This is a genomic window from Bosea sp. NBC_00550 (assembly GCF_026020075.1).
Classification (GTDB): domain Bacteria; phylum Pseudomonadota; class Alphaproteobacteria; order Rhizobiales; family Beijerinckiaceae; genus Allobosea.
Genome location: NZ_CP102773.1, coordinates 455,531 through 510,978, shown reverse-complemented (window position 1 = coordinate 510,978; position 55,448 = coordinate 455,531). Strand labels below are relative to the sequence as shown.

The window sequence follows — 55,448 nt, the reverse complement described above, 5'->3', positions numbered from 1 at the left end:
GGCGATAAGCGACGGCCGTTCAGAGCGCTCCTCGGGCATGCCAGTGCATCGGCGGCGGTGACCCAGGCGCTCACTACTCCGATGAGCCTACGCGATCTTGCCCGGGACCTCGCAATTGTTCCTGACGAGGAGCGCCTTATCGAGCTTGAGGCGGACTTATCGGCGGAAACCGCTTCGACACGGTTACGGCCGGAAATTGAGGCCATCTGGCGCAGGTTGGGCGAGCTCGGGTTGAAAATAGGCGTCTGCTCGAATCTCGCCGCGCCATATGGAGCCGCTTTGCTCGGCTGCCTGCCTAGCGCCCCGGATGCGGCCGTTCTCTCGTTTGAGGTCGGCATGATGAAACCTCAGGTCGAGATTTATCAGCTGGTTTGCCAGCGGCTTAATTTGGAGCCGCATCAGGTACTTTTCGTCGGTGACAGCATCGATGCAGACGTGATCGGCCCGCGAAATACTGGACTGTTCGCGATGCACATCGACGAGTTCGAGTCTGGATTTACTGAGGGCGCAGCGCCGGAAGCGCCGAAACCTGTCATCGAGCTCCTAGAACGTGCTGCGGCTACACCGCGCCGTGCTTGAACGTGCGTGCACGTGCGCGCTCTATGATGCAATCTAACGCGTTATAAAGAGTTCGGATGCTTTATGACGCTGTAAGAAAGATTTCAGACTGTCTCGTTAAATCGTTTTCACGCTTTAGACAGCGTCAATGTAGCTTTAGAACGCGTGCGGACGCTACATGGAACATTTCAGACTGCATAAATAAAGCGTTCGAGCGCGTGTGGACGCTGCAAAACGTAGCTTGCTGCGTCCAAGTGCATCGCGTGGCGCTCTTAGGCTTGGGTGGCTGAAGCAAACTAATGAGGAAGGGCAGGATGCGGCTTTTGGTGATTTCCGATCTTCATTTGGAATTCGGCCCGTTTGCATTGGCCGAACCGATGCCTGAGTTTGATGTCGCAGTCTTCGCCGGCGATGTGCACAAGCCAATCAGTGCTGCGCTCGAGTGGATGGTGGAACAGCGGGAAGCCGGTCCGTTCCATGGCCGGGAAATCGTCTACGTCGCCGGCAATCACGAGTTCTACAAGAGCGAGATGAAGGGCAACCTGGCGGCCGGGGGCGAACTCGCAGGCAAGGTCGGCATCCACCTTTTGCATCGCCGGACCGTTGTAATCGGGCAGGTGCGCTTCATCGGCTGCACCCTCTGGACCGACTACCGCCTTCTTGGGACGCCTAAGCCGTCGATGATTTTCGCCGGGCAAGAGCTGAACGATCACCATCTCATTCGCTATCGAGAGGAAAGTGGTCATTACAGCCGCTTCATGCCCTGGCACGCTGCGGCTGAACATCGCCTCGACCTTGCGTTCATCCGCGGCGAACTCGCTAAGCCGCATGATGGACAAACCGTAGTAGTCACTCACCATGCGCCGCATCCGCAATCAGTCCAGCCGAGGCACCAGGGGAGCGCTTTGTCGCCCGCCTTTGTTTCTGACCTCAGTGCCCTTATCGAGGAGCATCAGCCGGAGCTCTGGGTCCACGGCCATGATCATGGGTCACATGACTACAAGGTCGGTCGCACGCGCGTCCTGGCTAATCAGGCCGGCTATCCCAATCGCAATGGCGATCGCGAGAATCCATGGTTCAATCTGACATGTGTCGTCGAGGTGTGAAACCATCCGAAATGATTTGCGGCCTTGAGGCGTGACGTCACATGCCGGCGCTGTCGTGATCAGCGGGCGAGGTTCGCCAGCGGTGAACTCCTGTATCTAAAATTTCGAAGGGGGAGGTTGCAAGGACTGCAAATCCTGGGACCCCCTGCTCCCAAAGGATCCGCTAAGGCGCACGCTATGGCGACCTGCCAAGGTCCGAGACGGGTGGGAAGCAGAAGTTGGTCACGCGAGCCAAACGCGCCTCTATCGCGGCCGCCACCGTCGCTATGACGGCCAGGCTTGCCGAGGGCTGCAACCGCCCTGGCGCTCAGTTTCCCCAAAACTCGTGACATTCGGCCCTAGCTCGGGCCCTAGTAAGACCGCCGGATTGAGGCGATGCGCTTCGACCTGCAGCGGAGGGCAGCGGAAATCGATACACGATAGCCGTTAATTTCTAGGGGTTTTCTGATCGATGAGGGTTCATGGCGATCACCAGCGGACAAACATTCAGTGGACCCGAGGGTACAAACGGAGCATGCACGTTCTGGGGTATCTTCTGCGCGCTGAGGTCGTTTGAAAACTCGGTTGCGCCCTCGATCAGGACAATAGAGCAGGCCTTCTGATCCCCGCCCGTCGGCCATTCAAGCAGGTGACTCTGTCATGGGGCAGCACGGTTGCGCGGTTGGTCTGAAGCGCTCGTCATTTAAAAATGACGGTCGAACCAATGTTCTTTCGTGACGACCAGTTTGCGGGAACCCCGTTGGGGCCATGACAGTTTGACGGCGACCATCAACCTGGAGGACGCCAAATGGCCGCTCAAGAAAAGAACCTCGCCGACCTGTTTCTCGATACACTCAAGGACATCTATTACGCCGAAAAACAGATTTTGAAGGCGCTGCCAAAGATGGCGAAGGCGGCCCAGTCGCCGGAACTGAAAAAGGCTTTCGAGGCGCATCGTGATGAGACGGAAGGGCATGTCGAACGCCTAGCTGAGGTGTTCGAACTTATTGGCAAGGCGCCGCGCGGCAAAACCTGCGACGCCATCCTCGGCATCATAGAGGAAGGCAGAGCCATCATCGAGGAGTTTGAAGGCAGCCCGGCACTTGATGCAGGCCTAGTCGCGGCTGCGCAGGCTGTCGAGCATTACGAGATGGCGCGCTACGGCACGCTTAAGGCCTGGGCAAAGGAGCTTGGGCATAAAGACGCCGTCTCCTTGCTCGACCAGACACTCAGCGAGGAGACAAAGACCGACAAGTTGCTGTCTCAGCTTGGGATTTCCTCAACAAACAAAATGGCCGCCTGACACTACCGGGCGTCGCGCGAGAGCACGGCGCCTTTTCCTTGATGGAAGCAGTCATGGCTATGAGTTACGAGCTCATCGTTCACAAGGGCAGCATGATGTCCTGTGGGCTCGAATGGCGCAGGCGGTGGACAGGCAAACCAATCACCTTCGTTGAGGCGGTACATTATCCAGAACAGCCAAAACGCGGCACCGCTGCGACGCAAGTCAAGCTTGACGAGCTGATCTGGAAGCTAGAGGGGCCAGAGAAGAGCTCCTGGATTTGGAGGAGTTGGACGAGAGCCGGCTCGAAAAGATACGAAGGAGTTTTGCGCGCGGGAATCGAAGGCGCGTGGCAACCCTCAGCCTAAATGCGCCTGACACCGAGTTGGGCAGCCGCGGATTATCGCCATGTCCGATAGAATCAGCATCGATCGACTGAATTTAGCTAAACTCGAAAGCGCTCGAACACTAGCGGAGCGCTTGATCTCGATTTGCCTCGCTCGGCATGAGCGCATCGTTACGGCGGAGTCATGCACTGCGGGATTACTCGGGCAGACGCTATCCGGGTGCGTCGGCGCCTCTATCGCGTTCGATGGCGGTTTTCTGACCTACACAAAGCAAGCTAAAACGAAAATGCTCGGGGTTTCAGCCGATCTGCTAACGACCCATACCGCTGTTCATCGCCTGGTCGCTCACGCCATGGCGGATGGGGCGCTATTACGAGGCCCCGGCACAATTTCGCTATCCGTCACCGGCGTTACGGGTGATACCCCAGATGAGGACGGTAACCCGATCGGCCGTGTCATCATGGCCTGCGCAACGGCACACTCAACGCATAGCCTTCATTGTGAGTTTGGCCACTTGGTGTCGCCAGCACTGAATCAGATGGCAGTGGCAGTGACACTTGCATTGGCGTTGCAGAAACTAGGGGACGAAAGCGTGGCTACGATATTTTAGGCTGCACTGCTGTACTGGTTATCTACGAAGTGCGTCGCGACTGAGAGAGCCGGAAGGGAATGCTCTTGGATCTCATAGATTAGCGTCAGCGTTCGTCAAACGGCCGCATATCGCCTGGTTGATTGCGAAGGGAGATCGGCAAAGCCATATGGGCTATATGAGTCACCGTACGGCTTTCTTTCCCAACGCAATACAGTTGCCCGATCCCGGCTGAAGGCGCTGCGCGAAGCAAAGCGCCGGACCAGCTGGGTCAATCCGAATGAAAGCTATGAGAGGGCGGCAAAGGAGCTGATCTTCGAAGCATTGAAGCCGGGCAGCGCCTTCATTCAACGCTTTCGGCCCCTGCGGGTGAGCTGGCACGACGGGGCATGTTCAAGAACCTGGTCCGCCCCCTGCTCAAGCTCACCGTACCAGGCGTATCGGACTTTTACCAAGGAACCGAGTTCTGGGATCTCTCGCTCGTTGAGCCCCGACAATCGTCGGCCGGTTGACTACAACCTTGCGGAAGCGGCTCTCGGGACCAGCGCTTCGCTCCACGAACTGCTGAAAACGTGGGCGGACGGGCGCGTCAAGCAGCGGATCGTCCGTACATTGTTGAAGGAGCGCGCCGCGTCGCCGCAGCTGTTTGCTGGCGGCGAGTATCGGCCTATCGCGCTTGATGGAGAGGACAGGGACGCCTACCTCGCTTTCAAGCGTGTATTGGGGGGTGAGGCCCTGCTCGTGCTTGTTACTCGTTTCACCTTAAACGAATGCCCAACGGGTGATTGCACCGAAATGGCGACGCTACCCTGCCTAGCCAAAAACGGCCGATGGCGTGAGCTTCTTAGAGGCCTCGAGCTCACGATTGTAGGTCACTGCATTCAGGTCCAGGACGTATTGAACGCGCTGCCGGTGGCCGTGCTTCGACAGGCATCGGCCTAAGGGGGAGTTCTCATAGCAACCGAGCGCTGGCCAACGGGCAGGCGCGCCACGCTAAGCTTCCGGCCAGTCTCCTCGAACGGATTCGCCCCGATCGCGGGGGTCGACGCCAGCCCTCAGCCGCATCCCGACAGCGAGCGTCGCCGATCAATACGGCCTGGCGCCATGGCAAAGGCGCAGCGTCATGCGCAACATGCGGCAGCGCTCTGACGTCGCGACGCTGTATCAAGCAACACCCACGCCCACTTAATTCATGCCTCCGTCGAAGTGGGCGTGGCAAATTGTTCGGCATCTATATTGCAGCTCGAAAGATTTGGCCGACTTCTCTATCTCGGAAGAATTGGATAGCTGCTTCTCAGTCCAATAGACGTCCTTAAGCCGCTCGTCGATAGAACAGGCCGTTGAGGGCTTTTGGTTCTGTTGCTGTGGGTCTCCAGATGGCAAGATTGAATGTCGCATAACGGGTAAAAACCCGCTCTGTTCCGCTTACGCATTCGTGGGTTGGAATGGAACTAAATGAGGCAGAACGCCGTTTTCCAGGGCATCGCGGCCAAGCCGCCCTGCCTCGGAGAAGACTCATGAAAAAGCTGATACTCGCGTCCTTTATCGGTACCGCAGCCTCCTTCGGCGCTATGGCGCAGACGTCCACCACCTCACCAGCCCCCGCTCCTGCACCGGCCGATGCGAACGCTCCGCTTCCGGGAGCCAATAGTTTCACTGAAGGCCAAGCCAAGAGCCGCCTTGAAGCCAATGGCTACACTAACGTTACCGGCCTGAAGAAGGACGATAATGGCGTGTGGAAAGGTACAGCCACTAACGCCGGCGCACAAGTCAACGTCTCGGTCGATTACCGCGGCAACATAACCCGCAATTGATCAATGCCGCTCGCATAACACCTTTGGAGAGACAGACATGACCCGCACGATCACCCGATCCTACGATAATTACGCAACGGCTAGCTCTGTCGTCGAGCAGCTTGAAGGCGCCGGCATTTCGAGCAGTAACATCAGCTTCGTCGGCCATAACGGCGAGACTGATGAGACGAATGCCGCCGAGGGCGCCGGTATTGGCGCGGGCGTGGGAGGTGCAGCTGGTTTGCTTGCGGGCCTGGGCCTGCTTGCCATTCCGGGTGTCGGCCCCGTCGTCGCCGCTGGCTGGCTCGCCGCGACTGCCGCCGGTGCGGTCGCTGGCGCTGCCGCAGGCGGTCTGGTCGGCTCATTCGTGAAGGAAGGCCATGACGAGGAGGAGGCCAACTATTACGCGGAGACTGTCCGTCGCGGCGGCTCCGTGGTCTCCGTCCGGGCCGAGCCGGAGCAGGAGGCGACGGTGGAAGCCATCCTCGATGGCGCGACGCCGATCGATCGAGATGCTCGCATGGCCCAATATCGCCAGGAGGGATGGACCCGCTTCGACGAGAACGCTGACCCTTATCTGCGCGGCCAAGCCGCCATCTAACGCTAACGTCGATCTTACCGTGGGCCCCGGGGTTCTCCCCGGGGCCTTTCTGCGAACACTGGCTCGCGTTTGCAACTGGGAGATTCCGGCCTAGCAGCGATCGCGCGCTGCCACGCGATAGGAGCAGCGGAGTTCCGCCGCTGCAAAACCTCAGGCAACGAGCGAGCGTCGATATTGCTCGATCGCCCGTAGCGTCAGCTCATCTTCATCCTCGGCAATCGCTACCAAGCTTGCGACGATATACGCCAGCTTGGTCCGCTCTTGCTCGTCAAACGGATCGGGGATGGTCGATCGAATCTCGGACCAGGCTGCATCAAGCGCGGCTTGCGCGCGGGCCAGGTCGACCACCGTCTCGTCGGCGATGGAGGCCTACATGTTTCTGGCGGATTGGCCGAAGAGCCAGAGAGACGCTGTCCACGCCTTCGCATTGAGGGCCTGCTTGGCGGCGGTCCGCGACGAGATTGAGCCCGAGACTGCGAAAGGGGTCTTCGCCTCCTGGGCTGAGGAGAACGACATTCTGGCGCCGGACGTGACCGCGTTTGCAACCAGCCGCCGGACAGGATCGCACGGCACCGCCTGAAACGAAAAGGCCCCGCCAGCCGGAGCTGGCGGGGCCTTTAAGCGCGGCGCGGAACAAAACCAATCAGCTATCAACGTGCTCTCTCTCAACTGGTCCGTGGAGAGTGCCTTGGCATCATGTCCCTAATCATGGAGGTGTACCGTCGCGTGGGATCGAACTGCCGCGGTCGGCTTATGAGGTTCTCAATTTGATTGCTAGCGAACCGCACTGGCCCGCTTTTCGCTGTGGAGCGCAGCCTACGGCTCTGCGGGACGTATGGACGGCTCGGTCCGCATCGGCTCGGATCTGCGACTCGACGACGACCCAGTGGACGGCCTAGCCGTCTCAGGCGGGAAGGCGCGCGCATCGCTCAGTGGCGGCTCGGCAGGGTCGACAGCGGCGTATTCCAGGCCGGCGTCTATGGTATGACTAGGCTCGGTCCTATTAATCTGGCGGCGGCGGGCAGCTATGACCGGCTGGACAATGATGTAAGCCGCGCCGTTCCGGAGCTCGGTAACACCTTGCTGTCCTCTTATGTCACCGCGGCCTGGAGCGGGCGGACCCAGGCCAGCGCAAAGCTCGCCAGTTCGGGCGGGTTCACGCTCTCACCGTTGGCGGCACGGCATGCGGTGACCGTCCTCAGCCCGGCCTTCAACGAGCGCGGGCTTCGGCGCAAACGCAGCTGCTCTTTTAATCGCCGCAGCAGCACCACGACGAGCCGCTCCGGGCTCGGCGCCCAACTCGATGCAGAGGCTTAGATCGGAGGCGTGCGGCTTACCGCCTTCGCGCGCCTCCTGGGCGCATTACTTCCAGCGGGAGGCTGAGATCACCGCAGGCCTGATCGTGGTGCTGCCCGGAGCGAGCTCCGTGACACAAGGCACGAGGCCCGCCACCAACGCCGCTCTGCTCGCGGCCGGGCTCGATCCCAGACTCGGTGAGCGGGTCACCATTGGCGTCCGCCTCGAAAGCGAGCTTTCCGCCAACACAAGACCCTGGGCGGAAGCGCTCAGATCAGAATGCTTCTGAAGTTGCAGAGCCGGCATACCGATCTTGTGTTCGCTTAGTCTACCGAACATGCACTTGGCTCAGGTCTGCCTTCCAGCGGCCTTCGCATGTCGGCAACTGGCATCACTCTGCCGTTATCCGCAACGAAAAGAAACTGAGCGCCGCGAGGCCCGGACGGCGCGGAGCATTGATCGGCACATGCGAATCGACGAGGCGCGAGAGCACGGTCTGGCGTAGGCGCGCCCCGAAGGCACATGAATGCGGGATCTAAGGGACTTCGATAAGCTTGAGTAGCCCTTCTCGGTGCGGCCGCTACATCCGCGGCAACGGTCCAACCGGAGGGGGCAGGCATCCGAGGATTCCGCGCTCACAACGAGATAGGCGCTCGGTTAGTTCACACAACGTCCCTGGCGCGGGCCCCCCCGCGATCCGGCAGTTTTCGATGATCCGGCGTGCACCAATTGCGCCCGATATTCCGTTCGGGCTCGGAACAGCGGGCCCGCTGCCTAGTTGCCTTCAAAGCTGCCGCTCGCCCAGCGCCGCTGTGCGGCGAATAACGTTAGGAGACCCCGTCATGGCAGATGACTCCAGGGCTAGATCTCGGGGTGCCGACAAACCCGTCACTCGCAGACAACGCCAAGCGGTCGAAGTAACGGACGAAGTCATGGAGGCAACCTCGGAGGGCGTCAGTGAATTCGAACAGCTGCTCATCGATGAAATCCAGGCTCGGCCGTTGCGGGCGCTGAGCTGGGCCGCGGCGGCAGGCGTCCTCTTGGGCTTCTGGGCGGCTCGGTAAGTTATGGGCGCGTTGCTGGCCTACGTCACCGCCCAAGCCACGGCGGCAGTCAAGCGCGCTGCGCTCAGCTACGGGCTAATAATCGGAGCGCTACTCATTACCATTTTTGCGCTGGGCTATGCGATTGATGCAGGCCACGCGGTACTAGCGCTTCGATTTGGACTTGTGACGGCCAGCCTTATCGTCGCTGCGGCGCTCTTTGCTGTCGCGATTGGCTGCGGAGTAATCGCGTATCTCATCAGCGGCCGGCCCCGTGGACGCGCCTCATCGGCAAGTTCCCCATATAGCCATCCCCCATACCCGAATCCGTACTCCGGGCGGTTTCTGATGGGGGCGGGGGCTGGTCTTGCAGGGATTATCAGCCTAGGGGCGCTGCTGATCCGGTTTAGGATCCGCCGTTCCAGGCTGGAGAGGTTCAGAAACGACAGGGCAAATCCACGTCGGGCCGATTCCAGATGAACTGGATCGCTGTTGTAGGCTCACTAGCAGCATTGTGCTCCATGATCAGCTTCGTCCCGCAAGCTTGGCGCATCGTGAAAAGTCGTGACACGCGCGCAATCTCGCCCACGACCTATTGCTTTACTGTAACCGGCTTCGCTCTCTGGACGGCTTACGGTATTGGCTTAGGAGAATGGCCTCTCATCGTCACAAATAGCGTGTGTTTACTCCTCTCGGCCTTCATTCTTGCTATGACAGCGCTTCCGCGAGCCAAGAGAGACGCGGTGGCTGACACCCTCGACCCGAACGCCTGAGCCGCTTGGCTCGGACCCGATTGGGTCCACCATCTCCGCGAAATCCGCCAGCCGCCCAGTTCTTTGCGCTCTGTAATGAGCCGCCTGACACTACGCGTGTGACCTCCATCGCACCGGTGAGCTTCTAAGTCGTTTCGGGCCGCGTCGATTCACCCACACCTTTGGTGAATTCGATTCATGCGCTGCAGCGCCTGCTTGTTCGTCTGGGTAGCACCCGCAAGGTTGTGTTAGGATCGTCGCGCCGACCTGGATGCCCAGAAGAAGGTTTCCGGAGACTTTATCGGGGCGGCGTGCTTGCTAGGTCGCTACCAGCTTCCTTGATATCGACAGCAGCGGCCTCGCGCGGCGCGGCGACCGAAACGCGACCGTACAAGTCGGGCCAAGGCATCAAGACGCGGCGTTGCGCTGAGCGCTGGCGAATAGCTGATCACGGACACCCGCCTTACCTCTGACACCAGCGCCACAAGTATTATGATCTTGATGTAGTCATCCGTGATCTTGTGGATATTGTTAGAGCGGAGCCAAAAGCGAGGCCCGCTAACAGGCCCGCCACGCGCTTGCCCCCACCTCACTCGAAGCGCCGTGCCTTTCCATTTGGCTACCGCGGGCTTCTATCTGCTGGAAACTGCGATAGGCAGCCGCGTTCTGGCGGTTTAATTGATTTCCGAGTTTAGTACCTTGCACTTCAAGTAAGAGGCTCAGTCCTTCAATATCTCTGGCATAAAAATACCTTGTCGAGATTCTCAGGATCACTAAACTGATTGCCATCGACTTCATTCTCAAAGAGAGAAAAAATGTCAGAAAACGATCTGGAAGTGGTCGAGTTGGTTGCCGGAATCGTGTCGGCATTTGTGTCGCATAACAGTGTGATACAGGCCGATCTGCCCGCGCTGATCGCCAGCACGCATGCAGCGCTGGCGGGCCTTGGACAGGCTCCCGCGCCGGCTCCCGGAGAGAAAGCAGCGCCAGCGGTATCAATCAAGAAGTCGATCACGGCCGATTGGCTAATCTGCCTTGAGGACGGAAAGAAATTCAGGTCGCTGAGGCGCCACCTTCGTACTGCTTTCGATATGACGCCAGAGCAGTACAGAGCTAAGTGGAATCTGCCATTAGACTATCCGATGGTCGCGCCCGCCTATGCCGAGACGCGCTCGCACCTCGCCAAGAAAATGGGCTTGGGTCGTAAGGTGCAGGCCACGCCTGAGAAGCGGGGTCGGTCAAAGGCCACAGCCTGAATATTCAGCTACCTCCTACGCAGCGGGTGCTGGCCGAGTGCGGTGTAGCGATTTGCCGCAGCCGGCGATTCGTTCATTCGAAGAACTCATCTGCGGGATCGGGCTCAAGGGGAAGCATCGATTGTCCCCGGCGTTGCCATTGAGCCCAGACACTGGCGCATGGGTGCATCGCGTTTACGCCAAGGTCCGCCAGCCATCATTCGCCCGGATACACTGGCAGCAAACGGTGTTATGCCGGGTGGCTTTAGCAAAGCCACGAATGCTATCGCGCAGCCTCCCAAGCCTTCCACAATCTTACCACTTCAGTGGTGTCCAAGAGCCACTTGGGAAGATCACCCAGATCAACGTCGACGAGCGGTTCGTTTTCGTGCAGAAAACCTGACTTTGTCGTTTATCGCGCCCTAGCAGGCGTGCCTTCGCCCCCTGGCGATCTCGCGGCTTCAGCATTAGTTGTCCTCAGAGTGGGTACGCGGGAATGTAACCAAATGGGACCGAGCGGTTGTCGGGGACTTAGAAGGGATCCGCCGAGTCGCCTCCCCGTGGATTAGCCGAGGCACCGTAGCCTTCAGCCAATAGCTAGTAGTTGGCTTCGTAGGAGCTTCCAAGTGTCGCGCTAAACCTCGTACTCTTGCAACTACTGCCACATTAATTGCGTGTCCCGAAACAAATTCAAATGTCGGGCTGATAGTTGCGCGTGCTGTGGCGCACTACAGAGATTATCCACGCCCACCCTGATCATGTCTTTTGATAAGTCGTCGGCTCGAGTTTTGCGCTTTCCTCAGTTGCTACGCCTATGCCGGCCCAATCTGAAACAATGTGTACCGCGTGGGGCCAATGTCGTTGAAGCGCAACAGAGCATGTTCCATTCCGAACTACGACGAGTGCAGCGTTCATCTGCTGAGCGCATTTTTCAGCGTGCCCGGGCGGACCGAGCGAGAACGGCAACTGCGTAAGGCAATCGAAGCCCTTCTCGTCGATCTTGTTGAAATGCAGTTCGCTCCGACCCCATCGAATATTGTCCAGTTTCGTCGCAAGGGACCGCTCAGTTCGGCAGTCTCTCGCGCGCGATCGCGCGCGGATGACGCCGAAAAACTGTAATTGCACTCGCGGTCGAATATCCTACCAGTTCGGTGGTTCCGATAGACTCTGACTCTACCCACCAGATGAACGTAACCCTGTCATCGCTGTTCACCCCCCGTTGACCCGTGATGGTCTTCAGTGCTGCCAACTGAAGGAGACCGTTATGAGAAACCTACTCATCGCCGCCGCCGTAGCCTTTGGCGGCCTGACCGCCGCAGCCATGGCGTCGGAAGCTGTGCCGCAGTCTCTTGCGGAGCATCTCGACAAAGCGCCGGCTGAGTTCACCCAATCCGCCGCGTCGCAGCGTCGACACATGATCATGGAGGAGACGATGCGGCAGCAGCGTCGCGACCAGTACCGCGGGGGTGGCTACGGCCGCGGACCTGGATACGGTCGCGGCTATGGTCCCGGCCCCCGCTACTACGGCCCGCACCCGGGCTACCGCCGCCCGCCACCGCCGTATGGCTACGGCCCGCGCTGGTGATCTAAGCCTTGGGGAAGTTCTTCGTTCGAATTCCCGTTATGGAGAGCGGCACCTCGGCACACATCATTGTGTGTGCCGTTTGCCGTCTCGTGATCACACCAGCGTCGGCTGGGCCGGCGCTCAGATCCGTCCACGCCGGCTAGTTTTGCGGTCGCGGCCTTGCAGTCGAGTTTGTCGTGCATTTCAAAGATGCCCTTGTGAACTTGCCTGGCGAACCAAAGCGCCACCTTGGAACGAGAACCAATGCGCTTGAGGAGCGTTTCAAGCTCCCAAGGGAGCGCCGCAGGGCGCCATTTGAAGAGGTTCGATATGATCAGATTGATCCTGGCCGGCGCAGCTGGATGGATGCTTGCAACTCGTCCCGAACTTCGTGAACGGGTGTTTGACTTAGCAAGGGATGTCTTCCAGCGTTTGACCGCCCGATAGAGTTGATTGGACTCAAATGTGCGCTTTGATCCTTCGTCGCCGCTTGCCAAGCTCTTGAATGCACCGGTTAGATCAGGACAGGTTGTCTGGCTAGGCATCCGGCCACGCCGCCGAGAGCCCATGCTCCCGGTCGAGACTGCAGACTTCGACCTTGCAGGTGGCGTGATAGGCGACCGTTATGCTCGTGTCGCCGGCAGCCGCCAGGTAACTTTGATCCAAGCTGAACACCTTGCGGCGATCGCTAGCCACCTGGGGCGCTCGAACGTGCTGCCATCCGATCTGAGGCGTAACGTAGTTACCCAAGGCATCAACCTCGTCGCATTGAAGGAGAAGCGCTTCTGGATCGGTTCCGCCATTCTCGAGACGACAGGAGAGTGCCATCCCTGCTCTCGAATGGAAGAGATCCTCGGGGTGGGTGGATACAATGCGGTCCGCGGCCTCGGAGGCATCACGGCACGCGTCATCCACGCCGGAACTGTCAACTTGGGCGACGCCCTTTCACCGCTCTTGCCTGGCGACTGACAACGCCACGACCGTCAAGATCGACAGCCGCTTTTCGGGTTCCTGGCCGGTCACCAGCCTGACATCGAGCCCGGCCTGCCCTTGCGGGAGCCAGAAACGGCTGGACTCGCCCCTACCCGCATCGCGCTCGGCCCATGTTGGTGATTTGCGAACGAGGCGGGGCTGCCTGCCCGCCATGCGGCCGATCGGTTCAGGATCGGCATCGCGACGGCGATCGTCTGGGCGCGCCGGGCGCGGGAAACCGGAGAGCGCACGGCACGGCAGCAGGGTCAGCCGCAGCGCTCCAAGCTCTATCCGCATGGAGCGTATCTGCAAGGCCTGATCGACGCCGACTGCGACATCACGCTGGCCGAAATGCAGGCGAAGCTGCTCGAGGAGCACGGCCTGAAGGCCGCCATCGGCACGCTCTGGAAGTTCCTCGATCAGCGTGGCCTGACCGTCAAAAAAAGACCGCGCACGCGGCCGAGCAAGACCGCCCCGACATCGGCGAGAGGCGCGAAGCCTGGTTCGACAGCCAACCCGATCTCGACCCGGCCCGTCTGATCTTCATCGACGAGACCGGCGCCCGCACGAAGATGGCGCGACTGCGTGGCCGGCCTGCGACTCACCGGCATGACCGCGCCAATGGTGCTCGACGGCCCAATGAACCGCGAGGCCTTCCTGGCCTATGCAAGCCAGGTTCTCGCCCGACGCTGGCACCAGGCGACATTGTCATCATGCACAATCTGCCCGCCCACAAGGGCGACGCCGTGCGCCAAGCCATCGAGGAAACCGGAGCCACGCTCGTCTTCCTGCCGCCCTACAGTCCCGACTTCAACCCAATCGAGAACGCCTTCGCCAAGCTCAAGGCGCTCCTGCGAAAAGCCGCCGAGCAAACTGTCGAAGGCCTCTGGCGAACCATCGGAATAATCCTCGACGCATTCACTCCCGACGAATGCAAAAACTACTTCAGCGCTGCCGGGTATGAGCCGGAATAACGTGAAAATGCTCTAGATCGTTCTCGTGCTCGCCCCGCCACGTCAGCGGAAGACGGAATCCGCTCTCGTGCAATTTCTCACCATGGTTCAGTCGTCGCACCGCGTCGGTTGGCGCACCGCCTTATTGAACCGGCTGATGCTTCGCCTGCTCCTGGCTGGCTTTTGCAAGCATTGCTTCCAGGGCGACGAGCGCCGTCATCGATAACACCAGGAGAATATCAGCATTGCCGACCGTCTCGAAATGAACGGTGGCGTCACCGCGGGGGTCACTGCTCACTTCGATTCTCGTCGGTTTGACAACAGGGACTTCAACCGTAGGCTTCTCAGGCATGGCTCTCACGGGGATAGTGGGAATCGCGGTTAGTCGTCGCACCGGGTTAGCATCTTCCCGGACGGTGTCGCGAAATAGCACTCGTCTTCGTAGTGAACCGGCGTTCCATCTTCCAGGGAATAGGAGACGCCCGGAACGCCTGGTCTGTCCTGCCAGACGATGACCGTATAGCGCTTGCCGTCGGCGTCCTGGCAAGTCTCCCGATAACGCTCGCGACGCGTCGCCGAGGGCGGCGGGGCGGGGAAGATGGGTGTGTGCAACATGGCCATGGCGACACCGTCACGCAACCAACTGATGGCCTTCAACCTATGTCCCCCAAGCGGGGTTCCGCAACGGAACGAATCATTCCGACGCTCGTTGGCGACTCAGTTCGTTGCGTGGGTTGTGTTCAATGTGGGCGCGTCGGATTCTCAGAGCCGGGCCGGCGGCGGGGGTCGTCAGAGGTCCGGTGACGCAGCGGCGCAAGGTCGAGCGCGATCTTTTCGTCGAACCCACCCGAGCGCGTGGAGCCCTGCCTCGCGCTGCTCTAAAAGCGGGTGCGGCCCCTTCCCGAGAGCCTCAAACACTGATTATGCGCATCTCGGCAATCCGATTAACGTCAAGGGGCTCAGGCGAACTTCGTGCCACATTGCGTTGTGGAGTTATTCATTAGTCTTCGACCCGCGAGTTGATCATGCGGTCTCAAAGCGGCATTCCGCTCAAAAGTCGATTGTTCATCGGTACGGCTGGTTGGGCCATCCCCAAAATCCACGCTCCGAACTTCCCGGCCGAAGGAAGCCATTTAGAAAGGTATGCCACTGTCTTCTCAACTGCCGAGATCAATTCGTCGTTCTACCGGCACCATCGCAGATCGACATACGAGCGATGGGCCACGTCAGTGCCAGACCAATTCCGGTTTTCCGTGAAAGCGCCGAGGTGGGTGACACATTCCGATTGGCTCGACATATCGTCCGACCTCGAGGCATTTTTCGCGGAATTGGACGGCCTGGGCATCAAGCTGGGGCCGGTATTGATCCAGCTGCCTCCAAAGCGAACATTCATTTCCAGTGACGCCGATCGTTTCTTGTCCGCTTTCCGGCGCCCTCGAGACGTGGATATTGTATTGGAGCCCCGACATGCGTCATGGTTCGGAGCGGAGGCAGAAGATCTCTTGAGAGAATACAGGATTTCGAGAGTCGCAGCCGATCCGCCGCCAGCTGTGGAAGCAGACGAGCCGGGTGGAAGGAAAGGTCTCACTTACATTCGTCTGCACGGTTCACCCGAGATCTACCGGTCGTCGTATTCGCGAGATCGATTGAAGTTGGTTGCCAACCGGATGATCGCAACCGCGGGATCGATGGCTTGGTGCATTTTTGACAATACGACGTCATACGCAGCCGCTGGCGACGCGCTCGCGCTCAAAAAGATTATCGGGAGCGAACCTTTCTAAGCGACTGGCCTAGCCATCACTCTGCGGCGCACTGCGCACCTGACTGGCCTGCGATCGCGCTGCGGGTATGGGGTGATGCAGATGAAGGGCATCCGGGCGTATCTTCGGATGAGGGCGATGGCGACGACTGGCCGGTGCTCAGGCGTAGGATGCGTGCAACATCTTTCTGGTCGGCATCCCAATTTGGCTCGGAAAGTCGTCGAGCGTCGCCAAACACGTACTGAATCGGATCGACGCCTTCTTCAACGAGGCGGGCGATCCGAACGGCGGGGATGTCGAGCACCTAATCAGTATTCTCGGCCGGCCGCTTCACTCACATCGCGAACTGGCCGAGCAGAACGGGGCCATCCGGGCTTGAACCGGTACCGGCAAGGCACAGAGCCGCTCTCATGAGCGGTCCCGTTGTAACATCCAGTAGACGGGTACTTTCGCCGTTGAAGGACGATCCCTAAATTCGGCCAACATGATCGACGACCTCTCTGGATACTAACTAATGACCGCAACCACCAGCGAGCACCGAAGCTTCGAAGCCGACGTTTCCCGCCTCCTGCATATGATGGTGCACTCGGTCTATTCCGACCGGGACGTGTTCCTGCGGGAACTGATCTCCAACGCGGCCGACGCTTGCGAGAAATTGCGGTACGAGGCGATCGCTCATCCCGACCTGCTCCGCGAAGAGCCAAAGCTCGCGATCACCCTTTCTGCAGATGCGGAGGCGGGCAAGTTGGTCATCGCCGATAATGGCATCGGCATGAGCCGGGACGAGATGATAGAGGCCCTCGGCACCATCGCGCGTTCGGGCACACGCAGCTTTATGGATCGCGTTGCCGCGGCCGAGGGCAAGGAAGGCGCCCAGCTCATCGGACAGTTCGGCGTCGGCTTCTATTCGGCCTTCATGGTCGCAGGCGAGGTTCAGGTCGTCAGTCGTCGCGCCGGCAGCAGTGAGGCCTGGGCGTGGGAGTCGGACGGCAAAGGCGAGTTCACAATAGCACCCGTTGCCCTGGAGGAGGCGCCGGCGCGTGGCACGCGGGTCACTCTCCACTTGTTGGACGACGCGAAGACCTATGCCGAGCGCTGGACACTGGAGCGCATCGTCAAGGAGCAGTCCGGCCATGTCCCGGTGCCCATCGCGCTGACCGAGAAGCCTGGAGCGGAGGCGACCACGCTGGCAGACGGCGCCGCGCTATGGACCAAGCCAAAGAGCCAGATCTCGAAGGACGAATACGCTGATTTTTATCGGAGCGTCGCCGGGCAGTATGACGATCCGGCCGCCACGATCCATTTTCGCGCAGAAGGCCTTCACGAGTACACCGCGCTCACATTCGTTCCGGGCGCCCGGCCGTTCGACCTTTTCGACGCCGACCGGAAGGGGCGGATCAAGCTCTATGTGAAGCGAGTCTTCATTACCGACGAAGCCGAGCTGATGCCGCGCTATCTTCGCTTCGTCCGCGGCATCCTCGATACCGCCGACATGCCGCTCAATGTCTCCCGCGAGATGATTCAGGACAGCCCGCTGCTCGCTGCGATCAAGAAGGGCGTCACCAACCGTGTGCTGACCGACCTGACGAAGCTCGCGGAACAGGATGCTGAAGCCTTCGCAAAAATCTGGGAGAACTTCGGCGCCGTCATCAAGGAAGGGCTTTACGAGGACTACGAGCGTCGAGCCCAGCTGCTTGGTCTGGCCCGCTTCCGGACAACGGCCTCCGGCGAAGGTTTGCGCAGCCTCAAGGACTATGTTGGCGCGCTAAAAGAGAACCAGACGGCGATCTACTACATCGCTGGTGACGATGCTCTCAGGATCGCGACCTCGCCGCAGCTCGAAGGCTTCAGGGCGCGCGGGATCGAAGTGCTGCTGCTTTCCGACCATGTCGACAGCTTCTGGGCGTCGGCCGCACCGGATTTTGAGGGCAAGCCGTTCAAGTCCGTGACGCAAGGGGCGGCGGATCTGGCACGCATCGCCTTGCTCGATGGGGCCTCGCTTCGATCAAGCGATACCCGCGATGAGATCGTATCGCTGCTAGCGTCGATGAAGGAGATCTTGGCCGACCAAGTCGCCGACGTCCGGACCTCCGACCGGCTGACCGACAGCGCGGTCTGCCTGGTGGCATCCGATAACGGTCCAGATCGCCAGTTCGAACGCCTACTCAGTGCCGCAGGCCGCATTGACAGCGCGGCAAAGCCGATACTTGAGGTCAATCCCCACCATGCGATGGTCGCTACCCTCGCGACAGTCAGAGAAGCCGACTTGCGTGCAGATGTGGCTCACCTTCTCCTCGACACCGCTCGCGTGCTGGACGGCGAACGTCCCACCAATGCCCGTGGGTTCGCCGAGCGGCTGAGCCGCGTGGTCGCAAGAAGCCTTGGAAAGACCTAAGGAAAACGGAAGCACACTTGGCCGCTGGCCTTCTTCAGTGAAGCGTTGCTCCGAAGCGTTTCCTAAAGGCTCCGGCCTCGTCCGGGTCGTAAAAGCTGACACGGATCCGCTTCTCCAGCGGCTCCCAGAGAATGCGAGCTTGATGTGGGATATGGCGCTCGATAAGCCATATCCCGATATCATAGAGGTGCTCGTTCAACGTTGCTGCGTTGAGCGGCAGATCGACATCAAAAGCGCCTTTCAGTCCAACACGCGTTGTCACGGCGACGGCAGATTGCTGCATGTCGCCCTCCTTTTTCTCGTGCCCCATCGTGCCACGTTACCCCTGCCTTTCCCGCGTTTCCATTCGCAAAAGACCACTGAGCATACGCCGTGTTCTTCACGAGATTGCGATTGAGGTCGGGTGCCCGTCCGCCCACCAGACTGGCCCGCGCTCACCGAGAGTTCCCTTTGCGGAACCGATGCGAGCGCGAGCGGCTTTGACATCGCCGTGGCCACACTCGGCATATTTGAAAGAGGGGCGACCATCCATGAGTTCAGCGACAAGCTGATGACGTCCCTCTTCAGACTGGCCGATCCAGAATCTGCCGGCGACACGAAGTAGCGACCGTCCGGTTTCGTGGGATAAGGCCTTGTCTCGGGCTGTGGGTGTCGAGATCGTGATCCGAAGGCCTCGAGGTCGTGGGGAATGCAAGATGCTTCGGTAGGTCGGCACAACCGAGCCGAGTTGCGGCGATAGCCCCACTTTAGCTGGGAGAATGACCGCCGCGCCGCCAAAGGATCGTCAAAGCTCACCTTCGAAAAAGCCAAGCAGCGCCGCGGCAAGCTCCTCCGGCGCGTCTTCCGCCATATAGTGACGACTTGAATTGACGCCCCGCGGACCCTTACAGCCCACTTCTGCCAGACTGCAACCACATCTCCGTCGTGATCCAGCAGGTCGTCCTTTTCCGACCACAGCGCAAGGGCCGGGCAGGCGATCTTGCGCCCATTGTCTCGATCGTCTCGATCATGGTCGGCATCGACGCTCAGCCCGTACGATAGTCCGCTAGCATGCCGTGAACGGTCGCCGGGTGGGAGATCGCCTCGAGGAAGTCGGCATAGTTATCCAGACTCTCGGGTTCACCACCGTGGCCGGTGGGCCGACCTATTGGGTCGGCGAAGCGATGGGCAGCGTGAACTTCATTGATCTCTTGCAGGTTCCCAAAACGACCGCGAACAGGACAAACAGCAGGTTTGCCCGTGATGCCCACCATCTTGCCGGGCTACTCATACCGACAATCTGCTTTTGCTTGTAGACAGAGCGGCCTCTGGTGGAACCTCCGCAAATCGCAGACCTGGGCCTTGCGGACGCGCGCGAGGAGCTTCGCGTGATCCTCGAAGACATTGGGGAGGAGGACCGCCGCAGCTCATGCAGCCGGCACTATAGCATACGCCCGAAACACAGCCCCATAGAAGCAGCCTGAAGCCACAAGAACGAAGGCGTGCCAGATCGCATTCTGAAACGGCAGGCTCTCCCAAATGTGGAAAATGACACCGATCGAGTAGAGAAGGCCGCCCGCGATGATCAGGCAGAGGGTGCCCCCAGGCAGAAGACTCACGCTTTTCCAGATCAGGAGCCCACTCCACCCGATCAGGAGATAGAGCGCGATCGACAGGCGGTCGAACCGGCCGGGCAAACCCACTTTGATCGCCACGCCGGCAGCGGCGGCGAGCCATACGATGCCGAGGAGAGCCTGTGCTAAAATGCTCCCGCTCAGTTTCATCAGGAACGGGGTGTAGGTGCCGGCGATGAGGAGGTAGATAGCCGAATGGTCGAAACGCCTGATGAACCACTTGCGCGGCGAGATCGGCCACATGTTGTAGGTGGCCGAAACGATGAGAACGGCGAGCAGTGCGGCACCGTAGATCGAAACTGGAATCAAGTCGAAAAGCGGAGCGCAGTTCGCGACCTGGATGATCAAAGCTCCGACGGCTCCAAGTCCTAGGGCAACGCCGAGGACATGGATCACGCCGTCAGCCCAGAGCTCGGCGCGCCTGAAGGCGAAGCGTCCAACGACGGGAACGTTCACAGCGCTTCCTAACGTGCTGGCTGCTGGAGTTGGTTTGGCATCTACCGGGAGGCTGTGTCATCTCAGTGTCAGCCTCTGCCGCAGCACCAGATGCGTGCCAAAGCAGCTGGGTGATAAGGCACGCTATGCCGCGGCAATCGAAGCTGGCGCGGAAATTGTCATCGGTCAGAATGCCACGCGTCTACGCAGGACGCCAATCGTTCAAGGGCATTCTGGTGATCTCTGTGTTGGCGGGCAAGGGGAGGGTGCTGATCAGCATCCCTCATAGTCGGGTCGAAGATTAAGTCCGTCAAAGCCGCTTGATTAACCTATGCCGTGTTTCTGCTCGACGCCCTGAAGCCCAAAACGGCCACGGTGAACAGGAAGGCCGCTAGTACGCCGGGAATTCGGAGGGCTTCGGTGCCCCGTTGTGATCATTTCAATCAGACTGGCGGGTGCAGTCGAGAATCCAGTGCGAATGGCTCTTGAGCTTTGGCCGCGTAGCCGCGTGTGGCCGCTTTCACCAGCAGCGCCCAGATGATCCGAGCCATTTTATTGGCGAGCGCGACCGCGGCGACCTTCGGCGGTCGGCGCGCCAGAAGCGCCGTCATCCACATCGAGGCGCGCGCGCCATTGCGGACATGGCGCAGCACCGTCGTCGCTCCCAGGATCAGCAGGGTTCGCAATGTTGGGTTGCCCATCTTCGAGATCCGACCCAGGCGCTCCTTGCCTCCGCTCGAATGGGAGCGTAGCGTCAGTCCAAGCCCCATGCCGAGGAAGCGCCACAAGCCCGAAGGGATCGTCGCGACGCTGCGCCAGGTCGATGTGCTGGTCTCGCAGGGGCATCCCGTGCCGACGCGATCCGTTCGATCCGGAGGTGAGTTACTATCGCTGGCGCGAATTCGACGGCCTGAAGAGGATCAGGTGAAGCGGATGAAGGAGCTCGAGGTGGAGAACGCCCGGCTCCGCCGCGCCGTCGCCGACCTGACGCTCTACAAACTGATCCTGAATGAGGCGGCTTCGGGAAACTACTTCTCTATTCGGGGTTCATAGGTCAACTCCCTTGCGTGCGCATCCTGGATCGGCGCGCGAACGGTCCTGCGGAGCTCTTGCTTCTCTCCGAGGTCGGCCTGTGCCGCCTCATGATGGGATCAGAGGGAGTGGGCGGAGCCATCTAAGCCGCGCGCTCGGCAGAACCGACGCTCGAGTTTCCTCGGTCTCGCCCGCTCCCATCGTCCCCGCAGGGCCCCCTCCACGCCGGAGGAGCTCGGTATTGCGTGATGCTAAAGCGCGGGCCTCAGGCCGCCGTGGCGGATGCGGCCGACCAGCGGAAGTCCGTCTCGTCGCGCCACATGCGGTGCAACACGATGGCCAGCTTGCGAGCGACGGCCACGAGCGCCTTCTGCATGCCTCGGCCTTTGGCCACGGCCAACCCCCAGACCTTCAGGGAGGACCACGGGCCGCGCGGGCTGGTCAGCAGCACGAGCGCGGCTTCATAGAGCGCAGCGCGCATCATCGTGTCCCCGCACTTCGAGACCCGCCCGCCCCGCATCGTCTCACCGGACTGGTAAAGCCGCGGCGTCAGACCGAAATGCGCCCCGACGCATTGCGATCGTCCGAAACGGGCCGGGTTGTCGACGCATGTGCGGTAGGTCAGCGCCACGACCGGCCCAACGCCGGGTGCGGTCATCAGCCGTCGGCAGATCGGATCGATGCGGACCTGGTCCAGCAGCATCTTGTGCAGCTTGGCGAGTTGGGTCCGCAACGCGGAGCGAGCCTCCAGCAACGGTAGGACCACAGCCGCGACGAAGGGCAGATCGAGCACGAGGTCTCGCACGCGCTGCTCGAAGCCGGCAGCTCCCACGACACCGACCTTGAGGCCAAAATTGCGCAGCTGACCTCGTAGGTCGCTCTCGATGTCATAGGCCTTACGCTGAAGCAATTTGCGCGAGGTCAGGAGCAGGCGGCGTTGCTGGCTGGCTGGCGTCTTGACGTGGACCGGCTTGAATAGGCCGACACGCATCATCTGAGCGATACCCATCGCGTCGTTGCGGTCGGTCTTGTTGATGCGCGCCGAAAGGGCGGCGTGCATGTGACGGGTTTCGACGCAGATCGCCGGCAACCCAGCTTCGACCAGGCCGGCGTAGAGCCATGGCGAGAGAGGCCCCGCCTCCAGGCCGATACGAGCATAGCTGTGGCCGAGACCGATGAGGTGTTTGCAGATCACCTCAGGATGGCTCTCGACGGTGGTACGGTGCACGACCTTACCGTGCGGATCGACGATGCAGATGGCGGTCTCTTTCACGGAGACATCGAGGCCGACATGGTGCTGGTGGTTCATGGTGGGACTCCCGCGTTGGATCGGAGCGCCACTATGCCGCTGCTTCAACCGCGCGAGGCGCCCCGAATACCCCATCTGAGCCCCGCGCGTCGCCGCGCCTGCATCGACCATGCCCGGCTCGCTCTGAAGAGTCGGAGCGGCGGGTCTGCCGTGTGCTCGGGCAGCATCGCTCGACACAACGTCGGATTCCGCACGGACGCGACGATGAGGAAAAGCTCATCGCCGATATCGTCGAGCTGGTCCGCAGCCTCCAGGAGGAAGCTATGGCTGCGCTTGCCGGTCACAGTGAGCTGTTCCGCAGCGGGTGCTCAACCTGCAACGCCGGCTCAGCGATTCCGAGATCGACATGCATCAGATCGGCCCGGCCACGATTCAGCGGTGGCTCTAGGCAAGGCGTTCTCTCGTTGCCATGAGGCGTTGCGGCGTCTCAGCGCCCTTCTGCCATTCGCAGGATGGATAAGCCCGCCGTATGGGAAACCGCGGGCCTCTGACTTCTGTCAGGACTTGGCGGTTTCGTCCATCGCCGGGAAACTGGCTTTGCCCTCCTGTCGGCTGCGGCCGGTACATCCGCGGCGACGCATCGACTGGAGAGCAGGCAGGTGTCGTATGGCAACGCGCAGGCAACGAGATGATGACGACTTTGGTTCCCGCGAGGCGCGAAAATCTGTGGTCATATGCTGTGAGAGAATCTCTCGCCGGAGCGACTACGCAGCCGACGATTCAAGGCTTCTTGCCAGGTAGCGGCACCTGCGGATGAAACGCCCAGACCGTGCCGCTGACGCGATGGTTTGGCGTCGTCTCCACTACGTCCCCATTAGGCAAAGTCTTCTTCACCTTCGGCCCGAGGAACGAGACGATGTGAAGGCGCGCGCGATGGATTGGGTCGCCCCCGGGAACGTTTTGCTCCAGCACGTCAACGATGCCCTGGCCCACAACAGCCTCAACGACTGCTGTGTGGTGAGGGCGCTTCTCAACAGTCGTTCCCCCCGTTTCCCAATCACCGTTCGGATGCGTCGTTTTCACCTCGGTCCTGTCTTCCCAGACGAAGTTGCGGAACTGTAGAATGTCGCCAACGACAACGTCGCGGCGCAGATCCTTCACCAGTGTGCCCCAGATATAATCGCCGTCAGTTCCAACCTTGCCGCCCATGAGTTGGGTTGAGGTCTTGCCGCCGCAGTCAGTCAGGGCGGTTTCAAGCATGGTCCAGCATTCGCCATCACCGATTTTCTGACCGATACGCTTGATGCTCCAGGCCACGAGATCATCGGGAAGAGCCATGTCCGCCTCCGGTAAGGAGCTGCAGCCGAGATGCTACGCGGCGGACATACCGGGGACAATACTCAATGAAGCGTGCGGGGTGGGAACCGCGTCAGCAAGCTCACGTTATCGTGCAGCCCAAGCGAGGATGACGATGAAAACCCTGATGAGCGCGCTCATGATCGGATCGACTATGGCACTGGCGGCGTGCAATCCGCTGGAGAGCCAGCCTGTCGGCAACTCCAATGTCCCGCAGCCCGCGAAGCCTGTGGAGCTGAAGCGCTATCTCGGCAAGTGGTACGAACAGGCTCGCTATGAGGCGGGTTTCCAGAAGGGCTGCGAGGCGGTCACGGCGGAGTATTCTCAGAAGTCAGACGGTGCTGTTGCGGTGGTCAACTCCTGCCACCAAGGCGGCTTGACGGGATCGGTGAAGACGGCAGAGGCCACGGCCCGAGTCGTCGATGGCTCCAACGGATCGAAGCTCAAGGTCACTTTCTTCTGGCCGGTCGAGGGGGACTATTGGGTGCTGGATCGCGCGCCGGACTATTCATGGTCCATCGTTGGAGAGCCCTCGGGTCGATATCTCTGGATACTGACCCGAAGTCAGGCTGTCAGCCCGCGCCAGTATGCGACACTGGTGGAGCGGGCGAAGGCGCTCGGATACGACACGGGTATGCTGAGGCGAACCCAGCAGTGATGATACGCGATCGGGCCGATGCCATCAGGTGCCGCACAAAGCGAGCGCTATCCCGTTTCGCTTTAATAGCGCCTTGCCAATATTGCGGCTTGTCTAGCTCATGTCGCGCTGGATGAGGCAGAGCCGAAACAGGCGCCTGCTCCGAAGCTTATGGAGCAACAAGTTGCTTCCGTTTTTGGCGGAGTCCCACGGCGATGCCCGGGCTGCCATCGGGGCTCTGCTTCACAACCGCGATGAGCTCCTGAGAGATGCCGATCGGGCAGTTTCCGTGGGCTTCCTACGCGGTCGGTTCTCCGAAGGAGCGCGGCCGGTTCGGTAAATGAAGGCATGAACGCCTTCGATCAGCTATCTCGACGCGCTCAACCCGGCCCAGCGGCGCGCAGTGATCCATGGTGTCGGCGCGGTGGCTTCCTCGCCCCTGGTTGTCATCGCCGGCGCGGCTCCGGTAAGACCAATGATCCGCCTTCGCTGGCTGGTCCATTGCGATTGTTAGTGGACGGTTGGCCTGGAGGCTATCGCGGGCGGCGTAGCTGGTCCGGGTTGCGCAGCCGCCCGCGCGGCCATGGCGGGGACGAAGACGTCCGGAGCCGGCGGCTTGTATCCGAGCGAGCCATGCGGGCGCACCGTATTGAAGTGGCGCCGCCAGCTTTCGACGACGACCTTCGCCCCGGCGAGGGTGTAGAAGATTTCGCCGTCGAGCAGCTCGTCCCGAAGCCTTGCATTGAACGACGACTCCAGGCACACCCCTCCTCATCCGGCACGCATGGATCGCTCTCTTCCGGCTTGATCAGCTGTTGCAGCCCCGCGCGCCCGATCGGCGCCACCAGGCCGAACTCAGCTATGTGCCCCCGTATCGTGTTGGACAGCTGGATGCGCTGGAACATCCAAGTCAGCCGGACTTTGTGCAGCACCATCACGCTTTGCTGCTCAGGGCTCTTCACCTCCACGAAGAGCATCATCGGCCGGGTCACGGCCTCGCAGATCGCCTCGGCGTCGGCGGCATCGTTCTTTTGCCGCTTTACGTTTGGCTTCATATAGCTCGGCGGTATGAGCTTCACTAGGTGGCCCAGCGCGCCGAGCTCGCGGGCCCTATAGTGCGCCGTAGCGCAGGCTTCGATGCCGATCAGGCACGCCGGCAGCTTGGCGAAAAACGGCAAGACCTGCGCCTAACCTTGAACATGACGCGCTCCTCCTGCCTTGCAGGAGCTTGGGCTCCCGCAGGGGTGGAGAGCCGTCCACAGCATCACTTCCCGACCTCGGTGTCCTGCAGAGAGCGGACGTTTATGAATGGGAGTTGGAGCAGCGCGAACAATCAGGAGCAGCGTCGCCAGCCAGCGACCTCAGCTGCTTTCCTGTTGCGCCTTCCACTCCTGGTATTCGACTTCGGCCTCCTGGGCGAGCGGGTAGTAGCGACGAAGATCGCCGCCCTTCGAAAGCATAATGCGCGAGAAGTCCTCCCACTCGGCATGATGGCTGCCGGCTTGGAGCAGCCTCTCGGCATAGGCGATCGGCACGCAGATGGCGCCGTCATCGTCTGCGATGATGATATCGCCCGGTTTCACATAGGTGCCGCCGCAGGCGATCGGCACGTTCACTGCGTGTGGCATAAGCGTCGTCTGCGTATGAAAATTCGGGCTGACGCCCCGCATCCAGTAGCCGATATCGAGCTTGAACGCCTTGGCGGCATCGCGGATGACGCCGTCGATGACCATGCCTTTCCCGCCCTTGCCGGCGAAGTAGGTCAGCATCATCTCGCCGAAGATGCCGCTTTCCAGGTCACCACGGGCGTCTACGACGACGATGTCGCCAGCTTCGATGTGATAAAGCGCATGCCTGTGAAGCTGCTTCTCCCGATCGGCATATTCGTCGTCGCCGTAGAGATCCTCGCGTTTCGGCATGAACTGGAGGGTGACGGCAGGTCCGGCCACGACCTTGCCGCGAGAGTGGGGCACGGCGCCTGTAATGAGCGGATTCCGGATACCCATCTTGTAGAGTTCGCTCGACGCGGTAGCCGTTCCGATGCTGGCAAGCCCGTCCACGAGAGCTTTCGCCGGACGATTGATCGTGGGAATGTCGAACATGTGCTGTTCCTGATGGTTGGCGGCTTGGTCCGGATTTTGTGGGCGTCTTGTCAGGTTGGCGAAGTCGCGAGCCGGCTTGTCACAGCCCGCCCACCACCGGATGCCAGTCCGGCCGGTAGGGGTCCTGGTGGAAGCGAGCGTAGTAGTCGCCCTTCGCCTCATAGAGCGCGCCGTAGTGGCGCATCTTGTCCTCATCGAGCGCGACGCCGAGCCCCGGCCCGGTCGGCACGCGGATGGCGCCGCCCTCGTATTTCATCAGCCCGCCCTCGATTATGTCGTCGGTGAGGTAGTGGTAATGGGCATCGCCGGCGAAGCTCATCTCCGGGATGGTCGCGGCGGTGTGCAGCATCGCGGCGAGTTCGATGCCGAACTCGGCCCCCGAATGCATCGCGACGCCGAGCCCGAAGGTGCGGCAGACCGCCGACAGGTCCTTCACCCCGCGCGGCCCCTCCCAGTAGTGGATGTCGGTCAGCACGATATCGACGGCGCCGAGCCTGATGGCGGGGCCGAGATCGTCGAACTTGGCCGGGTACATATTGGTGGCGATGGGGGTGCGGACCGCCTTGCGCACGGCGGCATTGCCTTCCAGCCCCCAGGCGGGATCCTCGAAATACTCCATCCCGACTGCCTCCAGCCGCTGGCCGATGCGGATCGCAGTTGGCACCGACCAGACGCCGTTGGGGTCGATCCGCAGGCCGAAATCAGGCCCCATCCGATCGCGGCAGAGTTCGACGGCGCGCGCCTCGACATTCGGATCGAGGACGCCGGCCTTGAGCTTCATCGCGGTGACGCCGAGGGTCTCATGGAGCTCTTGGCAGAGATCGGCCATGTCCTCGGGATGTTTGTCATGGCCACCGCTGGGCCTGTCGTAGCGCCAGAACAGATAGGCGATCATCGGGATGCGGTCGCGCACCGGTCCGCCGAGCAGGTCGCAGAGCGGTCGCCCCAGCCCCTTGCCCTGGATGTCGAGGCAGGCCATCTCGATCGCGGCATAGAGACGGGCGTTCGAGAGATAGTAGATCGCCCGCAAGGTCTTGAGCTTGATCAGCTCGAGGTGGAACGGGTCCATGCCGATGATGCGGGATTTGAGTTTCGTCAGCGCGCCGCGCTGGTCGCCGCCGCCGACCTCGCCGAGGCCGACGATGCCCTCATCCGTCACCAGTTCGAGGATGGTGCGCAGGAAATAGCCGGGATGAACCCCGGTGTTGTGGCGAAGCTGCGCGTTGAGCGGGATCGCCACGCAGCGCACCTTCATGTCGACGATCTTCATTGCTCTCGTTTCCTCTAGAGATGCATTCCGCCATCGACGAAGAGCGTCGTGCCGGTGACGTAGCGGGCAGCGTCGGAGGCCAGGAACAGCGCCACTTCGGCGCAATCCTCCGGCGTGCCGAGACGACCAGCCGGGATGCGTGCGAGGACCGCGCCGCGATAGGCCGCGTCTGCCAGCGCCTCGCGGTTGCGCGCAGTCGCGATCGCGCCGGGGGCCAGCACGTTGCAGGTGACCCCTTGCCCTGCGACCTGCCGGGCGAGGTTGCGGACCATGCTTTCGAGCGCCGCCTTGCTGGCCGCATAGACCAGCATCTCCGGATGCTCTCTGACCTGCTGGATCGAACCGATCGCGATCAGCCGGCCGAATCCGCGTTCGGCCATGGCGGGAACGAAAGCCTGGATCAGGCGATAATTCGCCGCGAGGTTGATCTCCCATTGCCGGTCGATCGACGCGCGGTCGAAGCGGGACCAAGGCTGCTTCTCCTGGAGCGCGGCGTTCAGGACGAGGATGTCGGCCCCACCGAGAGCGTCCGTGACGGCCGCCACCAGCCGCTCGACCTCGTCTGGCCGGGTCAGATCCGCGCCGATGCCGATGGCAGCGCCGGCCTCGCGGCAGGCCAGGTCGAGCTCCGCCCCCTGCGACGGCGCATTGATGCAGACCCTGGCACCAGAGTTGACCAGCGCCTTCGCGATGGCGAGTCCGATCCCTTGCGATGAGCCGGTGACGAGCACGCGCCGGCCCGTGAGCTCCGGGTGAAGTCCGTTCGGCTCAGTCATTGCGATCGCCGAGCCTCGCATCGAAGGCGTCGCGCACGGCATCACCGAGGAAGTTGAGCGCTAGCACCATCAGGAAGATCGCAAGCCCCGGGAAGAAGCTCATCCACCAGGACTGGTAGAACTGGATGCCGGTCGCGACCATGTAGCCCCAGCTCGGCGTCGGCGGCTGCACGCCCAGGCCGAGGAAGGAGAGTGCGCTCTCGGTGATCAGCGCCTGCGAGGCGGAGAGAGAACCATAGACGATGACGTTGCCGGAGACGTTCGGCCAGATGTGGCGGGACAGGATACGCCAGGGACTTGCCCCGGCAGCCTGCGCCGCAACAACGTAGTCGACCTCACGCAGGCTCAGCACCTCCGCCCGCACCAGGCGGGCGAAGCCCGGCATCTTGGTGATCGCGATGGCGAACATCGCATTCATCAGGTCGGGGCCGAGCACCGCGACGATGGACAACGCCAGAACCAGCAGCGGAAACGCCAGGAAGGCGTCCATCACCCGCATGATCAGCGCATCCCAGCCGCCGCCGAGCCAGCCCGAGATCAAACCCAGCACGGAGCCGACGACCAGCGCGAGGCCGATGGCGAAGACGACCACTTGAAGCGAGACCGTGGCGCCATGCAGGACGCGTGACAGCACGTCACGGCCGATCTCGTCGGTGCCGAACCAGTGCGCTGCGCTCGGCGGCATCGAGAAGGCTTCCGGGTCGATATCGGTCGGAGAATAAGGCGCGATCCAGGGGGCCAACAGCCCGAGCGAAACGATGACGGCGAGAACGACGACCCCGAACTGTCCCTGCCAGGACGTCAGGATGCGGCGCATGATAATCGCGCCTGGCGAGCGCGGCGCGCGCTGCTCTGAGGCGGGGGAGGGCGGCATCGATCCGGTCACGGCCACCATCGCCTCAGGCCTCGACCCGGGGGTCGAGGACCCGGTAGAGCATGTCGGTCAGGAGGTTCACCAGGAAGACGGCGATGACGATGAAGAGAATCGCTCCCTGGATCACCGGGAAGTCGCGCTGGAAGATGCCGTCCACCAGCATCCGGCCGAGGCCAGGCAGCGCGAAGACCGTTTCCGTCACCACTGCGCCGCCGAGTAGCGCCCCGACCTGCAGGCCGATCACGGTGATGATCGGGATCAGCGCGTTGCGTAGCGCATGGCGGATCAGGACCAGCCGCTCGCTCAAACCCTTCGCCCGGGCCGTGCGGACATAGTCCATCGACAGGATCTGCAGCATCGAGGCCCGCGTTTGGCGCATCACCAGCGCCGCAAAGGCGGTGCCGATCGTCAGCGCCGGCATCACCATCAGCTTCATGTTCTGGGCGGGATCGTCGAGGAACCGGACATGCCCCGATGCCGGCAGCCAGCCGAGCTGAAGCGAGAACAACATGATCAGCAGCACGCCCATCCAGAAATAGGGCACCGCGACCGACGACATGGCCACGAGGCTCGCCGCGACATCGATCAGCCCGCCCCGGAAGCGCGCGGCGAGAATGCCGGCTGGCACGCCGATCGCCACCGCGATCAGGATCGAGAGCAAGCCGAGCTGCAGCGTCACCGGGATGCGCGCTGCCAGCATCGCGCCCACATCCTCGCGCGTCCGCAGGGACCGGCCGAACTCGCCCTGGGCGACGCGGGCGAGCCATGTGACATAGCGAATGGGCGCCGGCTGATCGAGACCGTACTCGACCCGCACGGCGGCGCGCTGCTCGGGCGTGGCCTGCTCGCCAAGGATCGTCACCGTCGGATCGCCCGGCAGGAGATTGGTCAAGGAAAACACGATGACGGTGACGAAGAAGGCCACCGGCAGCATCTGGATGAGCTTCCTACCGAGATAGCTGAGCACGAAAAGTCCCTCAGTAGCGATCAAGCCGGCGATGGTCGCGCGCAATCTCGGCGATCACGGCGTCGGACACGGCGAAATGCGCCGTCATCGCCACCCGCGCCGCTGCCGGATCATGAGCGCGGATGGCGTCGATGATCGCCTGGTGACGCGCGACGGTCGCGGCAGGGTCCCGCAGATCGCGCTGCAGGCCGAGCGCCCGCTGGGTGAACTTGATCGTCTCCGCCAGCGCATTGACCAAATGTTCGAGCAATGCGTTGCCGGAGCAGCGCGCCAGCGCGACGTGAAAGGCGAGGTCGCCCTGGAGCCAACGCTCGAAATCCCCATCGATATTGGCGCGCATCTTCTCCAGGGCAGCCTCGACCGGCTCGATCTGCAGAGGCGAGGCGCGCTCGGCAGCAAGCGAGGCCACCTCCACCTCGATGGCGCGACGAAGCTCGACCGCTTCTCGCAGGCCGTTATCGGTCACCCGGACTGCCAAGCGCAGGAACTGGTCGAGCGGCGCGACCGAGAGGCCCCTCACGGTCGTCGCCTTCCCCTGCTGGATCTGGACGATGCCCAGCGCCGACAGGCGTCCGAGCGCCTCGCGCACGACGGGCTTCGAGACATTCAGGCGCTTGGCGAGGTCCGATTCCGACGGGAGGGAATCGCCGGGGCGAAAGACGCGCTCCGCGACACGATCGATCACGAACTGCGTCACAGCCTCGGTCAGGCGCTGCTTGTCGGGTTGAAGTGCTGTGGTGTCGCTCATAACTTATCAGATATCTTGTGACTTGAAGGCGGTCAACGGGCCACCTCTTGCGTGTGACATCGTCGTTGTCGAGAGAAATGGCGTCGCGATGCGCAATGCATTCGCATCTGCAGCATAATTTCCGGGTTATTCAAGCAAGTGAAAATTCAAAATCCGATTGCCCATCTCATAACATATCTGATAGGCAATCCCTCATGGGCGTCGGCAAGAGCGCCTTGGGAGGAGATTTCGCAATGGAGATGATTTCACGTCGCGGCATTCTGCTCGGCGCTTCGAGCCTAGGCCTCATTGCCGGGCTGCCTGCCTTCGCACAGGGATCGCCAGTGCGTGGCGGCACCATCGTCGCCTCAATGGACCTGCAGCCCAAAAGCCTCGACCCGATCATGGGTGATGCCCCGACCTCGGATCGCTACGCCCTGATCCAGATGTTCGAGGGCCTGCTGAAGTTCGACGTGCAAGGCAATCTCCAGCCCTCGCTCGCAACGAGCTGGGAGTGGTCGGAGGACAAGAAATCGGTCGTCTTCAAGCTGCGCGAAGGCGTCGTCTTCCATGATGGCGAGCCCTTCAATGCCGAGGCCGCCGTCCTCAATATCGTGCGTGTCGTCGCGCCCGGCTCGACGGCACCGCGCAGCCCCGATCTCGCCGACATCGCGGGCGCCGAGGCGGTCAATCCGATGACGGTCCGGATAAATCTGAAGCAGCCTTCCGGCGCGGCACTGGCCTCGCTCGCAGTCGAGGCGGGCATGATGTGCTCTCCGGCCGCCCTGAAGAAGCTCGGCGAGGATTTCGGCCGCCAGCCGGTGGGCACCGGCCCCTATAAATTCGCCGAATGGGTCGGCGGCAGCCAGATCCGGTTCGTGCGCAACGAGCGCTACTGGCGCGAGGGCGCCGACGGAAAGAAGCTACCTTATGCTGATGCCGTGACGCTGCGCATCATCCCGACGACCGCCGTGAAGATGGTCGAGGTCAAGTCGGGCGGCGTCCATCTGGTGGACGGCGTGACCCCGCGCGATTTCGAAGAGGTCGAAAAGAACGAAGCGCTCAAGCTCGTCTCGGTTCCGCCCGGCGTCGCACAGTGGCTGACCTTCAACGTCAGCAAGGGCATCTTCGCCAACCCGGCGCTGCGCGCGGCGGTCAACCACGGCATCGACCGCAACGTGCTGATGAAGGGCATCACCCGCGGCTTCGGCGCGGTGACGCCGACCTGGGTGCCGCCGACCGATTGGTCCTACGACGCCAGCGTCCCCGCTCCGAAGCTCGACCCGGCGAAGGTGCAGGCGGCCCTCAAGGAAGGCGGCCAGCCCAACGGCTTCGCCTGCAAGATCTCGATCATCCAGCGGGATCCCGACACGCAGGTCGCGCAGATCATCCAGGCCCAGCTCAAGCCGTTCAAGATCAACATGGAGATCGAGATCTTGGAGCGGCAGGCCTGGGTGCCGAAGGTGCTCGGACTCCAGCACGAACTGGCGATGGGCCGCGTCAATGTTCCGCGCGCAGACCCCGATCATGTCTTCGGCCCGTTCTTCGGCCGTACAGCTTCGCAGAACTGGTCCGGCATCAAAGACGAGGAGGTCTTCAAGCTGGTCGATCAGGGGCGCGAGGAAACCGATCAGGCCAGGCGCAAGTCGATCTACAAGGATCTCCAGACCGTCCTCAACAAGAACGATTACTACTCCTGGCTCTTTTTCCGCGAGGCACGACATGTCGCCCGCAAGGAGCTGCATAACATCGTGCTCGACTCAGGCGGCGCCTGGCAACTCGCCGAAGCCTGGCTCGCCAAGGCGTGACGCGAGCGGAGCCCTTTGGCCCGAGCTCAGGGATCGGAATGAAGCTGAACGCAAATGGCCTGCCCCCATTTGGTGGCCCAGTTCTAATCTAATGCATTGTGGGCTTGGCGGCCACGGTTGAGGTGGCCGGCGAGGCGTGTTGGGTTTGCGCAGCCGGCCACACGATAGTGCGCGGTGCTGGTGGCCGGTAGCCCAACGAGGGTTGCGGGCGCAGGGTGTTGTAGTGTTGGTCTGCCGCGTCGCCCCGAATGCTCTTCATGCCCCGCATGCCGTCCTTCACGCCATCGAGCGCCTATGCGCTGGGCCAGAGTGAGGCCCGCCAGGATCGCGACCTCGCACTCGTGGCGCCACTCCTCCAACCAGGTCTAAACCTCACGGCCGGCGAGGATGGAGAAGACACGCGGAGGGTTGGCAGGGGGTACAGCATGGTAGCGCTATCGCAGATTCGCTCGCCGAGGGGAGGCAGCTTAGAGCTGATGCTTCGCCCGCCAAATCTCGACATCGAGAACAATTGGATCAGCGCGCGCTCCTCGGGCGGGTCTTCCAGGGCGCGCGCCCGTTAGCTCCTGTATTCGATCCAATGCGGCATGATAGTCAGCCTGCAATTTGATCGTTGCTTCCATGGGCGGTGGAATCCCCGCGGGTGCTACGTTGTACGGATAGCCGATCCTAAGAACGCTTTTGGGCGCCCAACGTGAACAGATGATTCTTGGCTTCGCGGCTCAAATTGACGGTGGCCCCCGATTTCCGCGCCAAGCGCTCCGCCGCCTCGATCGTCTCGAGCAAGTCGGACGACTGGCCGTAGCCAGAGCCGGTTACATCGCGCGCGATCCATTCCTTGCCGGTGTGGTGCACGGTGAACACTTGCGCCATTCACGAGCTCCTCTTCGAAGCACGAACAGGCGGCGCCTTGGGTTGTTCCGCCCCGCTTCTCATCGCCAGTTCGATAAGCCGGAACGATTCCCGGCGCCGCCGGTTGGCGACTCAGTTCGTTGAGTGGGAGTTGCGTTATGTGTGCCCAGCGAATGTTGCGAGCTCGCCTATCCTCGGACACCGTCAGCAGCCGGCCTTTGCCGCGGGACGACGAGCGCCAGGGCGTTCTTGATCTCCGTGTTCTCCCGACCTATCGCGCCTACAGCGCCACCCGAGGCTGGGTCGACAAGGTCGACGAAGTGGCGATGCTCGCCAGCGCCCTTGTGGATCGGCTTGAGGATTTGAAGAGCATCCGAAACACGGGTGACCTTGACGAAGCAGACGCGGCCAGCGTCAACGCGAACATCGCTTCGATCGCGAACGCTGCCGACGAGCTCATTACCGCTCTGATCGACAATGCCGAAGCGCGCGGCCTCCAAGCGACTGGCCGCTGGATGGATATCCCGCTGGTCGAGTGCCGAGAGTTCGAGATCGAGGAGCGGGATGCCGGTGGGGACCAGGCAGACACCCCAGAACTCTAGGGTCCGAGCGATGGCTGTCTAGCCGCGAGGTCAGCTCGCCTTACGGGCCGGCTCCGCCTTGCGCCTGGGCGTTGGCGTCTTCTTGTCCTTCACACCCGCGCTAGCCCGCAGCGCATCAAGGAGGTTGACCACGTTGGTTGCGGCCTGAGGCTTCGGCACGTGGATGGCTCTGCCCTCAATCTTCGCCTTTACGAGATCCGCCACTGCCGCTTCGTAGCGGTCGACGAAGGTTGCCGGTTCGAACTTGCCGGCTTTGGTCGAGATGATGTGCTTTGCCAGGTCCAGCATCTCACCCTTGATTTCGAGGTCAGCCAGATCCTCAAATGCCGCCTCCGCGGAGCGCACCTCGTAATCGAAGTTCAGGGTATGGGCGATCATGCCAGGACCGCTGGGGCGGATAAGAAGAGCGCGGTAGCGGCGGAACAGCACTGCGTGCGCAATGGCCCCAGAACCGCGCCGCGTGAGCGCGTCGCGGAGGACCGAAAAGGGCGCCGTCGCGCCGGGCCCTGTGGGCGTCAGGTAGTAGGGCTTGTCGAAGAAGAGCGGGTCCACTTCGTCGCAAGGCACGAAGGCCTGCACAGCGAGCTTCTTGTCAGATTGGGGGATCGCAGCTTCGATCTCCCCAGCGTCGAAAACAAGGAAGTTGCCTGGATCGACCTCGAAACCTTTGACCTGCTCTTCCTTGGGAACGGGCTCGTCAGTCGTCGGATCGAGATACTCGCGACGGAGCCTGTTGCCAGTCTTCCGATTGACCATATTGAAGCTCGTTCGCTCGGAGGTTGATGCGGCTGTGAACAGAGCTACCGGGATACTCAGGGCGCCGACCTGCAGCGTCCCTTTCCATTGAGCTCGAACAGCAGTGGCCATCAACGCAACTCCACACACACGAACCGGAGTCAACGCAACGGAACCGCCAGCGTTCCCGAGAATTGAGTCGGCGTGTGAGTTGAGGGTTGCGTCATGGCTCCGAGGTTCTGGACGGGTTATCTGCGCCTCTCGCTGGTGACGTGTCCCGTGGCGTTACAGCCTGCCACCTCCGAGAGCGACAAGGTCCGATTCCACACCCTCAATCGCTCCACCGGCGAGCGCGTCGTGAGCCGCTACGTCGACGCCGTCACTGGCAAGCCCGTCAACGATGACGATGAGGTCAAGGGCTACGCCGTGAGCGATGACAAGTTCGTCCTGTTCGAGGACGAGGAGCTCGCAGCGGTCGGCCTGGAAAGCACGCGAACAATCGACATCGATATGTTCGTAGACCAAGAGACTATCCCTTGGATCTACTACGACTCCAGCTACTTCATGACTCCCGACGATCCGGTTGGCGAAGAGGCCTTCGCGGTGATCCGGGAAGCGATGCGGGCAACGTCGACCGTCGGCATTTCGAGGGTGGTGCTAAATCGCCGAGAGCGTGCCGTGATGTTGCAGCCGCGGGGCAAGGGGATCATTGCCTGGACCTTGCGCTTTGGCGACGAGGTCCGGAAGCCGGCCATTTACTTCGGCGACATCGGCAAAGCGCCAGACGACCCATCGCTAAGCAAGTTGGCCGACAACCTCGTCGCACAAAAGTCGACGCACTGGTCGGCGGAGTTCATGAAAGACCCGATCCAGGAGCACTTGCTCAAGCTGATCAATTCGAAAAAGAGCCGTAGCGCGAAGAGGGGTGCAGCGCCCGGACGACCGCAGAAGGTGGTCAGCATATTCGACGCTCTCAAGAAGAGCCTTCAGGAAGAAGAGCGCAAGCAGCGGTGACGCCGCCCGTCACAGTATATGTTTGGATTCCCAAATTGCGACGTCGAAAACGAGCCGGATCAGTTCCTTCTCTTCATCCGTTCCTTCTATGCAGCCTGAAAGCTCCTGGATGCGGGCAACCGCCGCCAGATATTCGTCACGCGTTCTTAGCATTCAAGACCCCGCTATTCTGAGCCGCTTCCGCTCGAAATACGTTCGTCAGATGGGGTGTCCTGAGAGCGGACGGCTGCGATGGCCACGGCCTTCTCGCAGATATAGCCGTTCTCATCGAGTGACGGGCAATCGCGGATGGCCTGCTCGACCCGTTCCCGTGCCGCAGCGAGCGCGACTTCGGCGGCTAGGGCGCGGGCTTCAGCCCGGTCGGCGCGCTTGTTCGCGGCCTTGGCCAGCTGCCATTGCATGTAACCATAGCGACTGTGCGTGCGCTCCTTGCGCAGATATTCTCCGTAATCGTCGGGCTCAATGATCTGCCCCTCGCTCGGCGTTGCAGGGCTCGAAGCCGGCGGGGGAAGCCAGAAACCGTGCGCCCATTGCAGCCGATATCCGCACACGGGGCAGACCAGCCCGTCTTTGGTCGCGACAAGCTGCCCGAGTTTACCGCCATGCTCAGCTTGATAAGCCCGATGTGCGTCGTCGGTTCGGTCACCGCCGCATAAGAGATGGACCGCGTTTTCGACCTGAAACAGGTTGAGTGCGGCAACCTGCTCATCGGTCCACGGTGCTGTCCGCTTCTCGGCCATTTGTTCTCGGCCTCTTTAACCCGGACAACGCGCAGCCCGTCCGTCAGTTCATACGGACGGCTGCTTCTTGGGGCGAGCCAGGGGCACCATCGGTCTATGTCGGCAGCGTCGGTACCGGCTTCAGCCACGGAAGCCGGCGGTCAGCCTCAGTGGGCGTCGACAGTCCTATCGCTGGCTCACGCCGGCCCTAGTCGCAGTGGTCGAGTTTCACGCCTGGACGGATGACGGCAAGCTGCGACACGCGTCGTCAAAGGATTGCGCGATGAGGCAGACGAGGCCTCGGTTTACGAGTTGCCATCCTCGGAAGATTGATCGGCGGCCCTCTCGCCAACGCCCCTCAGCATGGCGATCGAATCCTCATAGACCTTCACGGCGTCAGCGATCTCCGCCATCTCGCGCTCTTCGTCACTGCCGTTCGTGAAGCCCATGAGTTCTTGGGCGCGCGCAATGGCGGCGTTCATTTCCTCTTCGTTGCGGATCACGAGCCGAGGCATGCCGGTTCAACGATGCGCCCGATTATTCGTTCCGCTCCTGCCGCGCCGAGTACGTCTCATGCAGGCGCATGAAGCGGCGCCAGCGTTCATATTCCTCGGGCGTGTAGCGGGCCTTGTAGTCAAGCCAGAGCGACTTGACCTTGGCCATGGCGGCCTCGCGCGTCCACTCGCGCCCGCGATCACTGGCCGTCTGGGGCAGGCCGAAGACGCTGATGCCCCAGCTCCATGGCGCGGAGCGTTCCGGAGCATTACCGCTGTCGTCGACAATTACGGCGATCCGCTCGCCCTCGTCGTCAATCACATACCAGTAGGCCTCACTGTCCGGATATGTCCGGCGAAGAAAGAGCGTCGGAGAACTGGACATCGGCGAGAGCCCCTCATGCTCAAAGCGCCCTGATCTGCTCCTCGAACTCCTCCGGGATTGCGCCGTGGCGCGCAACCACATCGACCGATGCGACTTCTCCGGTCTCGTCGTCTGCGACCACATGCACGACTGCTACGCCTTCGGCCGTGCGGCCGAGACGAATGCCGTCATTGAGCGCGTGATGCCTTGTTTGGGCGGGCACGCGCTGCGCCGGCACAAGCTTCTTCCGATGAGTCTTGAACGGCTGCAGAAAGAAGGTGTCGACATTCATGGCTTGACTCCCGGAGGCCGTTTGTTCCCATAATGTTCTCATGCCGAGGACGCAAGCCATGTCATCAGCCGTGCCGAAAACGCCACCTGAACGAACCCCAGTTGATGGGAAAATCGATTCCGTCTTGGCGGAGTTCGGCGGCGATGCTCGGGCTGCCATCGGCGCTCTGCTGCACAATCGCGAGGAGCTGTTGAGGGACGCCGACCGAGCGGCTTCTCTAGGTTTTCTGCGGGGCCGATTTTCAGAGGGAGCGCGGCCCGTCCGCGATCCCGAATGACCAATGAAACCGCCTAACGATCAAACGGCGCTCCGGGATTTTCCGTGGGTCGTGGTGCGCTTCAGATGCCACTACTGCCAGCGCGCGGGGAACTGCAGACTGGCCTCTCTCGCTGGCGCTTCGGCGAGAACTCGACGCTGGCGATGATCCTGTCCACGTTCACGTCTCTATGCCCATGGGATCCGCACAACCCGACCCGAAAGCCGCAGAAATACGGCATGAAGTGCGGTGCTTACTGTCCCGATATCGGCCGGAACTAGCCGCCCGATTAGCCTCCGCCAATGATGGGCCTAACCCTGATCGAAGGAGAGAAGGATGACCGACTTCCAGCTGACAAGCCCGGAGAGCAGCGTCGCAATCGCGTCGGAGGTAATCCAGAGGATCCGTGAAACGCTCGCGGAAACCCGCGACAAGGGGGTTTCGGGCGCCATCGGCTTCGACGAACTCGGAGACGCAACCGATTTGATCCAGCAACTCGACGATCTGGCAGAGGAATATGGGTGCCTGGTGGACGGACCCTATGACAGCGAGGAAGCGAACGGCGGCGGCTACTACCTCTTCGAACGCCAAGATGCCCCCAATGTAGTAGATGGCTGCTGGCTCACCAAGCCCGAGCCGGAAAGTGCGGGCGACACCCTCGGCTATCTTGGCTTGGCTTGACCGGCTCGCTCGTCTCGTCGAGCCTGCGGCTGCTCAGGAGACGCCGATGTGCAGCCTGTTGTCTGATTGCGATTGCTCGCGCAAACCGCTCCGCCAATCGCGCTGCCTCGCCCCGTAACGGACGTTCCCGAGGTATTAAAAGGGTCGCCAACAGACTTCGCATCGATGCATTCCGAACGTCCGGTTGCGGGCAACCATTCAGTGTCCGGTTGTGGCGCGAGGCAGTCTCGCAGCTCGCCGCCTAAACCTGACGCACCCGGGTTGATGCGTCTGAGAGTTTCCGTGCCAGGAAGGAGTGAATCTGGGCGATGACGGCGGCGCCTTCGCCAACGGCTGCCGCGACCCGCTTTGTCGACCCGGCACGTACGTCTCCGACCGCGAAGATGCCTGGACGGCTGGTTTCCAGCGGCAGCCGCTCGCCATCGCCAGCGCGTTCCCCCGTGAGTACGAAGCCTGTTCTGTCGAGGGCCACACAATTGTCGAGCCAGTCCGTCGTGGGGTCGGCACCGATGAACAGGAAGAGATGGCGCGACGTGCACTCCCGGATCGCACCGGTCCGGCTGTCCCGGAACCTCGCCCCGGTCAGGCCATTCGCGCGGTCGCCTTGCAGATCGACAATCTCGCTGCCGACATGCACCTCGACATTGGGCAGAGCCGCGATCCGGTCGATCAGATACCGGGACATGGTCTGTTCGAGCGGGCGTCGCGCCACGAGGTGCAGGTGCCTGACCTGCGGTGCGAGATAGGCGACGGCTTGCCCGGCCGAGTTTCCTCCGCCGACCAGGACGACCTCTTGCCCCGCGCAAAGCCGCGCCTCGACGGGCGATGCCCAATAGGAAACGCCGGCCCCCTCCAGCTCTTCGATATTGGGAATGTCCGGCCGCCGATAGCGGGCTCCCGAAGAAATGACCACGGTGCGGCAGCGGGCAGTGCCTCCGCTGCTGAGATCGATGGTGAACGGAACCTCCGCATCTACGCCGTGACAGTGGAGCATTTCGACGGTGAGCGGGATGGCGAGCTCGGCACCGAACTTCGCCGCCTGATTGAAGGCCCGCCCTGCGAGCGCCTGCCCGGAGATGCCGGTGGGAAAGCCGAGATAGTTTTCGATCCGAGCCGATGCGCCAGCCTGGCCGCCGAAGGCGCGGCTGTCCAGTACCAGGACCGAAAGACCTTCGGACGCGCCGTAGACAGCAGTGGCAAGCCCGGCGGGCCCGGCTCCAATGACCGCCACGTCATAGACCTTGTCCGGGTCGAGATCCGGCGTGATGCCCAGACAGGATCCGGCATCCGCATTGCTCGGGCGTCTGAGCACCGTGCCGTTCGGACAGATCATCAGCGGCAGCTCGTCGGCGCCGACGCCGAGCCGCTCGACCAGCTCTCGACCCTCGGCCTGGCATGTGGCGATAACGGTGTGGGGGTAGCCGTTGCGGGTGAGAAAGCCCGATAACTGGACGATGCCCGGATCATCCCGGCGTCCCACCAGGATCGATCCGGCGCTGCCGGTCTGCCCCGCTTCGATCAGCATGACGCGTCGCAGGATGAAGGCGCGCATGATGACTTCCCCGACATCGGCCGAGCCGATGACAAGGGCCCGCAGATGCGGCGCATCGAAGGGGATCGCGATCGCGCCAGCGTCGCCCGCCACGACCGACATGAGGGACGGACGACCCGAGAGCTGATTGGTCTCCCCCGTGAATTGGCCGGGGCCGTAGGTCGTGACCAGCGATGACCGGCCATTCGCGCTGCTCTGAAGCGCGTCGGCGGAGCCGTCGAGGAGCAACCAGCAGGGGGCGTCGCGCGTGCCGGTCTCATAGATGACCTCACGCTGAGCGAAGTGGTACGGCTCGCCGCTTGCGAAGCGGCGCGCCGTCGCGACCTGAAGGTCTGTGAGTGTGGGAAAGACCTGCTCCCGCCGAGCATCTCCGATTGCCATAAGAGTGCCCTCCATGTCGGACTATGCGACCTCTCGAACGCGACGTCATCCGATCAGATTGACGCCGCGATCCGCAAGAGCCCCCCTGATCAAATGAAAGGTTGTGGACCGAGGGTTCTGGACCCACGGTGTCGACAACCTGCGTGATTACTTTGCCTCGGCGGAGCACTTCACGATGGCGGGGCGGACCGAGGCCATCGTTTGTCCTACGCTGATCACGTGAGAATGATGTCCTCGCTCAGGGTGCTGGGGCATTCTTCGATGCGTTTGAGGCCTCCTAAGACTTTGTTTCGATTCACGGCAACCGACGGTGCGGACCGGGAAACCGCTCATTGCTCACGCCACATTCTCGATTGGCTCGATAAGCAGTTCCGCATTCATCGATAGATCGCTGTTGCGGCAGCCGGTTTGTCATTGAGGATTATCGGCACGTCCGCTCTCGGGCAAAGTGCGAATGTCCTCCGATGGCGCAACGCGAGCGCTACGTCCCACAACATTTGATAGAATGATCCCCGATGCTGCCTCCCAAGAGGCGGACCTGCCATGGATATCCAGGCGACATCGACGATGCCAGCGCTTCAACCTTAGTCGGCATCCCGGCCACCTCGACCTAATGCGCCGATCCAACAAACACATAAGCGGGTGTAATCCGGCCATTCCGAACCTAGAGGACACGCTGGCAACGGCATCGATCGAGCGCCAGTGGCCTAGGCGCGTCACCAGTCGACGACCGTGCCGTCGGCCGTGACCGCATGCTGAGTGTGGAGAATTTCCTGCTTGAACGGGTGCAAGGCAGCGACCTTCTCGTTGACCTCGATGCCAAGCCCTGACGCTTCCGATAGCTGCCACGCACTCTTCACGCGCCGCATCGGGAGGGAGACCACCTCATCGTACCAAGGCACGGCCCCGACCATTTCCTCCTGGATGATGATGTTGGGCGTGGCGAAGCCGAAATGCAGCGCCACCGCACCGGCAATCGGACCGAGCGGGTTGTGAGGCGCAAGGCCGATGCCTGCGGCCTCTGCCATCGAGGCGATCTTGCGCCCTTGCGACAGCCCTCCAACATGGCAGAGGTCGGGCTGGGCGATGTGTGTAGCGCGACTTGAGAAGAGGTTCTCAAAATCGTCCAGGTGAACCAGCCGCTCGCCCGTGGCAATTGTGCAGGGCGAATTCGTCGTGATGGTCTTCAACGAGGCGATCTCACCCGGCGGGATCGGCTCCTCGACGAAGAGCGGTCGGTAGGGAGCCAGCACCTCGAGATAGCGCATGGCCGCCGCGGCCGAGGCGCAGCGGCCATGGAAATCCACCATGAGTTCGACGTCGTCGCCGACGGCCTCGCGCAGCGACCGCATGAGGCTGTCGACATGGCGAAGCCCCTTTGTGGTGGCGGTGTAGTGCGTATAGGGAATGAACACGACCTTGAGCGCGTTGTATCCCTGCTCGACCAGGGCGAGCGCGCTTTCGGCCAGCGCCGTCGGATCGAAGGTCTCGTAGACCGCGCGCATGTCGCCCAGGCCAAGGTGGGTGTAAACCGGAAGCTCGTCGCGGACCTTGCCGCCCAGCAGTCGCCAGACCGGCTCGCCGAGCGCCTTGCCACAGATGTCCCACAGCGCCTGCTCGATGCCGCTGATCGCGGACATGCCGATGACACCGAGGCGCCAGAAGCTTTGTTTCTGGAGAATCCGGACGATCTGTTCGATGTCGCGCGGGTCACGACCTATGATTAGCGGTTTCAGGTCCTCGATCGTCCCCACGACGCCGCGGGTCTTCCATTCCAGCGTCGCCTCGCCCCAGCCATAAAGCCCGGGCTGGTTGGTGACGACCTTGACGAAGATCCAGTTCCGCATCTCGGCGTTGACGACGAGAGTGGTGATGTCGGTGATTTTCATGGAACTCTCGAATGCCGTTAGTTGGCAGTGCGCCCGTCGCGAGGCGGTCGCCGCCCGGTCGATGAGGAACGATGGTTCTCGGCGCTCCCGGCTTGCATGATCGCCCGCCGGGGAGCGCCGGGCTCACTTCGTCGTGTTCAATTGCCGCGGATCTTGGCGAGATCGGCCTGGATGCGATCGATCGTATCCTTGCCGATGGTCGCCTGATGGCGCTGGTACACGGCGGCGGTCGCCTCGCGCATCTTCGTCAGCTCGTCGGGCGTCACCTCAGAGACCTGCATCCCCTTGGACTTCAGATTGGCCAGCGATTTGTCGTTCAAATCACGCGCGACGCGGCGCTCTTCGTCGCGGCCGACGATCGAGCAATCGGTCAGGATGGTCTGCTCCTCGGCCGAGAGCTGGTCCCAGAGCTTCTTCGAATACAGCATCAGGAACGGCGTGTAGGCGTGGCGGGTTAGCGTGAGGTACTTCTGCACCTCGTAGAGCTTCGAAGTGTCGATCGTGACCAGCGGATTTTCCTGGCCGTCAATCGCATGGGTTTCGAGGGCGGCAAAGACCTCGCCGAAGGCCATCGGCGTGGCATTTGCGCCCATGCTCTTGAAGCTGTCGAGGAAGATGTTGTTCTGCATGACGCGGACCTTAAGCCCGGTCAGCTCCTCGGCCTTCGAGACGGCGCGCTTCGAATTGGTCAGGTTGCGGAAGCCGTTCTCCCAGTAGGACAGGTTGACGACGCCAAAGCCCGGCAGCTTGTCGGCGATGTATTTCCCGAACGCCCCGTCGAGGATGGCGTCGGCCTCCTTCTCGTTGGTGAACAGGAAGGGCAGGTCGAAGACGCCGAGTTCCGGCATGATGCCGACCAACGGCGAGGTCGAGGTGATCACCATCTCCTGCGTGCCGGCGCGAAGGGCCTGCGCCGCCTGCAGGTCGCCGCCGAGCGCACCGCCCCAGAAGGCCTGCAGCTTGAGCTTCCCGCCGGACTTCTCGGCCATGCAGCCCCTCATCTTGGCGACGCCGTTGCCGACCGGGTGGTCCTCGTTGATGCCGTTGGAGACGCGGATGTTGCGCTCCTTGATCTGCGCCTGGGCGGAGCCGGCGAGCGCCGCAAGGGCGACGCCGGCGAGGAGCGAAAGGATACGGGCAGTCATGGTCATGGTCTTCTCCCTATGTTCTTCGGTTTCTTGTCGAAAGTCAGCGCCCGCTCAGCCAGGCGAGCGGCACCATCACGAGCTGCGGAAACAGCACGAGCAGGAACATCGCGATGGATTGCGCGATGAAGAACGGCCAGACGCCCCGGATCACGGCGCTCATCGGTACCCGGGCAACGCCGCAGACGACGTTGAGCACGATGCCGACCGGCGGCGTGATCAGGCCGATGGCGTTGTTGATGATGAAGAGCACGCCGAAATAGATCGGGTCGATCCCCGCCTGCTTAACGATCGGCATCAGCACGGGCGTCAGGATCAGGACCGTCGGTGTGAAATCGAGCGCCGTCCCGACAGCCATGACCAGGAGCATGATGATGATCATCAGCACCGTCTTGTTGTCCATGAAGGGCTGGAGCAGAACTGAGAGCTCGGCAGGGATGTTGGCCTGCGTGATCAGCCAGGCCGATACGACGGCTGCGGCTACGAGCAGCATCACGGCGCTCGTTGTCTTGGCGGCAAGCAGCGTGACCTTGTAGAGGTCTCGGACCTTTAGTTCGCGATAGACGAACATGCCGACGATCAGCGCATAGACCGTCGCAACGACGGCAGCTTCCGTTGGCGTGACGATCCCAAAGCGGATGCCGCCGAGTATCGCGACCGGCATCAGCAAGGCGAGCGATCCGTCCCAGGTTGCCTTGAGCCTTTCGGCGCCCGTCCTACGGGGCAGCACCGTGACCTTGTCTTTGCGGCAGACAATCCACCAGGCGATGACCAGCGACAGCCCGATCAGCAGTCCCGGGAAGACGCCGGCGAGAAACAGCCGGGTGATCGAGAGGTTGGCCGCGACGCCGAAGACGATGAAACCGATCGAGGGCGGGATGATCGGCGCGATGATGCCGCCCGACGCAATCAGGCCAGCGGAGCGGCCTACATCGTAGCCGGCGCTGCGCATCATCGGCAGCAGGATCGAGGCGAGCGCAGCGGTGTCGGCGGCAGCCGACCCCGACAGCGAGGCCATGATGATCGCGGCGAAGATCGCGACATAGCCGAGACCGCCATGAAGGTGTCCAACCAGTGACAGCGCGAAATTGACGATGCGCTTCGACAAGCCGCCGGCATTCATCAGCTCGCCGGCGAGCAGGAAGAAAGGGATCGCCAGGAGCTGGAAGGAATCCGCTCCGATGATCATGTTCTGTGCGATGATCTGGGTGTCATAGACACCAAGCCACAGCATCAGGCAGACCGCGCAGACGATCAACGCAAAGGCGATCGGCATGCCGAGCGCCATCGCTCCGCAGAGCGAGGCCAGGAAGATCGTGACGGTCATTCCAGGTGCCCCTTCAGGTCATGCGAGGGGCTGGCGCTGTAGTCGCCAACGAATTCCGCGAGTTCATGCGGGCCGAGTCTGCCGGTCAACGCACGGTAGAGCCGGGCGAGCGTGATCAGGCCGATCCCGATGCCGGCGAAGTAGAGCACGTTGTAGACATAGGCCATGCTGATGCCGGTGACCGGTGCGACGGAGCTGGCGTTGATCTCCTGCTGTTTCCAGGTGCCTTCGAGCAGCATCAGACAACAGGCGAAGACGATTAGGTCGCTCAGGATCATGCAGATGCGGCGGCCAGCGTCACCGAGGGTACCGACGAAAGTGTCGACGCCAAGATGCCCGTTCTCGCGCATCACCACGACGGCCCCGATGAAGGTCAGCCAGACGAAGAAATAACGCGACAACTCCTCCGACGCGTTGATGCCGGAGTTGAAGGCATAGCGCAGCACAACATTGCCGAAGACCATCACCACCATTCCGGCAAGCAGGGCGACGAGAACGGCTTCAAGCGCGCGTAAGATCCACCTTTCGGCGATGGCTATCATGCGGCATTTCCTCGGATTTTCTTTTTATGGGGCTTTCATCAAGACGCCGGTCGGCGCCGTGTTCGATATCCGCGCGGGCCATCGCGAGCAGCTCGGCCATGGCCTGGCGAGCCTCGTCCGGGGAGCGAGCGGCAATAGCGTCGGCCACGCGCTTGTGAGCCGCCACCGATGCGCGACCTCGTGCGTGATCGTGCATTGAAAGGCGGAACGACGCTTTCAGCACCGCATGCAGGATCGGCTTGAGCTGAACGAGCAGGAGGTTTCCCGAAGCCTCGAGGATTGCCTCATGGAAGCGAAGGTCCGCAGCCTCGTGACTGGATATGTCCGGCGAATTCGTCATCGCCCCGAGGGCGGCCATGACCGCTTCAATCTGCGGGTCGGCACCGCGCTCGGCGGCGAAGGCGGCGGCCGCGGGTTCCACCATGCTGCGGATTTCCAGAAGATCGCGCTCGAAGCCGTTCGCCATATCGGCGTCGGTGATCCACGCCATCACCTGCGGATCCAGCAGCCGCCAGGTTGCGATCGGCTGGACCCGGGATCCTACCCGCGGCCCCGTCGTGACCAGCCCGAGCGCCCTCAACGTCTTGGTCACCTCCCGGATCACCGTTCGGCTGACGGAGAAGGTCTTCGCCAGCTCATCCTCCCGAGGCAGGGCGCCCAAACTTCCGAAAGTGCCGGTGACGACCATCCGACCGATGCGGTCGACAAGGACATCATGGAGGCTGGAAGGACGGCTCATACAAATATCGTATCATCGTATGATTGAGGCGGTCAATCCACTTCCCTTTGTGAGCGCCAGGACTTGGCGAGCGCGCCGGCCGTGCGGGTCAAGAGCGAGTTAGCGCCCACAACATCGCGCGTTCGACGTGATGCGCGGGGTGGGGCTAACCTAACTTCCGGAAGGCTAAGTCCTTTTCGTCGGCGGTGGCGAATTACTTAGAGCCAAAGTGCGAGTTGGTCCGCCAGCCGACAACGGCGGTGCGCGCCTGTGAATGTCTGGTTCGCGGCGACGAGCCAGTGTTCGATTGCGGCGAGGCGAGCGCTAGCAGGATGCCAGGAGATGGAGGTTATCAGCTGCGCTCAAGATGCCGAAAACACTCCGTCGGACGTGAGATCGCTTCATCACGAGTTAAGTCCCGCCTCAGGCGCGTTCGGCTCGCATCTCAGAGTATTTTCGCCGCGATAATTTGATCCAACGCAACGAACGCGGCGCCGCAGAGCGCAGGATCCTGGGAGGTTTTGGGAGGCGATCATGATCGATGGCTTAAAGAATATACTGGTGACGATCGTACAGGAAGGGCGGGACGAAGACGCCTCGGCATCTACACTACGTCACCACCAGAACGGGTACCGAACTGCGGGAGAGCACCTCGGAGGTCTGGCTGCCCAGCAGAAAGCGACGGAGCCCGCGTCCGCCGTGCGAAGCCATGACAATGAGGCTGCAGTGGCGGTTATTGGCAATTTCTACGATTGCCTCGGCCGGGAGAGCCTGTGGAATGTGAACGGTCTCGGCGTCGACGCCGAGACGATCTGCAGCAGCTTTGGCATCAGCCAATGTATTCTCCGCGGCTTGCCTTTGGCTGGCCTCATACTCCCCCGTCTCCATCGGCGGCGTTGTCCACCCGGCGCTGGCCGCGGCGCCGGCATAGATCGGAAACGGCTCGGATACGGTGACTATAGTGACCTTGGCGCCCACGCTCTTAGCCAGGTTCAGGCCATGGTTCACGCCCTTCTGGGCAAAATCCGATCCGTCCGTGGGTATGAGAATGAGCTTGTACATTGTCCGACCTGCTCCCTCCTTTCCCGCAGTCATAGAATAGGTCTGGCCGGGTTTTGGTTTTCCCGGAACAGCGGGCGGGTTGATTTGACGCAATCGCGAACTCGCTCATCTGGGGTACAATTGACCAGATGCCCCATCGTCCGGAGGTCGCTATGAAGACGACGATTAAACACGGGCCGGTATCCTGCAGGTCGGACCCTCCTGCCTTCACGATCGAGACAGCTGAAGACTACGCCCTCGCGATCCACCGCATCAAGGCGTTCTCGGTACAGGATGGAAGCAGTTACCGAGAGTTGATGGCACTCAAGGACGCGATCCGCGTCTGGGAGCAAAACCGTCCGGGTACGACGGGACCTATAGGCGGACGCTGAGAACGCCGATGACCCGAGACCCATTTCTCCTCCGACCTGAGGAGAGTCCTGAGTTTGATGATCCGAGACCATTTGCTGGATCGCCGGAGGCTGGAGTTTCCGGCCTTCGATCACGGCGGTGGGCTGGGTGCTCCGCCAGGATTTTGCAGCAGGATCGGAGGCTTGTTGCCGATGGCCCCGTGCGGCCGATCCTCGTTGTAGTATCTGAGCCAAGTCTCCATCTTTTCCTCCGCATCCGCAAGCGTCAGGAACCAGTGGGTATTCAGGCACTCACTGCGGAAGCGGCCGTTGAACGCCTCGATGAAGGCTTTGTCCGTCGGCTTGCCTGGCCGCGAGAAGTCGAGCGTGACGCCCTTGGCATAGGCCCACAGGTCGAGATCGCGGCTGACGAACTCGGAGCCCTGATCGACCCGGATCGTCTTCGGATAGCCCAGTTTCGCGCAGACCCTTTCGAGCGTGGCGACGACGTCCTCGGCCCGGTAGCTGAAGCGGGGATCGATCGCCGGCGAGAAGCGCGAGTAGGTGTCGACCACCGTCAGAACCCGGATCTTGCGGCCGGTGACGAGCTGGTCATGGACGAAGTCCATCGCCCAGACATCGTTGGGCCGCGTCGCCGGCGCGCGGTCCTCGCGCAGCTTCGCCTTGACCCGACGCTTGAGCGTCTTGGAGTTGCAAGCCTAACTCATTGTAGATCCTTCGAATCCGCTTCTGATTGACATGCCAGCCCTCGCGCTGCAGCAGCACGTCGACACGGCGATAGCCATAACGAACGCGGGTCTCGCAGATCGCCTTGATCCGGGCTGCCAGGGGGGCCTGGTCGGGCCGGCACGATTTGTAGTGGTAGCTTGGGGTGTCGAACTCCAGGACCGGCTGCGCTGGATGTGTCGCTGCGCTCTGTGGCGATCTGCATCATCGACCATGACGGAAAGATTGGCCTCGAGCGCTCGGTGCGCTCGGCCGTGCCCGATATACTTCTTTGCCTCGCGGGATTTGGTCAGCCGATCCATCAGGTCGGGTTTGAGGCCGGCGCGCTGACACAGCCCATCACCTACGGACTGAGGGAGGCTGGCTACGACGTCGTCTGCATGGAAGCGCGTCAGGTCGCGGCTGCGCTTTCGGCCATGCGGAACAAGACAGACAAACACGACGCCCGCGGCATCGCCCAGATCCTCCGATCGGGGTGGTACAGCCGGGTGCATGTGAAGAGCATCGAGAGCCACCACATGCGAGCGCTACTGACGAGCCGCAAAGTGATGCAGCGCAATTGCATCGACCTCGAGAACGAGATCCGCGGCCTGTTGCGCATCTTCGGAGGCGCAAGCGTACGACGGATGCCCCCGTAGAGGTCGTCGGGCTCAAGCGTCATGTCGGGCATCCCTTCAAGCTCGGAATGGCCAGGCTACTGTGGGGAAAGGCGAAGTTTGCCGCACTGACCTTCAATTCGTTTCATAACCCATTGAAATATTTCAGTCCGACTGCGGTAGTGTTAAAGTTGAAAGTGCCGCAGTTAAGGCAAAGTGCTTCCGCAATTGGCTCACTGTGCCGTCGGCGGGCGGGCTGCGTCAGCTGAGCCTCGGCTCGCTTCTGGTAAGGCAGCTTCCGAAATTGGCCCGTAGCCGACGTCTGGAACGTCTGCTTGCCGGCGACCCGCTGCGGCTGGCGATAAAGCAGCCGAGGTGCCCCGTAGGCGACGTCAGGATTGTGTGCTTCCGCACTCGTCCTTCCAGCCTAGATAGATGTGCTTGCAGGCCATCAGCGTACCGCCGCCAGCTACCAACAACCTGAAGGACCGGCCGCGGCCGTCCGTCGAAAGGTCGCAACGAGCTTATAGGCAGTGAAGTATCGGTTGGGAACGCATGAGGTCGCCATATGGCCGAGGGAAACCTGGGTGATTGTCGCCTTCTTGGTGTTGGGGAAAGTCGATCTTCTCCTTAGCGGTATTGGAAGCCATGCTGTTGTCGGTGGTGATCGTGAGCTTCGGCATCGCACGGGGCTTTGTAAGCCCCCCGGGGATCGAACGGTGGGGACGGCGGAGCGCTTTAACGAGCAGTATCGCAAGTGAGGTCCCCGCCTTGCCCGTGCGACGTAGCGCCATGGGCATATAACTCTTCGATATTAAGGGGAGGGGCCTCGGTAGACAGATCTACTTAATGCCAGCCGTAGTGGTGGCGACTTGCGACGAGCGCCTATTGACCGACCCTGTCCTGGCGGAGCACTTCCGCAGCGAACCGGGCAGACCGATTGACGAACTTGCGGCATTCGATCGCCGCGGTTTCTCCGTCTCTGCCCACAAGTGCCTTGACGATATTGCTCATCTGATCGACCGAGCCCTGGCTGCGCTCCGGCGTCGAGACATTGGTCGTAATCGCCCGCAAAAAGCTGATCCGCGCCCTCAACGAGTGCATAATCTCCTCGGCCGTCGTGTTCTTGGCTCCTGCGAAAAGGACGACGAAAAATCCGTCGGTCGCGATGCGGTACTCTTGGGGATCGCGACCCGCGGCACGTCGAACCGCGTTGAACGCGGCGACGATCGCTTCTATTTCCTTGTCGGTTGCTCGATCGCAAAACTGTCGCGCTGCTTCGGACTCCAAGGCTGCGCGCACCTCATAGATCTCCGCCGCAGCTTCAGGCGTGAGAACTCTAACGAATGTGCCCTTGATGCCCCGGCTTTCGACCAAGCCTTCGGATTCCAGATAGCGGAGGGCTTCGCGAATGCTGCTCCGACTTACCCCCGTCGTCTCGCAGAGGTCCCGCTCGACAAGTCTGTCCCCCGGCTTGAAGTGACCGGAGATGATCGCCTCGCGCAGAACCTTGGAGGTCTTCTCGCGCAGCTTGGTATTTTCGTTGACGCGGAGACTGAGAGCCGGGCCGTCTTCTTGCTCCAGAGCCGTGGGGGCGAATTTCATGCGATCCTCATCCATTCTTCAGCCATTTAGCATCCGGTCGATGGCTGACAAAGGCCCGTGACCGCCGCGACGCCGTCGTACTAAAAAGGCCCTTGCAGCATTTTGGCATACCATCATACTATCTACCAACTGAGTTGAGGGTGTGGAGGGACGGCATGCGGATTGCTCGATGGGGACTGGCGGCCGCGCTGCTGTCGGTGGGTATGACTTCGTTGTCGTTGGCACAGGCGGTGCCCCGGCGAGGCGGGATCCTGAACGTGGCTTTTTCATCAGACACCAAAACGCTCGATCCGACGTTTTCGGTGAACTTCTCGGAGCGGCAGCCGCTTTACCTGATCTATAATACGCTCGTCGCCCTGAGTCCCGACTTCACCATCGCACCGGAGCTGGCCGAACGCTGGGACCTGGAGGATGGCGGGAAGCGCGTGGTCCTACATCTACGGTCTGGGGTGAAGTTCCACGACGGCACGGACTTCGATGCCGCAGCCGTCAAATTCAACCTTGATCGCCGCATGGATCAAGCCGTTGCCTCGCCGCAGCGGGGACCTCTCGTGGAAGTGATAGACGGCGTGGACGTCGTCGATCCAAAGACGGTTGCGATCAGGCTCAAGCAGCCGTCACCCAACCTTCTCGGCATGCTCGCGCAACGCGAAGGCTTCATGGTGTCGCCCACCGCGGCGGAGAAGCTGGGCAAGGATTTCGGCGTCAAGCCGGTCGGCACCGGTCCATTCATCTTTAAGGAATGGGTTCCCGGCAACCGGATCGTCGTCGAACGCAATCCGTCCTATTGGGAGAAGGACAAGCCGTATCTGGATGGCGTGACCTTTCGTGACGTGACGACGACCGCCGTCTCGATTCAACGGCTGCTGACGGGCGAGGCCGACTACACTTCGGCCTTGTCGCCGATCGACGTCCGCCAAATCGAGAACAACAAAACGCTCAAGCTCGATCCCAGCCAGGTCGGGCGCTGGTACGCACTGCAATGGCAGGTCGACAAGCCTCCCTTCGACAACATCAAGCTCCGCAAAGCCATCGCACATGCGATCGATCGCAAGCGGCTCGTCGATATCGTGATGAGCGGCCGCGCTGCGATGTCCAATAGCCCGACGCCGAACTCGCTTTGGTGGGCCGCTCCCGACATCGCGGGATATGAGTACGATCCGGTCAAGGCCAAGGCCCTGCTGGCCGAGGCCGGGTATCCTAATGGCTTGGAACTGACGCTGTCGAACCCGCAGATCGCCCTGCTGCAGCAGATCAACCAGCTCGTTCAGGAGCAGCTCAAGGCGATCGGCATAACGCTGAAGCTCGAGCCGGTCTCGCAGAGTGACTGGTACCCTCGCGTGATCCAGTTCTCGATCAACTTCACGCCTATGCGCTGGGCTCAACGTCCCGATCCCGACGGCTTCCTGTCGCTCCTCTTCGACAGTAAGGGTGCCGGCAATTCGACTCGCTACAACAGCAAGGAGGTCGACGCGCTGCTCGCCCAAGCGCGCAACCTCACCGATCCCGAGAAGCGCAAGCCGATCTACCAGAGCATGCAGAAGCAGATCTCGGAGGACCTGCCCTATGTCCCGCTGTTCTTCTCGCTCGAGTTCGCGGCCATGAGGGCGAACGTCCAAGGACACGTTTGGATCGCGGACGAGATCCCCCGCTTGCGCGATCTTTGGAAGTCTCAGTAAGGCCTAACCTGCCAGGTGCCGTGTCGGAATTGCCCCGTCACGGCACCTCGCCTCGATCAATCGACGGCAAACCATAAGACAATGATCGCCAACTCCGACAACGCTCCCTTGCCCGCCTTCCTCGACGAAATTCTGGCACGCTTCGTCGACGGCCCTGCCGCCGACGAGGTGATTTCCAGTATGCGGCCGGCTTCGTCGCTGACCGCTTCACGCCTTAGCGCGATGAAGGCGACCAGGGTCAGCTTCGCCAGTCAGCTCGTCCACAGGATGGTAAACGAGCGCTGGAGGATTACCCGCGAGCATTTCGCTTGCGATGCGGTGGGTGAAGGGCACGGCGTCTATCGTATCGACGCCAACGGCTTTCCGCTGACCTATATCGTGCGCTGCTATCCATGGGACGGTGTCGAGAAGGTGGGTCGGCGCTCCGACGGCGCCAAGCGCGACTTATTCGGCGCCTTGTTCATCGGGCATCCCGACCAGTCGCGCATCGACGAGGAGCTTGCTGTCTTCGACGTCAAGGACGTCGATCTCATGCGCACGCGCTCCGACGTCACCGGGTGGACGCCGGCGAGCCGCAGCGCTCGCGCCTTCGACTATGTCGTCGACAGCCTAAAGGCGGGCAGGCAACCCGACCCCGCTCAGATCGGCGGCGGCTACATCCTGCGGAACGGCGGCTATCAGGGCAATGGTCGCCAGGGCTCGCTTTCCGTCGTCGGCCTGCATCCGGACCACCCGTTCCGGAGCCCGTTCTTCGCCGATCTGTTCGGTCTCTGCATGATCCGCCAGGTCTCGATCGATCTGGTCAACGGCGTCGCCAAGGCGATGAACCCAGCGGCCGCCCAACTGGAGCAGGATGTCGCGCGCTTCATCGGCGTCGGAAATTCCTCCGGGCAGGGCATGTGCGTCGCCCTGCAGCGCTGGCCGGAATGGGTCGCGAGCTGGCTGGTCGTGCGGGAGCTCTCGCTCGCTTATGCGCTGACACGCCCGGTCGATGCCCCTGGCCGCGATGCGGTGGCGCGGGCGATGGCGCGATCGGCAAGCTATTACGCCGGCGCCGATTTCCAGTGCGAGGACTATGTGACGCCGCCGGCGGTCCTGTCCGCGAACCTCCGCAAAATAGTCGGATGGCTCGCGACCGAGGCATTCGGGCGCTGGGAAGACCTGGCCGCGAAGGTCGCCGAATTTGACTTGGAGACCCAGGAGCAGGTCAACTCCCTGGTGATCGGTGCGTATCCGGAGTTCGCCGACGCGGCGGCGCGATACATCCCGATCGGTATGGTGCGCGATCGCGATATCGCCCCCGAAATGACCGCCGGTGAACTCAAGCGGATGATCCAGCAGGATTACGCCTGGGCCCTTCGCATCGACATGCGGCGCTCGGGCGCGCGGCAGCACTTCTGGTATCACTCGGTGGACAATGGCGAGCAGCGCCGTGGCGAGCGCATCATCGACCCCCATGAGGCGTTCGAGTCCTTCACGGACCATATCGGGCTGATCCAGCGTCTGAGCGTCTGGGCAGCCAGCGTGCCGGACGAGACGACGGTCGCCGAGATGCTCGTCGCCGAGCCCGATCTCCACTACGCGATCGCCCGGGTGCAGTACCTGCACGGGCTCCCCTATGCCGAGATCAGAGACAATCTGATCGATCACGCGTTCCTGCCGGCCTATCTGATCCGGTTCTTCCTCGCGATGCTCGGCATCGACGGCTCAAATCCCTTGAGCATCCGATATGTCCGGGGCGTCTTCTTTCAGGGGCTGCCTCTGCCGGAGGACATCGAACAGGGCGCCGGCGAGCATTGGCGGTTTCCCACGCTGGCTTCCCCCTTTGCCGAGGAGCAGGCGGCGTGACCAAGACCATGACATCCATGGCGGAGATCATCCGCGTCGGCGGCTGGGGGCTGCGTGGCCTGGGCTATCCCTATGGCGTCGCAGAGCGCGCGGTTCCGCTCGTCGCCTGGACCGAAGCGGCCCAAGGCGGCGCGATGCGCTCCCTGCTGGACGCGGAGCCCGAGATTGCGAAATCCCTGACGGCGCCGGCTATCGGCGTGACCGTGCTTGCGAACGGCGTGAAGCGACTCGACGCCCATGGGCGCCACCTTATCGAGGTCGGCCCCCCGGCGATCGATCTCCTGACCGTGGAGGCCCGGCGCGGAGAGAAAGGCGACCTGCAACTGGTCGGTTGGATCGGCGATAAGTTCGTCCCGGCCTTGGGCAGCCTCCTTGGAAAAAGGAAGCTCACCGGTATCATGGGATACTCGGCCGAAGTCGGCGAGGACACGCGCTGGGTGCTCTTCTCCGAGGAGCTGGTGACTGTTCTCGGAAGCTCGGATGCCTCGCCGCGAAGGGCGGAAAGTCTTCTGGCTGCGACCGGCCTTGGCGGAGATGAGATCGAGCGGATAATATCTGCGCATGAGGGAAACCGCCCTGCGTCATCTTATGGCTACATGACGATGACAGCTTGGAAGTCTGGCGCCCTCGACCAGGGGGCTTCGCAGGACAATCTCGTAGCGCGTGTCGATACGGCCTGGAGAGACGGTTTCGAGACGGAGCTCGATGACATCAAGTACCTCTATCAGCTCGAAACCCGCGCTTGGGCGCCCACGTCGGAGCGTTCACGCTCGCAGGCGGGCTACGGCAAGTTCTAGGGTCTGCGCCCGCTCCCCAAACCGCAGGATTCCGGCATCCTGCAGCCTGTCGCGCTGAGGACAAGCCATGCTGTTGATCCTGCTCAAGAGGCTGCTATGGGCGATCCCGAGCTCGATCGCCATCACGGCGATCCTGTTCTTCAGCGTCGCG

General features: G+C 61.8%; 53 protein-coding genes and 10 pseudogenes (2 of these 63 running past the window's edge). 30 read left to right on the top strand and 33 right to left on the bottom strand.

From position 1 onward, the window contains the following. From NWE53_RS29490 to NWE53_RS29460, 7 genes are all read left to right on the top strand, one after another. Window positions 1-579 carry the 3' portion of an HAD family hydrolase gene (locus NWE53_RS29490; RefSeq protein ID WP_331489888.1) on the top strand. The gene continues 72 nt to the left of window position 1, outside the view, so 579 of the gene's 651 nt are visible here — the last part of the coding sequence; its start codon lies beyond the left edge, outside the window; the stop codon is at window positions 577-579. Between the two features lie 293 nt (window positions 580-872). Beyond that, a complete protein-coding gene (locus NWE53_RS29485; protein WP_265055254.1) occupies window positions 873-1,664 on the top strand; it encodes a metallophosphoesterase in 792 nt (263 codons plus the stop codon). A 787-nt stretch (window positions 1,665-2,451) separates the two neighbouring features. Next, window positions 2,452-2,946 (top strand): YciE/YciF ferroxidase family protein, encoded by a 495-nt coding sequence (locus NWE53_RS29480; protein WP_265055253.1) that lies wholly within the window; start codon window positions 2,452-2,454, stop codon window positions 2,944-2,946. 387 nt (window positions 2,947-3,333) lie between these two features. After that, the gene (locus NWE53_RS29475; RefSeq protein WP_265055252.1) at window positions 3,334-3,882 is read left to right on the top strand and encodes a CinA family protein; all 549 of its coding nucleotides are present in this window, start codon (window positions 3,334-3,336) and stop codon (window positions 3,880-3,882) included. Window positions 3,883-4,344: 462 nt separating this feature from the next. Then, window positions 4,345-4,803, top strand: a complete 459-nt coding sequence (locus NWE53_RS29470; RefSeq protein WP_265055251.1) for a hypothetical protein — start codon at window positions 4,345-4,347, stop codon at window positions 4,801-4,803. Window positions 4,804-5,378: 575 nt separating this feature from the next. Further along, window positions 5,379-5,675, top strand: coding sequence for a PepSY domain-containing protein (locus NWE53_RS29465; RefSeq protein ID WP_265055250.1), 297 nt, complete (start codon window positions 5,379-5,381; stop codon window positions 5,673-5,675). Window positions 5,676-5,712: 37 nt separating this feature from the next. Beyond that, window positions 5,713-6,255: a hypothetical protein gene (locus NWE53_RS29460; protein ID WP_265055249.1), complete on the top strand. Its 543-nt coding sequence runs from the start codon at window positions 5,713-5,715 to the stop codon at window positions 6,253-6,255. 150 nt (window positions 6,256-6,405) lie between these two features. Here NWE53_RS29460 and NWE53_RS29455 read toward each other — a convergent pair whose 3' ends face one another. Continuing rightward, on the bottom strand, window positions 6,406-6,603 hold the full coding sequence (locus NWE53_RS29455; RefSeq protein WP_265055248.1) for a hypothetical protein: 198 nt from the start codon (window positions 6,601-6,603) through the stop codon (window positions 6,406-6,408). A gap of 25 nt (window positions 6,604-6,628) precedes the next feature. On the opposite strand from NWE53_RS29455, the gene NWE53_RS29450 reads away from it, so the two are divergent. From NWE53_RS29450 to NWE53_RS29420, 7 genes and pseudogenes are all read left to right on the top strand, one after another. Continuing rightward, window positions 6,629-6,835 carry a DUF982 domain-containing protein gene (locus tag NWE53_RS29450; protein WP_265055247.1) on the top strand — a complete coding sequence of 69 codons (207 nt, stop codon included), beginning with the start codon at window positions 6,629-6,631 and terminating at the stop codon, window positions 6,833-6,835. Between the two features lie 404 nt (window positions 6,836-7,239). Next, window positions 7,240-7,572, top strand: a complete 333-nt coding sequence (locus tag NWE53_RS29445; RefSeq protein WP_265055246.1) for an autotransporter domain-containing protein — start codon at window positions 7,240-7,242, stop codon at window positions 7,570-7,572. A 1,498-nt stretch (window positions 7,573-9,070) separates the two neighbouring features. Then, complete coding sequence (locus NWE53_RS29440; RefSeq protein WP_320109590.1) at window positions 9,071-9,367, top strand: SemiSWEET family sugar transporter; 297 nt, start codon at window positions 9,071-9,073, stop codon at window positions 9,365-9,367. A 794-nt stretch (window positions 9,368-10,161) separates the two neighbouring features. Beyond that, window positions 10,162-10,602 carry a Ros/MucR family transcriptional regulator gene (locus NWE53_RS29435; protein WP_265055245.1) on the top strand — a complete coding sequence of 147 codons (441 nt, stop codon included), beginning with the start codon at window positions 10,162-10,164 and terminating at the stop codon, window positions 10,600-10,602. Window positions 10,603-11,845: 1,243 nt separating this feature from the next. Beyond that, complete coding sequence (locus NWE53_RS29430; RefSeq protein WP_265055244.1) at window positions 11,846-12,166, top strand: hypothetical protein; 321 nt, start codon at window positions 11,846-11,848, stop codon at window positions 12,164-12,166. A 546-nt stretch (window positions 12,167-12,712) separates the two neighbouring features. Continuing rightward, window positions 12,713-13,114: an MOSC domain-containing protein gene (locus tag NWE53_RS29425; RefSeq protein ID WP_442865080.1), complete on the top strand. Its 402-nt coding sequence runs from the start codon at window positions 12,713-12,715 to the stop codon at window positions 13,112-13,114. A 162-nt stretch (window positions 13,115-13,276) separates the two neighbouring features. Then, window positions 13,277-14,091, top strand: a pseudogene (locus NWE53_RS29420) (transposase). Window positions 14,092-14,212: 121 nt separating this feature from the next. Here the strand turns inward: NWE53_RS29420 and NWE53_RS29415 are convergent. Together NWE53_RS29415 and NWE53_RS29410 are read right to left on the bottom strand one after the other, a co-directional pair. Next, entirely contained in the window at window positions 14,213-14,422 is a 210-nt protein-coding gene (locus NWE53_RS29415) for a hypothetical protein (protein ID WP_265055243.1), read from the bottom strand. 29 nt (window positions 14,423-14,451) lie between these two features. Then, on the bottom strand, window positions 14,452-14,727 hold the full coding sequence (locus NWE53_RS29410) for a hypothetical protein (protein ID WP_265055242.1): 276 nt from the start codon (window positions 14,725-14,727) through the stop codon (window positions 14,452-14,454). A gap of 368 nt (window positions 14,728-15,095) precedes the next feature. On the opposite strand from NWE53_RS29410, the gene NWE53_RS29405 reads away from it, so the two are divergent. Further along, window positions 15,096-15,851 carry a DUF72 domain-containing protein gene (locus tag NWE53_RS29405; RefSeq protein WP_265055241.1) on the top strand — a complete coding sequence of 252 codons (756 nt, stop codon included), beginning with the start codon at window positions 15,096-15,098 and terminating at the stop codon, window positions 15,849-15,851. A gap of 16 nt (window positions 15,852-15,867) precedes the next feature. On the opposite strand, the gene NWE53_RS29905 is transcribed toward NWE53_RS29405, so the two are convergent. Then, window positions 15,868-16,134 (bottom strand): hypothetical protein, encoded by a 267-nt coding sequence (locus tag NWE53_RS29905; protein ID WP_320109589.1) that lies wholly within the window; start codon window positions 16,132-16,134, stop codon window positions 15,868-15,870. 210 nt (window positions 16,135-16,344) lie between these two features. On the opposite strand from NWE53_RS29905, the gene htpG reads away from it, so the two are divergent. After that, a complete protein-coding gene (htpG, locus tag NWE53_RS29395; RefSeq protein ID WP_265055240.1) occupies window positions 16,345-18,225 on the top strand; it encodes a molecular chaperone HtpG in 1,881 nt (626 codons plus the stop codon). Window positions 18,226-18,259: 34 nt separating this feature from the next. Here the strand turns inward: htpG and NWE53_RS29390 are convergent, their stop codons facing one another. From NWE53_RS29390 to NWE53_RS29380, 3 genes and pseudogenes are all read right to left on the bottom strand, one after another. After that, complete coding sequence (locus NWE53_RS29390) at window positions 18,260-18,508, bottom strand: hypothetical protein (protein WP_265055239.1); 249 nt, start codon at window positions 18,506-18,508, stop codon at window positions 18,260-18,262. 1,123 nt (window positions 18,509-19,631) lie between these two features. Next, on the bottom strand, window positions 19,632-20,294 hold the full coding sequence (trhA, locus tag NWE53_RS29385; RefSeq protein ID WP_265055238.1) for a PAQR family membrane homeostasis protein TrhA: 663 nt from the start codon (window positions 20,292-20,294) through the stop codon (window positions 19,632-19,634). 422 nt (window positions 20,295-20,716) lie between these two features. Next, a pseudogene (locus NWE53_RS29380) lies at window positions 20,717-21,037 on the bottom strand (transposase); the annotation flags it as partial. A 4-nt stretch (window positions 21,038-21,041) separates the two neighbouring features. Here NWE53_RS29380 and NWE53_RS29375 point away from each other — a divergent pair. After that, a pseudogene (locus tag NWE53_RS29375) lies at window positions 21,042-21,311 on the top strand (IS3 family transposase); the annotation flags it as partial. A gap of 259 nt (window positions 21,312-21,570) precedes the next feature. On the opposite strand, the gene NWE53_RS29370 reads toward NWE53_RS29375, so the two are convergent. Next, window positions 21,571-22,614: an IS110 family RNA-guided transposase gene (locus NWE53_RS29370; RefSeq protein WP_265055237.1), complete on the bottom strand. Its 1,044-nt coding sequence runs from the start codon at window positions 22,612-22,614 to the stop codon at window positions 21,571-21,573. A gap of 48 nt (window positions 22,615-22,662) precedes the next feature. Here NWE53_RS29370 and NWE53_RS29365 point away from each other — a divergent pair. Further along, a pseudogene (locus NWE53_RS29365) lies at window positions 22,663-22,859 on the top strand (IS3 family transposase); the annotation flags it as partial. 475 nt (window positions 22,860-23,334) lie between these two features. Here the strand turns inward: NWE53_RS29365 and NWE53_RS29360 are convergent. Further along, window positions 23,335-23,892, bottom strand: coding sequence for a hypothetical protein (locus NWE53_RS29360; RefSeq protein WP_265055236.1), 558 nt, complete (start codon window positions 23,890-23,892; stop codon window positions 23,335-23,337). 127 nt (window positions 23,893-24,019) lie between these two features. Here NWE53_RS29360 and NWE53_RS29355 point away from each other — a divergent pair, with 127 nt between their 5' ends. Next, on the top strand, window positions 24,020-24,568 hold the full coding sequence (locus NWE53_RS29355; protein WP_442865079.1) for a lipocalin family protein: 549 nt from the start codon (window positions 24,020-24,022) through the stop codon (window positions 24,566-24,568). Between the two features lie 489 nt (window positions 24,569-25,057). Here NWE53_RS29355 and NWE53_RS29350 read toward each other — a convergent pair. The 8 genes and pseudogenes from NWE53_RS29350 to NWE53_RS29315 all read right to left on the bottom strand — a co-directional run. After that, window positions 25,058-25,315 (bottom strand): annotated as a pseudogene (locus NWE53_RS29350) (integrase core domain-containing protein); the annotation flags it as partial. A gap of 77 nt (window positions 25,316-25,392) precedes the next feature. Next, window positions 25,393-25,734, bottom strand: a pseudogene (locus NWE53_RS29345) (IS110 family transposase); the annotation flags it as partial. A gap of 174 nt (window positions 25,735-25,908) precedes the next feature. After that, window positions 25,909-26,649: a ribonuclease activity regulator RraA gene (locus NWE53_RS29340; RefSeq protein WP_265055235.1), complete on the bottom strand. Its 741-nt coding sequence runs from the start codon at window positions 26,647-26,649 to the stop codon at window positions 25,909-25,911. Window positions 26,650-26,728: 79 nt separating this feature from the next. Then, window positions 26,729-27,919: an enolase C-terminal domain-like protein gene (locus NWE53_RS29335; protein ID WP_265055234.1), complete on the bottom strand. Its 1,191-nt coding sequence runs from the start codon at window positions 27,917-27,919 to the stop codon at window positions 26,729-26,731. A gap of 14 nt (window positions 27,920-27,933) precedes the next feature. After that, complete coding sequence (locus NWE53_RS29330; protein WP_265055233.1) at window positions 27,934-28,695, bottom strand: SDR family NAD(P)-dependent oxidoreductase; 762 nt, start codon at window positions 28,693-28,695, stop codon at window positions 27,934-27,936. Next, window positions 28,688-29,512: an ABC transporter permease gene (locus NWE53_RS29325; protein ID WP_265055232.1), complete on the bottom strand. Its 825-nt coding sequence runs from the start codon at window positions 29,510-29,512 to the stop codon at window positions 28,688-28,690. The genes NWE53_RS29330 and NWE53_RS29325 overlap by 8 nt, the downstream gene beginning before the upstream one ends. An 82-nt stretch (window positions 29,513-29,594) precedes the next feature. Further along, window positions 29,595-30,536 carry an ABC transporter permease gene (locus NWE53_RS29320; RefSeq protein WP_265055231.1) on the bottom strand — a complete coding sequence of 314 codons (942 nt, stop codon included), beginning with the start codon at window positions 30,534-30,536 and terminating at the stop codon, window positions 29,595-29,597. Between the two features lie 10 nt (window positions 30,537-30,546). Next, entirely contained in the window at window positions 30,547-31,284 is a 738-nt protein-coding gene (locus tag NWE53_RS29315; RefSeq protein ID WP_265055230.1) for a FadR/GntR family transcriptional regulator, read from the bottom strand. A gap of 233 nt (window positions 31,285-31,517) precedes the next feature. Here NWE53_RS29315 and NWE53_RS29310 point away from each other — a divergent pair, with 233 nt between their 5' ends. Beyond that, a complete protein-coding gene (locus NWE53_RS29310) occupies window positions 31,518-33,071 on the top strand; it encodes an ABC transporter substrate-binding protein (protein WP_265055229.1) in 1,554 nt (517 codons plus the stop codon). An 88-nt stretch (window positions 33,072-33,159) separates the two neighbouring features. Here the strand turns inward: NWE53_RS29310 and NWE53_RS30150 are convergent. Both NWE53_RS30150 and NWE53_RS29305 read right to left on the bottom strand, forming a co-directional pair. Next, window positions 33,160-33,300: pseudogene (locus NWE53_RS30150) on the bottom strand (IS3 family transposase); the annotation flags it as partial. Window positions 33,301-33,740: 440 nt separating this feature from the next. After that, a complete protein-coding gene (locus tag NWE53_RS29305) occupies window positions 33,741-33,944 on the bottom strand; it encodes a hypothetical protein (RefSeq protein ID WP_265055228.1) in 204 nt (67 codons plus the stop codon). Window positions 33,945-34,141: 197 nt separating this feature from the next. Here NWE53_RS29305 and NWE53_RS29300 point away from each other — a divergent pair, with 197 nt between their 5' ends. Further along, the gene (locus NWE53_RS29300; RefSeq protein WP_265055227.1) at window positions 34,142-34,525 is read left to right on the top strand and encodes a hypothetical protein; all 384 of its coding nucleotides are present in this window, start codon (window positions 34,142-34,144) and stop codon (window positions 34,523-34,525) included. A 30-nt stretch (window positions 34,526-34,555) separates the two neighbouring features. Here NWE53_RS29300 and ku (NWE53_RS29295) read toward each other — a convergent pair whose 3' ends face one another. Then, entirely contained in the window at window positions 34,556-35,392 is an 837-nt protein-coding gene (gene ku / locus NWE53_RS29295; RefSeq protein WP_265055226.1) for a non-homologous end joining protein Ku, read from the bottom strand. 93 nt (window positions 35,393-35,485) lie between these two features. Between ku (NWE53_RS29295) and ku (NWE53_RS29290) the strand changes: the two genes are divergently transcribed. Then, the gene (gene ku / locus NWE53_RS29290; RefSeq protein WP_265055225.1) at window positions 35,486-36,274 is read left to right on the top strand and encodes a non-homologous end joining protein Ku; all 789 of its coding nucleotides are present in this window, start codon (window positions 35,486-35,488) and stop codon (window positions 36,272-36,274) included. A 164-nt stretch (window positions 36,275-36,438) separates the two neighbouring features. Here the strand turns inward: ku (NWE53_RS29290) and NWE53_RS29285 are convergent, their stop codons facing one another. Continuing rightward, the gene (locus NWE53_RS29285) at window positions 36,439-37,014 is read right to left on the bottom strand and encodes a hypothetical protein (protein ID WP_265055224.1); all 576 of its coding nucleotides are present in this window, start codon (window positions 37,012-37,014) and stop codon (window positions 36,439-36,441) included. Window positions 37,015-37,081: 67 nt separating this feature from the next. Here NWE53_RS29285 and NWE53_RS29930 point away from each other — a divergent pair. Next, window positions 37,082-37,207 (top strand): annotated as a pseudogene (locus NWE53_RS29930) (hypothetical protein); the annotation flags it as partial. A gap of 91 nt (window positions 37,208-37,298) precedes the next feature. Here the strand turns inward: NWE53_RS29930 and NWE53_RS29280 are convergent. The 3 genes from NWE53_RS29280 to NWE53_RS29270 are packed head-to-tail and all read right to left on the bottom strand — an operon-like array spanning window position 37,299 to window position 38,143. Beyond that, window positions 37,299-37,475 (bottom strand): hypothetical protein, encoded by a 177-nt coding sequence (locus NWE53_RS29280; RefSeq protein ID WP_265055223.1) that lies wholly within the window; start codon window positions 37,473-37,475, stop codon window positions 37,299-37,301. A gap of 55 nt (window positions 37,476-37,530) precedes the next feature. Beyond that, entirely contained in the window at window positions 37,531-37,872 is a 342-nt protein-coding gene (locus NWE53_RS29275; RefSeq protein WP_265055222.1) for a hypothetical protein, read from the bottom strand. 19 nt (window positions 37,873-37,891) lie between these two features. Next, entirely contained in the window at window positions 37,892-38,143 is a 252-nt protein-coding gene (locus tag NWE53_RS29270) for a hypothetical protein (protein ID WP_265055221.1), read from the bottom strand. Between the two features lie 592 nt (window positions 38,144-38,735). Here NWE53_RS29270 and NWE53_RS29265 point away from each other — a divergent pair. Then, entirely contained in the window at window positions 38,736-39,080 is a 345-nt protein-coding gene (locus tag NWE53_RS29265; RefSeq protein ID WP_265055220.1) for a hypothetical protein, read from the top strand. Between the two features lie 241 nt (window positions 39,081-39,321). On the opposite strand, the gene NWE53_RS29260 is transcribed toward NWE53_RS29265, so the two are convergent. The 7 genes from NWE53_RS29260 to NWE53_RS29230 form a co-directional block, all read right to left on the bottom strand. Continuing rightward, window positions 39,322-41,013 carry an FAD-dependent oxidoreductase gene (locus tag NWE53_RS29260; RefSeq protein ID WP_265055219.1) on the bottom strand — a complete coding sequence of 564 codons (1,692 nt, stop codon included), beginning with the start codon at window positions 41,011-41,013 and terminating at the stop codon, window positions 39,322-39,324. Between the two features lie 716 nt (window positions 41,014-41,729). Beyond that, on the bottom strand, window positions 41,730-42,902 hold the full coding sequence (locus tag NWE53_RS29255; RefSeq protein ID WP_265055218.1) for an enolase C-terminal domain-like protein: 1,173 nt from the start codon (window positions 42,900-42,902) through the stop codon (window positions 41,730-41,732). A 137-nt stretch (window positions 42,903-43,039) separates the two neighbouring features. Continuing rightward, window positions 43,040-44,047: a TRAP transporter substrate-binding protein gene (locus tag NWE53_RS29250; protein WP_265055565.1), complete on the bottom strand. Its 1,008-nt coding sequence runs from the start codon at window positions 44,045-44,047 to the stop codon at window positions 43,040-43,042. A 43-nt stretch (window positions 44,048-44,090) separates the two neighbouring features. Beyond that, window positions 44,091-45,374, bottom strand: coding sequence for a TRAP transporter large permease (locus NWE53_RS29245; RefSeq protein WP_265055217.1), 1,284 nt, complete (start codon window positions 45,372-45,374; stop codon window positions 44,091-44,093). Then, window positions 45,371-45,916 (bottom strand): TRAP transporter small permease, encoded by a 546-nt coding sequence (locus NWE53_RS29240; protein WP_265055216.1) that lies wholly within the window; start codon window positions 45,914-45,916, stop codon window positions 45,371-45,373. The genes NWE53_RS29245 and NWE53_RS29240 overlap by 4 nt, the downstream gene beginning before the upstream one ends. Then, window positions 45,876-46,655: a FadR/GntR family transcriptional regulator gene (locus tag NWE53_RS29235; protein WP_265055215.1), complete on the bottom strand. Its 780-nt coding sequence runs from the start codon at window positions 46,653-46,655 to the stop codon at window positions 45,876-45,878. Before NWE53_RS29235 ends, NWE53_RS29240 begins: the two co-directional genes overlap by 41 nt. Before the next feature lie 588 nt (window positions 46,656-47,243). Then, the gene (locus NWE53_RS29230; RefSeq protein WP_265055214.1) at window positions 47,244-47,696 is read right to left on the bottom strand and encodes a universal stress protein; all 453 of its coding nucleotides are present in this window, start codon (window positions 47,694-47,696) and stop codon (window positions 47,244-47,246) included. Window positions 47,697-47,848: 152 nt separating this feature from the next. Between NWE53_RS29230 and NWE53_RS29225 the strand changes: the two genes are divergently transcribed. Further along, a complete protein-coding gene (locus tag NWE53_RS29225) occupies window positions 47,849-48,067 on the top strand; it encodes a hypothetical protein (protein ID WP_265055213.1) in 219 nt (72 codons plus the stop codon). Between the two features lie 110 nt (window positions 48,068-48,177). On the opposite strand, the pseudogene NWE53_RS29220 reads toward NWE53_RS29225, so the two are convergent. After that, window positions 48,178-48,931: pseudogene (locus NWE53_RS29220) on the bottom strand (IS3 family transposase); the annotation flags it as partial. Here NWE53_RS29220 and NWE53_RS29215 point away from each other — a divergent pair. Beyond that, window positions 48,913-49,380: pseudogene (locus tag NWE53_RS29215) on the top strand (IS110 family transposase); the annotation flags it as partial. The pseudogenes NWE53_RS29220 and NWE53_RS29215 sit on opposite strands and share 19 nt — an antisense overlap. 873 nt (window positions 49,381-50,253) lie before the next feature. On the opposite strand, the gene NWE53_RS29210 reads toward NWE53_RS29215, so the two are convergent. Further along, window positions 50,254-50,973: a GntR family transcriptional regulator gene (locus NWE53_RS29210; protein WP_265055211.1), complete on the bottom strand. Its 720-nt coding sequence runs from the start codon at window positions 50,971-50,973 to the stop codon at window positions 50,254-50,256. Window positions 50,974-51,128: 155 nt separating this feature from the next. Here NWE53_RS29210 and NWE53_RS29205 point away from each other — a divergent pair, with 155 nt between their 5' ends. From NWE53_RS29205 to NWE53_RS29190, 4 genes are all read left to right on the top strand, one after another. Then, window positions 51,129-52,652, top strand: a complete 1,524-nt coding sequence (locus NWE53_RS29205) for an ABC transporter substrate-binding protein (RefSeq protein ID WP_265055210.1) — start codon at window positions 51,129-51,131, stop codon at window positions 52,650-52,652. 81 nt (window positions 52,653-52,733) lie between these two features. After that, on the top strand, window positions 52,734-54,500 hold the full coding sequence (locus NWE53_RS29200) for a hypothetical protein (protein ID WP_265055209.1): 1,767 nt from the start codon (window positions 52,734-52,736) through the stop codon (window positions 54,498-54,500). Beyond that, window positions 54,497-55,297 carry a hypothetical protein gene (locus tag NWE53_RS29195; protein ID WP_265055208.1) on the top strand — a complete coding sequence of 267 codons (801 nt, stop codon included), beginning with the start codon at window positions 54,497-54,499 and terminating at the stop codon, window positions 55,295-55,297. Before NWE53_RS29200 ends, NWE53_RS29195 begins: the two co-directional genes overlap by 4 nt. Window positions 55,298-55,364: 67 nt before the next feature. Beyond that, on the top strand, window positions 55,365-55,448 hold the beginning of the coding sequence (locus NWE53_RS29190) for an ABC transporter permease (protein WP_265055207.1). Its footprint extends 855 nt past the window's final position; the window shows 84 of its 939 coding nt (coding positions 1-84); it begins with the start codon at window positions 55,365-55,367; its stop codon lies beyond the right edge, outside the window.

Bases quoted from the DNA above. Each gene is read 5' to 3' on its own strand.
- NWE53_RS29435 (WP_265055245.1), top strand. From the start codon at position 10,162: ATGTCAGAAAACGATCTGGAAGTGGTCGAGTTGGTTGCCGGAATCGTG.
- NWE53_RS29280 (WP_265055223.1), bottom strand. From the start codon at position 37,475: ATGAACGCCGCCATTGCGCGCGCCCAAGAACTCATGGGCTTCACGAAC.
- NWE53_RS29205 (WP_265055210.1), top strand. From the start codon at position 51,129: ATGCGGATTGCTCGATGGGGACTGGCGGCCGCGCTGCTGTCGGTGGGT.
- NWE53_RS29285 (WP_265055224.1), bottom strand. From the start codon at position 37,014: ATGGCCGAGAAGCGGACAGCACCGTGGACCGATGAGCAGGTTGCCGCA.
- NWE53_RS29485 (WP_265055254.1), top strand. From the start codon at position 873: ATGCGGCTTTTGGTGATTTCCGATCTTCATTTGGAATTCGGCCCGTTT.
- NWE53_RS29450 (WP_265055247.1), top strand. From the start codon at position 6,629: ATGTTTCTGGCGGATTGGCCGAAGAGCCAGAGAGACGCTGTCCACGCC.
- NWE53_RS29305 (WP_265055228.1), bottom strand. From the start codon at position 33,944: ATGGCGCAAGTGTTCACCGTGCACCACACCGGCAAGGAATGGATCGCG.
- NWE53_RS29225 (WP_265055213.1), top strand. From the start codon at position 47,849: ATGAAGACGACGATTAAACACGGGCCGGTATCCTGCAGGTCGGACCCT.
- NWE53_RS29340 (WP_265055235.1), bottom strand. From the start codon at position 26,649: ATGTTCGACATTCCCACGATCAATCGTCCGGCGAAAGCTCTCGTGGAC.
- NWE53_RS29460 (WP_265055249.1), top strand. From the start codon at position 5,713: ATGACCCGCACGATCACCCGATCCTACGATAATTACGCAACGGCTAGC.
- NWE53_RS29425 (WP_442865080.1), top strand. From the start codon at position 12,713: ATGCTCCCGGTCGAGACTGCAGACTTCGACCTTGCAGGTGGCGTGATA.
- NWE53_RS29250 (WP_265055565.1), bottom strand. From the start codon at position 44,047: ATGACTGCCCGTATCCTTTCGCTCCTCGCCGGCGTCGCCCTTGCGGCG.
- NWE53_RS29445 (WP_265055246.1), top strand. From the start codon at position 7,240: ATGACTAGGCTCGGTCCTATTAATCTGGCGGCGGCGGGCAGCTATGAC.
- NWE53_RS29440 (WP_320109590.1), top strand. From the start codon at position 9,071: ATGAACTGGATCGCTGTTGTAGGCTCACTAGCAGCATTGTGCTCCATG.
- NWE53_RS29335 (WP_265055234.1), bottom strand. From the start codon at position 27,919: ATGAAGATCGTCGACATGAAGGTGCGCTGCGTGGCGATCCCGCTCAAC.
- NWE53_RS29315 (WP_265055230.1), bottom strand. From the start codon at position 31,284: ATGAGCGACACCACAGCACTTCAACCCGACAAGCAGCGCCTGACCGAG.
- NWE53_RS29275 (WP_265055222.1), bottom strand. From the start codon at position 37,872: ATGTCCAGTTCTCCGACGCTCTTTCTTCGCCGGACATATCCGGACAGT.
- NWE53_RS29245 (WP_265055217.1), bottom strand. From the start codon at position 45,374: ATGACCGTCACGATCTTCCTGGCCTCGCTCTGCGGAGCGATGGCGCTC.
- ku (WP_265055225.1), top strand. From the start codon at position 35,486: ATGGCTCCGAGGTTCTGGACGGGTTATCTGCGCCTCTCGCTGGTGACG.
- NWE53_RS29475 (WP_265055252.1), top strand. From the start codon at position 3,334: ATGTCCGATAGAATCAGCATCGATCGACTGAATTTAGCTAAACTCGAA.
- NWE53_RS29465 (WP_265055250.1), top strand. From the start codon at position 5,379: ATGAAAAAGCTGATACTCGCGTCCTTTATCGGTACCGCAGCCTCCTTC.
- NWE53_RS29240 (WP_265055216.1), bottom strand. From the start codon at position 45,916: ATGATAGCCATCGCCGAAAGGTGGATCTTACGCGCGCTTGAAGCCGTT.
- NWE53_RS29255 (WP_265055218.1), bottom strand. From the start codon at position 42,902: ATGAAAATCACCGACATCACCACTCTCGTCGTCAACGCCGAGATGCGG.
- NWE53_RS29355 (WP_442865079.1), top strand. From the start codon at position 24,020: ATGACGATGAAAACCCTGATGAGCGCGCTCATGATCGGATCGACTATG.
- NWE53_RS29265 (WP_265055220.1), top strand. From the start codon at position 38,736: ATGACCGACTTCCAGCTGACAAGCCCGGAGAGCAGCGTCGCAATCGCG.
- NWE53_RS29405 (WP_265055241.1), top strand. From the start codon at position 15,096: ATGCGGTCTCAAAGCGGCATTCCGCTCAAAAGTCGATTGTTCATCGGT.
- NWE53_RS29370 (WP_265055237.1), bottom strand. From the start codon at position 22,614: ATGAACCACCAGCACCATGTCGGCCTCGATGTCTCCGTGAAAGAGACC.
- NWE53_RS29360 (WP_265055236.1), bottom strand. From the start codon at position 23,892: ATGGCTCTTCCCGATGATCTCGTGGCCTGGAGCATCAAGCGTATCGGT.
- NWE53_RS29235 (WP_265055215.1), bottom strand. From the start codon at position 46,655: ATGAGCCGTCCTTCCAGCCTCCATGATGTCCTTGTCGACCGCATCGGT.
- htpG (WP_265055240.1), top strand. From the start codon at position 16,345: ATGACCGCAACCACCAGCGAGCACCGAAGCTTCGAAGCCGACGTTTCC.
- NWE53_RS29480 (WP_265055253.1), top strand. From the start codon at position 2,452: ATGGCCGCTCAAGAAAAGAACCTCGCCGACCTGTTTCTCGATACACTC.
- NWE53_RS29430 (WP_265055244.1), top strand. From the start codon at position 11,846: ATGAGAAACCTACTCATCGCCGCCGCCGTAGCCTTTGGCGGCCTGACC.
- NWE53_RS29270 (WP_265055221.1), bottom strand. From the start codon at position 38,143: ATGAATGTCGACACCTTCTTTCTGCAGCCGTTCAAGACTCATCGGAAG.
- NWE53_RS29390 (WP_265055239.1), bottom strand. From the start codon at position 18,508: ATGCAGCAATCTGCCGTCGCCGTGACAACGCGTGTTGGACTGAAAGGC.
- NWE53_RS29210 (WP_265055211.1), bottom strand. From the start codon at position 50,973: ATGAAATTCGCCCCCACGGCTCTGGAGCAAGAAGACGGCCCGGCTCTC.
- NWE53_RS29325 (WP_265055232.1), bottom strand. From the start codon at position 29,512: ATGCGCCGCATCCTGACGTCCTGGCAGGGACAGTTCGGGGTCGTCGTT.
- NWE53_RS29200 (WP_265055209.1), top strand. From the start codon at position 52,734: ATGATCGCCAACTCCGACAACGCTCCCTTGCCCGCCTTCCTCGACGAA.
- NWE53_RS29415 (WP_265055243.1), bottom strand. From the start codon at position 14,422: ATGCCTGAGAAGCCTACGGTTGAAGTCCCTGTTGTCAAACCGACGAGA.
- ku (WP_265055226.1), bottom strand. From the start codon at position 35,392: ATGGCCACTGCTGTTCGAGCTCAATGGAAAGGGACGCTGCAGGTCGGC.
- NWE53_RS29230 (WP_265055214.1), bottom strand. From the start codon at position 47,696: ATGTACAAGCTCATTCTCATACCCACGGACGGATCGGATTTTGCCCAG.
- NWE53_RS29310 (WP_265055229.1), top strand. From the start codon at position 31,518: ATGGAGATGATTTCACGTCGCGGCATTCTGCTCGGCGCTTCGAGCCTA.
- NWE53_RS29330 (WP_265055233.1), bottom strand. From the start codon at position 28,695: ATGACTGAGCCGAACGGACTTCACCCGGAGCTCACGGGCCGGCGCGTG.
- NWE53_RS29260 (WP_265055219.1), bottom strand. From the start codon at position 41,013: ATGGCAATCGGAGATGCTCGGCGGGAGCAGGTCTTTCCCACACTCACA.